Origin of the sequence: Brevibacillus sp. NSP2.1 (assembly GCF_000470975.2) — a bacterium.
In the GTDB taxonomy this organism is placed as follows: domain Bacteria; phylum Bacillota; class Bacilli; order Brevibacillales; family Brevibacillaceae; genus Brevibacillus; species Brevibacillus agri.
Window position 1 is genome coordinate 5097692 of record NZ_CP048274.1, and the last position, 56242, is coordinate 5153933.

61 protein-coding genes, 3 tRNA genes, 3 pseudogenes and 2 riboswitches (2 of these 69 cut by a window edge) are annotated in these 56242 nt (G+C 54.8%); of the genes and pseudogenes, 3 read left to right on the forward strand and 64 right to left on the reverse strand.

The features are described 5' to 3' along the window. From M655_RS24870 to M655_RS24890, 5 genes and pseudogenes are all read right to left on the reverse strand, one after another. On the reverse strand, window positions 1-30 hold the 5' end (the start) of the coding sequence (locus M655_RS24870) for a CpaE/TadZ family protein (protein ID WP_026558335.1). Its footprint begins 1128 nt before the window's first position; 30 of the gene's 1158 nt are visible here — the first part of the coding sequence; the start codon lies at window positions 28-30; its stop codon lies off the left edge, out of view. Between the two features lie 3 nt (window positions 31-33). After that, the gene (locus M655_RS24875; RefSeq protein ID WP_026558336.1) at window positions 34-876 is read right to left on the reverse strand and encodes a CpaB family protein; all 843 of its coding nucleotides are present in this window, start codon (window positions 874-876) and stop codon (window positions 34-36) included. Window positions 877-999: 123 nt separating this feature from the next. Then, window positions 1000-1452, reverse strand: a complete 453-nt coding sequence (locus tag M655_RS24880) for a prepilin peptidase (protein WP_025844339.1) — start codon at window positions 1450-1452, stop codon at window positions 1000-1002. A gap of 415 nt (window positions 1453-1867) precedes the next feature. Then, complete coding sequence (locus tag M655_RS24885) at window positions 1868-2194, reverse strand: VTC domain-containing protein (RefSeq protein ID WP_286085918.1); 327 nt, start codon at window positions 2192-2194, stop codon at window positions 1868-1870. 187 nt (window positions 2195-2381) lie between these two features. Beyond that, a pseudogene (locus M655_RS24890) lies at window positions 2382-3299 on the reverse strand (RNA-guided endonuclease TnpB family protein); the annotation flags it as partial. A gap of 1 nt (window position 3300) precedes the next feature. On the opposite strand from M655_RS24890, the pseudogene M655_RS24895 reads away from it, so the two are divergent. Together M655_RS24895 and M655_RS24900 are read left to right on the forward strand one after the other, a co-directional pair. After that, window positions 3301-3521, forward strand: a pseudogene (locus tag M655_RS24895) (ABC transporter substrate-binding protein); the annotation flags it as partial. Between the two features lie 113 nt (window positions 3522-3634). Next, window positions 3635-3970 (forward strand): cupin domain-containing protein, encoded by a 336-nt coding sequence (locus M655_RS24900; protein ID WP_152344135.1) that lies wholly within the window; start codon window positions 3635-3637, stop codon window positions 3968-3970. A 147-nt stretch (window positions 3971-4117) separates the two neighbouring features. On the opposite strand, the gene ggt is transcribed toward M655_RS24900, so the two are convergent. From ggt to M655_RS24975, 15 genes are all read right to left on the reverse strand, one after another. Beyond that, entirely contained in the window at window positions 4118-5728 is a 1611-nt protein-coding gene (gene ggt, locus M655_RS24905) for a gamma-glutamyltransferase (RefSeq protein WP_005834738.1), read from the reverse strand. A 32-nt stretch (window positions 5729-5760) separates the two neighbouring features. Then, window positions 5761-6291: a chromate transporter gene (locus tag M655_RS24910; RefSeq protein ID WP_025848644.1), complete on the reverse strand. Its 531-nt coding sequence runs from the start codon at window positions 6289-6291 to the stop codon at window positions 5761-5763. Further along, on the reverse strand, window positions 6288-6869 hold the full coding sequence (locus M655_RS24915; RefSeq protein WP_005834735.1) for a chromate transporter: 582 nt from the start codon (window positions 6867-6869) through the stop codon (window positions 6288-6290). Before M655_RS24915 ends, M655_RS24910 begins: the two co-directional genes overlap by 4 nt. A gap of 24 nt (window positions 6870-6893) precedes the next feature. Further along, the gene (locus M655_RS24920) at window positions 6894-7880 is read right to left on the reverse strand and encodes an ABC transporter ATP-binding protein (protein ID WP_005834733.1); all 987 of its coding nucleotides are present in this window, start codon (window positions 7878-7880) and stop codon (window positions 6894-6896) included. After that, window positions 7877-8851: an ABC transporter ATP-binding protein gene (locus M655_RS24925; RefSeq protein ID WP_025848642.1), complete on the reverse strand. Its 975-nt coding sequence runs from the start codon at window positions 8849-8851 to the stop codon at window positions 7877-7879. Before M655_RS24925 ends, M655_RS24920 begins: the two co-directional genes overlap by 4 nt. Window positions 8852-8884: 33 nt before the next feature. Further along, window positions 8885-9715 carry an ABC transporter permease gene (locus tag M655_RS24930; RefSeq protein ID WP_005834729.1) on the reverse strand — a complete coding sequence of 277 codons (831 nt, stop codon included), beginning with the start codon at window positions 9713-9715 and terminating at the stop codon, window positions 8885-8887. Next, entirely contained in the window at window positions 9715-10671 is a 957-nt protein-coding gene (locus M655_RS24935; protein ID WP_005834727.1) for an ABC transporter permease, read from the reverse strand. The genes M655_RS24930 and M655_RS24935 overlap by 1 nt, the downstream gene beginning before the upstream one ends. 43 nt (window positions 10672-10714) lie before the next feature. Continuing rightward, entirely contained in the window at window positions 10715-12277 is a 1563-nt protein-coding gene (locus M655_RS24940) for an ABC transporter substrate-binding protein (protein WP_005834725.1), read from the reverse strand. A gap of 106 nt (window positions 12278-12383) precedes the next feature. Beyond that, complete coding sequence (locus M655_RS24945) at window positions 12384-12860, reverse strand: Lrp/AsnC family transcriptional regulator (protein ID WP_005834724.1); 477 nt, start codon at window positions 12858-12860, stop codon at window positions 12384-12386. Between the two features lie 255 nt (window positions 12861-13115). Next, on the reverse strand, window positions 13116-13586 hold the full coding sequence (locus tag M655_RS24950) for a nucleoside deaminase (protein ID WP_005834722.1): 471 nt from the start codon (window positions 13584-13586) through the stop codon (window positions 13116-13118). Window positions 13587-13667: 81 nt separating this feature from the next. Continuing rightward, complete coding sequence (locus M655_RS24955; RefSeq protein ID WP_007787479.1) at window positions 13668-15557, reverse strand: FtsX-like permease family protein; 1890 nt, start codon at window positions 15555-15557, stop codon at window positions 13668-13670. Further along, window positions 15532-16302, reverse strand: coding sequence for an ABC transporter ATP-binding protein (locus tag M655_RS24960; protein WP_005834720.1), 771 nt, complete (start codon window positions 16300-16302; stop codon window positions 15532-15534). The genes M655_RS24955 and M655_RS24960 overlap by 26 nt, the downstream gene beginning before the upstream one ends. Window positions 16303-16371: 69 nt before the next feature. Next, window positions 16372-17388, reverse strand: coding sequence for a sensor histidine kinase (locus M655_RS24965; RefSeq protein ID WP_026558338.1), 1017 nt, complete (start codon window positions 17386-17388; stop codon window positions 16372-16374). Next, window positions 17385-18083, reverse strand: a complete 699-nt coding sequence (locus tag M655_RS24970; RefSeq protein WP_025848635.1) for a response regulator transcription factor — start codon at window positions 18081-18083, stop codon at window positions 17385-17387. Before M655_RS24970 ends, M655_RS24965 begins: the two co-directional genes overlap by 4 nt. Before the next feature lie 153 nt (window positions 18084-18236). Continuing rightward, window positions 18237-18752, reverse strand: a complete 516-nt coding sequence (locus tag M655_RS24975; RefSeq protein ID WP_007787472.1) for a sigma-70 family RNA polymerase sigma factor — start codon at window positions 18750-18752, stop codon at window positions 18237-18239. A 426-nt stretch (window positions 18753-19178) separates the two neighbouring features. Here M655_RS24975 and M655_RS24980 point away from each other — a divergent pair, with 426 nt between their 5' ends. After that, entirely contained in the window at window positions 19179-19742 is a 564-nt protein-coding gene (locus M655_RS24980) for a hypothetical protein (RefSeq protein WP_005834714.1), read from the forward strand. 212 nt (window positions 19743-19954) lie between these two features. Here M655_RS24980 and M655_RS24985 read toward each other — a convergent pair whose 3' ends face one another. The 44 genes and pseudogenes from M655_RS24985 to M655_RS25195 form a co-directional block, all read right to left on the reverse strand. Beyond that, window positions 19955-20380, reverse strand: a complete 426-nt coding sequence (locus tag M655_RS24985) for a hypothetical protein (RefSeq protein WP_129552259.1) — start codon at window positions 20378-20380, stop codon at window positions 19955-19957. Between the two features lie 229 nt (window positions 20381-20609). Continuing rightward, the gene (purB, locus tag M655_RS24990) at window positions 20610-21905 is read right to left on the reverse strand and encodes an adenylosuccinate lyase (RefSeq protein WP_007777155.1); all 1296 of its coding nucleotides are present in this window, start codon (window positions 21903-21905) and stop codon (window positions 20610-20612) included. 2 nt (window positions 21906-21907) lie between these two features. After that, on the reverse strand, window positions 21908-23065 hold the full coding sequence (purK, locus tag M655_RS24995; protein ID WP_005834710.1) for a 5-(carboxyamino)imidazole ribonucleotide synthase: 1158 nt from the start codon (window positions 23063-23065) through the stop codon (window positions 21908-21910). Then, complete coding sequence (purE, locus tag M655_RS25000; protein ID WP_005834709.1) at window positions 23062-23550, reverse strand: 5-(carboxyamino)imidazole ribonucleotide mutase; 489 nt, start codon at window positions 23548-23550, stop codon at window positions 23062-23064. The genes purK and purE overlap by 4 nt, the downstream gene beginning before the upstream one ends. 181 nt (window positions 23551-23731) lie before the next feature. Next, window positions 23732-25270 (reverse strand): M1 family metallopeptidase, encoded by a 1539-nt coding sequence (locus M655_RS25005; protein WP_005834707.1) that lies wholly within the window; start codon window positions 25268-25270, stop codon window positions 23732-23734. Between the two features lie 19 nt (window positions 25271-25289). Continuing rightward, the gene (locus tag M655_RS25010; RefSeq protein ID WP_026558339.1) at window positions 25290-26807 is read right to left on the reverse strand and encodes a M1 family metallopeptidase; all 1518 of its coding nucleotides are present in this window, start codon (window positions 26805-26807) and stop codon (window positions 25290-25292) included. Window positions 26808-26862: 55 nt separating this feature from the next. Continuing rightward, the gene (locus M655_RS25015) at window positions 26863-28158 is read right to left on the reverse strand and encodes a histidine--tRNA ligase (protein WP_026558340.1); all 1296 of its coding nucleotides are present in this window, start codon (window positions 28156-28158) and stop codon (window positions 26863-26865) included. 291 nt (window positions 28159-28449) lie between these two features. After that, the gene (locus M655_RS25020) at window positions 28450-29826 is read right to left on the reverse strand and encodes an NCS2 family permease (protein WP_005834702.1); all 1377 of its coding nucleotides are present in this window, start codon (window positions 29824-29826) and stop codon (window positions 28450-28452) included. Between the two features lie 121 nt (window positions 29827-29947). Further along, a riboswitch (purine riboswitch) is annotated at window positions 29948-30050 on the reverse strand. A gap of 89 nt (window positions 30051-30139) precedes the next feature. Next, complete coding sequence (gene guaA / locus M655_RS25025; protein WP_005834701.1) at window positions 30140-31678, reverse strand: glutamine-hydrolyzing GMP synthase; 1539 nt, start codon at window positions 31676-31678, stop codon at window positions 30140-30142. 230 nt (window positions 31679-31908) lie between these two features. Beyond that, a riboswitch (purine riboswitch) is annotated at window positions 31909-32011 on the reverse strand. Window positions 32012-32031: 20 nt separating this feature from the next. Then, window positions 32032-34266, reverse strand: coding sequence for a transglutaminase TgpA family protein (locus tag M655_RS25030; protein ID WP_026558341.1), 2235 nt, complete (start codon window positions 34264-34266; stop codon window positions 32032-32034). 4 nt (window positions 34267-34270) lie between these two features. After that, window positions 34271-35476 carry a DUF58 domain-containing protein gene (locus M655_RS25035; RefSeq protein WP_025848921.1) on the reverse strand — a complete coding sequence of 402 codons (1206 nt, stop codon included), beginning with the start codon at window positions 35474-35476 and terminating at the stop codon, window positions 34271-34273. Window positions 35477-35490: 14 nt separating this feature from the next. Next, window positions 35491-36444 (reverse strand): AAA family ATPase, encoded by a 954-nt coding sequence (locus tag M655_RS25040; RefSeq protein WP_005834696.1) that lies wholly within the window; start codon window positions 36442-36444, stop codon window positions 35491-35493. A 229-nt stretch (window positions 36445-36673) separates the two neighbouring features. Continuing rightward, window positions 36674-36750, reverse strand: a tRNA-Arg gene (locus M655_RS25045). Window positions 36751-36798: 48 nt separating this feature from the next. After that, a tRNA-Gly gene (locus M655_RS25050) sits at window positions 36799-36874 on the reverse strand. Window positions 36875-36923: 49 nt separating this feature from the next. After that, window positions 36924-37005, reverse strand: a tRNA-Leu gene (locus M655_RS25055). Window positions 37006-37239: 234 nt separating this feature from the next. After that, window positions 37240-39102, reverse strand: coding sequence for a type IV secretory system conjugative DNA transfer family protein (locus M655_RS25060; protein ID WP_051353966.1), 1863 nt, complete (start codon window positions 39100-39102; stop codon window positions 37240-37242). Window positions 39103-39389: 287 nt separating this feature from the next. Then, on the reverse strand, window positions 39390-39758 hold the full coding sequence (locus M655_RS25065) for a hypothetical protein (RefSeq protein WP_152344136.1): 369 nt from the start codon (window positions 39756-39758) through the stop codon (window positions 39390-39392). Between the two features lie 195 nt (window positions 39759-39953). Continuing rightward, window positions 39954-40193 carry a hypothetical protein gene (locus M655_RS25070; protein WP_026558342.1) on the reverse strand — a complete coding sequence of 80 codons (240 nt, stop codon included), beginning with the start codon at window positions 40191-40193 and terminating at the stop codon, window positions 39954-39956. A 191-nt stretch (window positions 40194-40384) separates the two neighbouring features. Further along, window positions 40385-40723, reverse strand: coding sequence for a YolD-like family protein (locus M655_RS25075; protein WP_026558343.1), 339 nt, complete (start codon window positions 40721-40723; stop codon window positions 40385-40387). Window positions 40724-41093: 370 nt separating this feature from the next. Next, window positions 41094-41294 (reverse strand): hypothetical protein, encoded by a 201-nt coding sequence (locus M655_RS25080; RefSeq protein WP_026558344.1) that lies wholly within the window; start codon window positions 41292-41294, stop codon window positions 41094-41096. A gap of 12 nt (window positions 41295-41306) precedes the next feature. After that, window positions 41307-41987 (reverse strand): M23 family metallopeptidase, encoded by a 681-nt coding sequence (locus tag M655_RS25085; RefSeq protein ID WP_051353968.1) that lies wholly within the window; start codon window positions 41985-41987, stop codon window positions 41307-41309. Continuing rightward, the gene (locus M655_RS25090) at window positions 41971-42249 is read right to left on the reverse strand and encodes a hypothetical protein (RefSeq protein ID WP_035423306.1); all 279 of its coding nucleotides are present in this window, start codon (window positions 42247-42249) and stop codon (window positions 41971-41973) included. Before M655_RS25090 ends, M655_RS25085 begins: the two co-directional genes overlap by 17 nt. 15 nt (window positions 42250-42264) lie before the next feature. Further along, window positions 42265-42528 (reverse strand): holin, encoded by a 264-nt coding sequence (locus M655_RS25095; RefSeq protein ID WP_026558345.1) that lies wholly within the window; start codon window positions 42526-42528, stop codon window positions 42265-42267. 15 nt (window positions 42529-42543) lie between these two features. Beyond that, window positions 42544-42693: a CD1375 family protein gene (locus M655_RS25100; protein ID WP_286085919.1), complete on the reverse strand. Its 150-nt coding sequence runs from the start codon at window positions 42691-42693 to the stop codon at window positions 42544-42546. Between the two features lie 56 nt (window positions 42694-42749). Then, window positions 42750-42860, reverse strand: coding sequence for a CD1375 family protein (locus tag M655_RS25105; protein ID WP_286085920.1), 111 nt, complete (start codon window positions 42858-42860; stop codon window positions 42750-42752). Continuing rightward, window positions 42860-43051: a hypothetical protein gene (locus M655_RS25110; protein ID WP_026558346.1), complete on the reverse strand. Its 192-nt coding sequence runs from the start codon at window positions 43049-43051 to the stop codon at window positions 42860-42862. The genes M655_RS25105 and M655_RS25110 overlap by 1 nt, the downstream gene beginning before the upstream one ends. Further along, window positions 43051-43788: a hypothetical protein gene (locus M655_RS25115; RefSeq protein ID WP_286085921.1), complete on the reverse strand. Its 738-nt coding sequence runs from the start codon at window positions 43786-43788 to the stop codon at window positions 43051-43053. The genes M655_RS25110 and M655_RS25115 overlap by 1 nt, the downstream gene beginning before the upstream one ends. A 54-nt stretch (window positions 43789-43842) precedes the next feature. Then, window positions 43843-45201, reverse strand: a pseudogene (locus tag M655_RS28180) (DNRLRE domain-containing protein); the annotation flags it as partial. Between the two features lie 67 nt (window positions 45202-45268). Beyond that, on the reverse strand, window positions 45269-45829 hold the full coding sequence (locus M655_RS25120) for a hypothetical protein (protein WP_051353970.1): 561 nt from the start codon (window positions 45827-45829) through the stop codon (window positions 45269-45271). After that, entirely contained in the window at window positions 45826-46386 is a 561-nt protein-coding gene (locus M655_RS25125; RefSeq protein ID WP_026558347.1) for a putative phage tail protein, read from the reverse strand. The genes M655_RS25120 and M655_RS25125 overlap by 4 nt, the downstream gene beginning before the upstream one ends. Next, on the reverse strand, window positions 46376-47434 hold the full coding sequence (locus tag M655_RS25130; RefSeq protein WP_026558348.1) for a baseplate J/gp47 family protein: 1059 nt from the start codon (window positions 47432-47434) through the stop codon (window positions 46376-46378). The genes M655_RS25125 and M655_RS25130 overlap by 11 nt, the downstream gene beginning before the upstream one ends. A gap of 2 nt (window positions 47435-47436) precedes the next feature. Then, complete coding sequence (locus M655_RS25135; RefSeq protein ID WP_026558349.1) at window positions 47437-47856, reverse strand: DUF2634 domain-containing protein; 420 nt, start codon at window positions 47854-47856, stop codon at window positions 47437-47439. Next, window positions 47846-48271, reverse strand: a complete 426-nt coding sequence (locus tag M655_RS25140; RefSeq protein WP_035423308.1) for a DUF2577 domain-containing protein — start codon at window positions 48269-48271, stop codon at window positions 47846-47848. Before M655_RS25140 ends, M655_RS25135 begins: the two co-directional genes overlap by 11 nt. Next, a complete protein-coding gene (locus M655_RS25145; RefSeq protein ID WP_035423309.1) occupies window positions 48261-49292 on the reverse strand; it encodes an XkdQ/YqbQ family protein in 1032 nt (343 codons plus the stop codon). The genes M655_RS25140 and M655_RS25145 overlap by 11 nt, the downstream gene beginning before the upstream one ends. Further along, window positions 49289-49780 carry a LysM peptidoglycan-binding domain-containing protein gene (locus M655_RS25150; RefSeq protein WP_286085922.1) on the reverse strand — a complete coding sequence of 164 codons (492 nt, stop codon included), beginning with the start codon at window positions 49778-49780 and terminating at the stop codon, window positions 49289-49291. The genes M655_RS25145 and M655_RS25150 overlap by 4 nt, the downstream gene beginning before the upstream one ends. Before the next feature lie 174 nt (window positions 49781-49954). Further along, window positions 49955-50575 carry a hypothetical protein gene (locus M655_RS25155; RefSeq protein WP_026558352.1) on the reverse strand — a complete coding sequence of 207 codons (621 nt, stop codon included), beginning with the start codon at window positions 50573-50575 and terminating at the stop codon, window positions 49955-49957. 81 nt (window positions 50576-50656) lie between these two features. Continuing rightward, a complete protein-coding gene (locus tag M655_RS25160; protein WP_026558353.1) occupies window positions 50657-52600 on the reverse strand; it encodes a phage tail tape measure protein in 1944 nt (647 codons plus the stop codon). A 197-nt stretch (window positions 52601-52797) separates the two neighbouring features. Beyond that, entirely contained in the window at window positions 52798-53184 is a 387-nt protein-coding gene (locus tag M655_RS25165) for a phage tail assembly chaperone (RefSeq protein WP_026558354.1), read from the reverse strand. Between the two features lie 69 nt (window positions 53185-53253). Further along, complete coding sequence (locus M655_RS25170; protein ID WP_026558355.1) at window positions 53254-53694, reverse strand: phage tail tube protein; 441 nt, start codon at window positions 53692-53694, stop codon at window positions 53254-53256. Window positions 53695-53715: 21 nt separating this feature from the next. Beyond that, window positions 53716-54765 (reverse strand): phage tail sheath subtilisin-like domain-containing protein, encoded by a 1050-nt coding sequence (locus tag M655_RS25175; protein ID WP_026558356.1) that lies wholly within the window; start codon window positions 54763-54765, stop codon window positions 53716-53718. Window positions 54766-54772: 7 nt separating this feature from the next. Then, entirely contained in the window at window positions 54773-55267 is a 495-nt protein-coding gene (locus M655_RS25180; protein ID WP_051353971.1) for a hypothetical protein, read from the reverse strand. Between the two features lie 6 nt (window positions 55268-55273). Further along, window positions 55274-55681, reverse strand: a complete 408-nt coding sequence (locus tag M655_RS25185; protein WP_026558357.1) for a hypothetical protein — start codon at window positions 55679-55681, stop codon at window positions 55274-55276. A gap of 20 nt (window positions 55682-55701) precedes the next feature. Further along, the gene (locus M655_RS25190) at window positions 55702-56067 is read right to left on the reverse strand and encodes a hypothetical protein (protein WP_026558358.1); all 366 of its coding nucleotides are present in this window, start codon (window positions 56065-56067) and stop codon (window positions 55702-55704) included. A 4-nt stretch (window positions 56068-56071) separates the two neighbouring features. Next, a protein-coding gene (locus tag M655_RS25195; RefSeq protein ID WP_026558359.1) for a hypothetical protein crosses the window boundary here: on the reverse strand, window positions 56072-56242 show its end. The gene runs 219 nt beyond the window's last position; only the last 171 of its 390 coding nucleotides appear in the window; its start codon lies beyond the right edge, outside the window — the gene reads right to left on this strand; its stop codon occupies window positions 56072-56074.

Below are 56242 nucleotides of genomic sequence, written 5' to 3' on the forward strand. Positions count from 1 at the left end.
GACGACAAGAATTTTCACTTCTTTGCTCATGACTTACCCTCCGGTTTTTGGTGCTGGATTGGTTGGCGGCTGTACCGAAGTTGGCGGTTTGGCTGGCGGCTGCTGATTGGTCGGTGCTGGCTGAGTTTGCCCGGCTGGCTGAGCCGCTGGTGCCGTCGCTGGCGCAGAGGCTGGCGGCGTCTGCGGCTTTGCTTCGGCAGGCTTTGGCGCAGTTTCCGTCTTGCCCGGCTCGGTTGTAGTAAACGGATCGGGAATCCCCAGCTCTCCTTTGCCGACGTTTGCTTTTAGAATGCGCATCAGTTCGGCGTAGTGCTGCTGATGGATGAATTTGGGCACATCCTCGAACGGCAGCTCCAGCGCCACGCCTTTGAATTTGTTGTCCGACTTCGCAGCCATGGCGACGGGCACGTCTTTCATGAACACCTCGGTTACAGGCTGGCCGCCCTTCGTCGTCGAGATGATGATGTCGACGCGGTCCAGCGCCTCCAGTTCCTGGTCAAACATGATGTTTCCCGACGCGTACACCGTAATCAGCCGATTGTTTTGATCGCGGACCATGTTCGCCGGCTTTAAAATATTTTTCGTAATGACGTCGCCTTTCGACAAAGGAACGACCGTTACCTGATTTTTCAGACTGAGCTTGTCGACGACATACGAGTCATCCGCGTACTTTTTCGGAATTTGCCTTGTGGTCAATTGATCGGGTTGGATCAACGCCCGAGAGGGAATATCGACATTCGCCTCGTAAATCTCCACCATCTCCCCAAGCTGCGCGTTCATGTCCTTGATTTTCTTCAAAAACAGAAAACCCGCCAGCGCCGCAAGCAAAAAGGATAACACCAGAAAAATAATTGCCCGTCGTTTCGATTCCAACATGAAAAGCTTCCCTCTCTTTTTCTGTAGCTAGAATGATGTCAAATCATGCTGCACGCGCCTGACCCTCCATAATAAGTAAAAATACTCACCGTTATTGTCGGACTATTCCTCAAGAATCACCGCCTAGTAATAGATAACCATTACCAGCAACAGCCCGGTTCCCCCCGCAATGAATGGAGCCAGCGGGATTTCCCGATCAAAAGTCACCCTTCGCGACAGCCTGGAGACAAGCCACACAGGAAGCATGATGATTCCGGCAAGCAGATAGGTAAGCCCCATTGCAAACAATCCCGCCTGCCAGCCCAGCGCTGCTCCTACCACTGCGAGCAGCTTGATGTCGCCACCCCCCACCTGCCCATTGCTAATGACGGCCATCCCGAGCGACAGTCCGACAAGCACGACGACTCCCAGGACGTGCGCCACCCAGTCTTCCGGCCGAAGCACTGCATGCGCGATGAGAAAATAGGCGATCCCGGGCAGTGTCAGCCAGTCGTAAATCAGTCGGTAGCGTAGGTCTGTGTACACAGCCACCGCCATTACGAAAAGAATGGGAACGATGACATACAAAGTCGGCACGCTCGCTCCTCCCCCCTTCTTTTGGAGGAAAATTTCACCATCACAGACGGTCATTTGGGGAATTTTGTTGCGCAAACGAGAAAATTTTTGGTTTATCTTAGTAAAATCTTTTTTTCTCTCTCCCTTTTTTCTGCTGTAAACAGGTCCATTTTCCTTGTATCCGGCACCTTTTCCGCCAGATTGTTGCTGTCGAATGGTGCAGGGGACAAAATGCCTGTACGCCAAAAAGAGTGGTTCAGCAGACCGCTTCTTGACGACGATCGGCTATCGCTTCTCCGTCACGCAGGAGACGCCCGTCAAAGCAGTTGTTGTTGGCAGCGCACAGGTCACCCGTCCATCGCACAAAAAAATCCCTTCCCGAACCAGAGTGTCGAAAAGGGATTTTGCGCATGCTTCAGTTTTTTCAACTGGACGTTCAGCCCGTCGCTGGTGGTTTCGTTGTCGCTGATGATCTCCTCGCGCTAGAAATCATCGTATTTTTGCTCTCCTCTCTACAGATGGCGTACTTGGAGATCGCCGAGCGCTGATTGCTTACATGTTGCAGCAAATAGCGGATGTTGAAGGGCAGAAACTGCTCGAACTTGACCTCCATAATCATCAGCGGCTGGTGAATGGCGTTGACCATCATGAGCTGCTCGTCAAAAATGTCGAGGGAATGGACGGTGGTCATCAACTGCTTGTCAAAATTGACTCGCACATTGCCCGGCTCCATCACATACGCTTCGCGGACGTAATCAGTCATGACGCGCGGCATGAACAGATGGTTTTTGCACTCTTGAGACTCCCACGGCTAAAGCCACAAGCCTTCCACCTTGCGGTGTACGGGTGGGATTCTTGAATGACTAAGCGTTCGCAGTCCATTTCTGTTTTGAACAGCCTTCAAGATGAGGGCATCTCATTGCCCCTCCTAAGACAGTGCATATAGCATCTTAGGCTGATTGACTGTTACCATCAATCACAGGTGCATATCGAATGTTCATAGCACCGACTAAATCACGATGTTTTTCGAATCCACATTTGCATTTATACTTACGGTCTTGTGCCTTATTCTTCTAAGAGCATTTAGGGCATGTCTGACTTGTGTATGCAGGATTCACATGCTCAACTCTAATACCAACTAAATTCGCTTTATATTCAATGAACTGACACAGGCGATAAAATGACCAAGTATGCAGATTCTTTTCGTTTATACGGCTTGTTCTTGCCGTCTGTCTAATATTCGCCAGTTGCTCCAAGCGAATGACAGAAATTTTATTGTCTTTTGCAAAATTTACGATAGCACGACTAACCTTATGGTCTTAGTCTTTCATCCAACGTTGTTCTTTACCTTTTGAACTACGAATCGCATTTACCCTTTTCTTTTTGCCTAATGCTTTGCGTTCAGAACGAAACTTACGCTTCATGTACTTATTTTGTCTGCCACTCCCAAAGAAACGTACCTTTTCATCATCTGTTACAACAACGGCAGGAACTTTTAATCCCAAATCAACCCCCATGACTTTTACTCCTGTTCCTTCCATAGTAGGTATCGTGACAGAAATTTGGGCAATCCATTTATTTGCTTTCTGTGTGATTCGAAGCGTACCTAATTTGTGTTTTAGCAAAGCAAAGCTACGGTTGTCTTTATCAACTAACAAAGCACGGATAGGTGTTTTAGTTACCTTGCCGTCAATCATAATCGGCATGGAAATGTGCGTGAAATCAAACGAATAGTTTTGATTGTTCCAAATGCAGACAGGTTTCTTCAAAACAGGAACAGTAGTGAATTTGCTTTTCTTCGCTTTCTTAAACACACTTTTCGCGTCCTTGATAGCTTGATTTTTAACGGCACTTGGCAAAGAAGCAGAAGAGTCGGTAGCTCTCATTTTGTCCAGGGATGGAAAAACGTCAATGTGTTGGGTGAAGGAAATCCTGTCTATACGCTTGCGTTTGATAAAGAAAAGGGACTGGGACTTACGCCAGATGGTGCCTTTCAAGGTACTGCAATGGATACTTCCGCGATTACTGGCGGCCCATTGGCGATCGAATACGCTTTGCAAAACATATCGACTGCCTTGCGCAAGCTCTAAAAAGGCGAGAAGAACGCCAGCGAAATCGCTCTCGTGCAACAACCGGGCGACAAGCGGATGCTCCCCATGTCTCTGAACGTTACAATGCAAAGTCAAAAAAAGGAGGGATTCATATGCACTACCAAGCGATTAATCTGAGTGAGGAACTGTCTTCATTCCACGAGCTCTGGTCTCCGAAAGTCGTCGGTGAAATCAATGACTTTCAATTCAAGCTCGTCAAGATTGATGAGGATTTTATATGGCATGAACATCCAGGTGCCGATAAAGAGCAAAACTACAAAATAACCGACATTGCGAGCATTGACGTCACATACTCCAGAAAATTCGGCGATTACAGCGCTCAGGTCATTTTTTCGGATGAAAAAGAAACCAAATACTATTATCGAATAGATGAAAAAGTGAAGCAAAGCGGCTACAACGGTAAAACAAACAAGCACAGAGGGAGCTAAAGCGTTAGCAGCTCCGCGCAATTGTCAACGTGAGTCCAAAAATGCCGTTACATCATGACAGCCCCTAAATTTGCTTACTACGACAAAACGAAAGCATAATGCCGAAGCCAGGCTTCAGCATTATGCTTTCGCAAATTTTTGTACTCTTTACCACGCCGCAATACTACTATCCGTGCGCATATCCGTCCCGCCGCTCAAGACGCCGTTTTCATCCCGCCAAATAATTTGGCCGCGGCCAAAGTAATTGCCGAGCTGCGCCCACTTGATCGTGTGCCCTTTGCGCTCCAGCGCCTGCGCCAGATGCTCCGGGAAGTGCCGCTCCAGCTCCACCGTTTTGCCTTCCATCCACTGCCAGCGCGGTGCGTCCAGCGCCGCTTGCGGATTGAGGTGGAAGTCGATCGTGTTCATGACCACCTGCACATGGCCCTGCGGCTGCATGAAGCCGCCCATGACGCCGAACGGCCCCACCGCTTTTCCGTCTTTGGTCAAAAAGCCCGGGATAATCGTATGGAACGTTCTTTTGCCCGGCTCCAGGCAGTTGTCGTGATTCGGGTCGAGCGAAAAGTTGTGTCCGCGATTTTGCAGGGCGATTCCTGTTTCCGGCACGACTACTCCTGAGCCAAAGCCCATGTAGTTGCTCTGGATGAAGGACACCATGTTGCCCTCGCCGTCCGCTGTTGCCAAGTAAACTGTGCCACTCGACTTCGGCTGGCCCGGCTCCGGCGTCAAAGCCTCGTCGCCGATCAAGGCGCGGCGCTCGGCGGCGTATTCCTCCGACAGCAAGTCTTTTACCGCGACCTTCATCTTGCTTGCTTCCGTGATGTATTTCAAACCGTCGGCAAAAGCCAGCTTCATCGCTTCGATCTGCTTGTGATACGTGTCGGTTGTGTCTTTTGCCGCAAAGTCATAGCCCTTCAAAATGTTCAGCGCCATCAGGCCGATCATGCCCTGGCCGTTCGGCGGGATTTCCCACACGTCGTAGCCACGGTAGTTGACGCTTATCGGCTGCACCCACTCCGGCTCATAAGCGGCCAAGTCCTCTTTGCGCAAATAGCCGCCGCACTCGCGGGAAAAGGCGTCGATTTTTTCCGCCAGCTCGCCGCGGTAGAAGCTCTCCCCGTTCGTCTCCGCAATCTGCCGCAGCGTAGCCGCGTGCCCCGGCGACTTCCAGATGTCTCCCGCTTTTGGCACCTTGCCTTCTGGCGCAAAAGTGGAGAACCAATGGGCAAACTCTTCGCCTTTGCAAAGCTGCGAGAACTTTTTATACGCCGCGTTCCAGTAATGGGCCAGCGTCGGCGAAAGCGGATAGCCGTTTTCCGCGTAGTCGATGGCCGGCTGCAAAACCTCTGTCAGCGGCAGGCGGCCAAAGCGCTTAGACAGAGCCGCCCAGGCAGCCGGAGCGCCCGGCACCGTCACAGGTGTCCAGCCGTAAGTCGGCATTTCTTCCAGTCCTTTTGTTTTCAACGCCTCGATAGAGATCGCTTGCGGAGCTGGTCCGCTGGCGTTCAGTCCGTGCAGCTCGTCTTTGATCCAGACGAGCGCGAACGCATCGCCGCCAATTCCGTTGGAGGTCGGCTCGACCACCGTCAGGCACGCAGCAGTCGCGATTGCCGCGTCCACTGCATTGCCGCCCTTTTTCAAAATATCGAGACCTGCCTGTGCCGCGAGCGGCTGCGAGGTCGCTACCATGCCGTTTTTGGCAAATGTCGTGACACGTTTCGATGCATACGGGTATTCCATTGCGTCGTAGTTTACCATGATTGAGGCCTCCTTGTATCTGGTTGGCGTTGCTACCCGATAAAAATGAACCCATACGCCATCGCCGCTACTATTACGAAGGCCGGATGCACTTTCCATGTCTCCAGCAGCAGATACGATGCGACGGTCAAAATGCCTGTCTGAATCCATCCGATCCCTTCGACTGCTCCGAGCAAAAACTGATAGGTCATCGTTCCGAGCAGGACCGTCACGACCGGGCGAACCGATTGTGTCATGGCTTTTACCTGCGGGGCATTGCGGAACAAGTTGATGAATTGGAGCAGCAGAATCATCGCAATCGCCGTAGGCGCAACCGTCGCCAGCAAAGCAACTGTCGCTCCCGGCACCCCTGCCACCTGATAGCCGATGTAGCCGGCCAGCTTGGTCGCAATCGGGCTCGGCAGCGCATTGCCCACTGCCAGCACTTCCCCGAATTCTTTCATGGACATCCATTGGAAATGATCGACGACCTCGTTTTGAATGAGCGGGATGCTCGGCGGCCCTCCTCCGTACCCCAAAATGTTCGAGATGAAAAAGGCCCAGAACAACTGTAAATAAATCATGCCGCTCCCTCCTTGCCGTCCTTTTTCTTGCGCTTGCGGACAGACCAGGTGGAGTAGGCAAAGGAAACGAGCAGCGCAATGCCTACTACAATGCCAGGATGCCAGTCAAGAAAGAGCAGCGCTACGAGCGACAGGCCAAGCGAAATGCTCACTCCCGTTTTGCTCGACGCGCCTTTCCAGCCCTTGGCGAGAAACTCCCACGTCAGCACGCCTGTCATGACCGCAATCACCGGGCCGATCGCCTGGATCATGCCGTAGACGCCGGGCGCGTCCTTCCATTGATAAATCACTTGCAGCAAGCCGATCATGACGAGAACGATCGGCATGACTACCGCGACGTTCGCTACCAGTGCCCCCATCCAGCCTTTGACCCGATAGCCGATAAAAGCAGCCAGCTTGGTCGCAATCGGACCAGGCAAGGCGTTGGCTAGCGCCAGGTTGTCGGAAAAATCCTCGTCCGTCACCCACTTGTACTTTTTCACGCACTCGGTATAAAAAAGGGGAACCATCGTAGGTCCTCCCCCGAAACCAAATATCCCGATGCGGAAAAAGGCGAGAAACAAATGCCAGTAAACCATGTTGTTCGTACCTCCATCCTTGCCTTAGCGGAGCAGCTCACCCGAATGCACCAGATGACAGGAGACAAGCTGGCCTCCACCGATATCTGCCAGACTTGGCACCTGCGATTTGCAAACCTCCGTCGCATACGGGCAGCGCGGGTGAAACGTGCAGCCGCTTGGCGGATTGGCCGGACTCGGCAAATCTCCGGTCAACAAAATCCGTTCGCGCTTTTGCCGCGGTTTCGCCACAGGGACAGCCGAGAGCAGCGCCCGCGTGTACGGGTGGCTCGGGTTGTCGAACAGCGTCCTTTTATCGGCAATTTCTACTACACGGCCCAAATACATCACCGCAATCCGGTCGCACAAATGCTTGACGACCGACAAGTCATGCGAGATGAACATCAAGGTCAGATTGAATTCCTTTTTCAAATCTTTCAGCAGATTCAGCACCTGCGACTGAATCGACACGTCCAGAGCAGATACCGGCTCATCCGCAATAATCAGCTTCGGCTTGACCACCAGCGCGCGGGCAATCCCGATGCGCTGCCGCTGTCCGCCGGAAAAGTCGTGCGGATGGCGGTTCAGGTGCTCTTTTCGCAGGCCGACAATCTGAATGATTTCTTCAATGACGCGCTCCCGCTCTTCCTTGGTTCCGATGTCGTGCACCATGAGCGATTCCAGCAAAATCTGCCTGATCGTCATCCGCGGGTTCAGAGAAGCATACGGGTCCTGAAAAATCATTTGCAGGTCCTTGCGCATCCGGCGCATTTCTTCTTTGGGCAATTTTGCTAAATCTTTGCCATCGAACCAGACTTCTCCTGCTGTCGGCTCCAAAAGCCGCAAAATCGTCCGGCCCGTCGTCGATTTCCCGCAGCCGGACTCCCCCACGATCCCGAGCGTCTCGCCGGGGTAGACAGTCAGGTCAATGCCATCGACCGCTTTTACATGGCCGACCGTCCGCTTCAGGAAGCCGCCTTTGATCGGAAAATGCTGCTGCAGCCCTTTTACTTCCAATAGAGGTGTTGTCATTTCCGCTCTCCCTCCTCTGCGTACAGCCAGCAACGGCATTTTTGTCCGTCCAGTTGGATCAATTCAGGCGGCTTTTCCTGGCAGATCGGCAGCGCCTTGGAGCAGCGCGGGGCAAAACGGCAGCCCGGCGGCATTTGGTGCGGCAGAGGAACTGCGCCCGGAATCGTCTCCAAATATTCGCGCTCCTCGTCCAGCTCCGGGATGGAGTTCATCAGGCCGATCGTGTACGGATGCTTGGGACTTTCAAACAGTGTATCCACATCGGTTTCCTCGACAACCTGCCCAGCGTACATGACGATGACGCGGTCGCACATCTCGGCTACTACCCCCAGATCGTGCGTAATCAGCATGATCGAGGTCCCTGTCTTTTCCTTCAGATCGCGCATCAGGTCGAGAATCTGCGCCTGAATCGTCACATCTAGCGCCGTTGTCGGCTCGTCGGCGATAATCAGCTTCGGGTCGCACGACATCGCCATGGCGATCATCACCCGCTGCCGCATACCGCCGGACAGTTGATGGGGGAACTCCCCGTAGATTTCTTCTGCGCGCGGCATCCCGACGGCCTTGAGCATCGCAATCGCCCGCTCCTTTGCTGCTGCCTTGGAGACTTTGCGGTGCAGCATGACGGCTTCCTCAATTTGTCTGCCTACCGTGTGCAGCGGATTGAGCGAAGTCATCGGCTCCTGAAAAATCATCGCGATCTCGTTACCGCGCATCCCTTGCATTTCTTTTTCCGACAGCTCCAGCACGTTTTTCCCCTGGAAGCGAATCGTGCCGCCTGTGCTTCCGTTTGGCGGCAAAAGCCGCATGATCGACAGGCTGGTGACGCTCTTTCCACAGCCCGATTCGCCTACGACGCCGAGTGTTTCACCAGCACGGATGGAGAAGTCGACGCCGTCAACAACGCTGACGACACCGCTGTCCGTGCGAAACCGAGTTCTTAGCTGCTCCACTTCCAAGATGGTCGTCATCTGCTCCACTCCTTTCCCTGCGTAGGGCATTGATTATTTGCGCGCGCGCGGATCCAGTACCTGCTGCAATCCATCCCCCAGCAAGTTGAAGCCCAGCACGACTAAAAAGATGGCAATCCCCGGATAAAACGTCGCATACGGCGCGACAGACATCAGCGTCTGCGCCTGGTTCAGCATGCTTCCCCACGATGGCGTCGGCGGCTGCACGCCCAGCCCCAGATAGGAGAGCGAAGCTTCCGCGATAATGCCGGAGGCCATCGCGAGTGTCGCCTGAATCACGATCGGGTTGAGCGCATTGGGCAAAATATGGCGGAAAATGATGCGGGCATCCTTCACGCCAACCGAACGCGCCGCTTGAATATATTCCATGTTGCGCAAAGAAAGAACCTGACCGCGAGTAATCCGGATGAAGGCAGGAGCGAAACCGATCCCGATCGCCAGCATCGCGTTGCCGAAGCCGGAACCGAGCACGGCCGAGATCGCCAGCGCCAAAATCAAAAACGGAAAGGCTTGCATCGCATCGACGCTGCGCATGACCACCCACTCATCCCAAAAGCCGCGGTAATATCCGGACAACAACCCGATCGGCACGCCAATCAGCATGGCGATTCCTACCGAAATGAGAGCAGCCTGGATAGAGATTCGCGCTCCGTAGACGACGCGGGAGAAAATATCCCGACCGAGGTCGTCTGTGCCAAACAAATGCTCGCCGTCTGGCGGCATCATCACTTTGTTGTAATCTTGTGCATTCGGGTCAAAAGGAGCGATCTGCGGCGCGAAAATCGCTATCACAATCAACGCAAGGATAATGACCGCTCCGATGACGCCAAGACCATTTCGCAGGAATTTGCGCGCGGTTTTCATCACTCACCCGCTCCTTTCCCAGCTTTGATGCGCGGATCAATGACCGCATACAACATATCGACAGCCAGGTTGACCAAGACGACCAGCACCGCCGAAACAAGGATCGCTCCCTGTACCGTCACGTAGTCGCGCTTGAAGACCGACTCGACAATCAGACGGCCGAAGCCGGGAATCGAGAAGATCGACTCGGTAATGACCAGACCGCCCAAAAGGCCCGCGATCATCAGCCCGGAGGTTGTCACGACTGGCACCATCGCATTGCGCAGCGCATGGCCCAAAATCGTGCGCGCTTCATTCAAGCCTTTTGCCTTCGCCGTCCGAATGAAGTCCATGCTGACCACATCGAGCAAGGAAGAACGCAGCATTCTCATCAGCACCGCAGACTCCCGAAGGCCGGTCGCCAAACAGGGGAGAACCATCGCCAGCAAATTTTGCTTCGGATCTTCCAGAAACGGCACGTAGCCGGATGCGGGAAGCCATTGGTTGTTCACTGCAAAAAAGATAATCATCATCATAGCCAGCCAGAAGCTCGGGATGCTCATCCCGCCCAGCGCAGTAAAGGTACTCGTGTAGTCAATCCACGTCCCGCGGCGCACAGCCGCCAGGATTCCCGCAGGAAAAGCAATCAGGATCGCCACGAGAAACGTTCCGATCGTAAGCTCCACCGTTGCGGGCAGCCTTTGCATAATTAATTGAGAGACCGGCACCCGGTCCGTAATCGAGATTCCCAAATCGCCCTGCAGCACTTTTCCCAGCCAGGAAAAATATTGCACCACGATCGGCTGGTCCAACCCCAGCTCTGTTCGTAGTGCCTGATAGGCTTCCGGTGTCGCTTCCTGTCCTAAAATGACCCGGGCAGGATCGCCCGGGATCAAGTGGATCAAAGAGAAAGTCATAATGGACACCAGCAGGAGAATCGGGATTGTCAGCAGTAGACGCCTGACCACGAACATCATGACAATTCCTCCTTGCTCTTGCCGTTATAGTGTGTGGCTTGCCTTATTGCTTGTCCAATGTGGCGGTACGGATCAACCCGTCCGGTACGTAGGTGAAGCCTGTTACTTTTTTGTTCATGCCGATCAAAACATATTGATGGTACAGGTACACATAGCCCGCTTCTTCCTGCAAGAGCTTGGTCGCTTCCTCGTACAGCGCCTTCCGCTTCGCTTCGTCCATTTCCCCGCGCGCCGCTACAACCAGCTCGTCCAGCTTCGGAATAGAGATGCGGCCGTCGTTGTTGGAAGTGCCAGTGACTACGAAGTCATGCAAGTTTTGGTCAGGGTCCTGACGACCGGACCAGCCCAGTTGCAGGGCATCGAATTCGCCTTTTTCGCCTGTTTCAATCAGTTGGCCGTATTCCAGCTTCTCCAGCGTCGCGTTGATGTTGTACTGCTTCAGCATGCTTTGCAGCACAGCGCCAAGCTGTTCGTTTTCCGGAGAAGTCGTGATGTACAACTTAAAGTCAAAACCGTTCGGCTTGCCGCCCTTCGCCAGCAAGTCCTTGATCTCAGCCGCGTTAGGCGGCACCGGCGTGTTCAACTGCTCGTTGTACGCCAGACTGCCTTTCGCAAACGCGGTACGCGCAGGTGCCGCATAGCCGTTGAACAGCACTTTTACTACCGCTTCCCGGTCAATCGCGCGGTCGACAGCTTGACGCAAGTACTTGTTGTCAAACGGCGGGCGGGAGTTGTTCACATAAAACCCTTGATAGCCCATGCCGGATTCGGATATCAGTTGCAGGTTGGTATCGCCTTTTACAACCGGAATTTCCTTCACAGGCGTATCGTCGATGATGTCCAGCGTGCCGGAGCGCAAGTTTTGCACCTTGGCTGTACCGTTCGTGAACACTTTGTAGTTCACTTCGTCTACTTTTACCTCGCCGTTCCAGTAGTTTTCGTTTTTCTTCAGCGTCACGTGGTCGCCTTTTACCTGTTCAACAAAAGTGAACGGGCCTGTCCCTACTGGATGGTTCAAGTATTGATCGCCGTGCTCCTGAACCGCTTTTGGCGAAACCATGATCCCCGCGCGGTCTGTCAATACGGACAGGAACGGAGCAAACGGCTCTTTCAACTGGATTTTGACAGTATTTTTATCGACGACCGTCACAGACTCAACGAACTTCAACTCGCCTTTGCGGCGGGACTTCTCCCCGGAAATGTTGCGGTCGAAGTTGAATTTGACTGCCTCGGCGTCAAACTCGGTGCCATCGTGGAACTTCACGCCTTGCTTGAGCTTCATTGTGTAGGTTTTGCCATCTGGCGTAACCTCGTACGATTCAGCCAGCATCGGGACGATCTTGCCCTCTGCGTCGATGTCAAACAGCTTGTCGTAAAGGCTCGCGTAAACTTGGCGATCGTAGAGAGAAGTGGAGATGCTCGGGTCCATCGAAGGCGGATCTGCCTTCAGCCCGATGTTGATGACTTTTTTGCCAGTGGCAGGCGCCGTCGCTGTGCTTCCGCTATCGGCAGTTCCTGTCCCGCTTCCTCCTCCACATCCTGTTACCAGTAAAACCGTCCCCAGCACGGCACTGAGCATTGCTTTGCTCATCTTGGTCGAAAACATAGAATGACCCCTTTTCTCTTTTTTTGTTGGCTCTAAGCAATGAAACGACAATCCCAACGGCTCATTCGTCCGATGGCATTCCCCCTTCCGAGGTTTTCGCTTCGCCTTAGCGGACGAAGTTGTATTTGGATTTCAAGATTTTCAGCTCGTTGATGACGTTTGTCCGCACGATGCCCGGCACTTTGTAGAGCTTTTTCATCAAAAATTCCGATAATTCTTCGTAGCTTCTGACCAATACTTGCGTGAACAACTGATAGTCGCCGGAGGTCAACACGATCAATCGGATTTCCACGATCTCATTCAACGCGGCGACGACTTCGTCGAGCTTTTCCGCCTCGACAGCTATCTGGATGATCGCCTGGACGTGCAAGCCAGCCTTGACCGGATTGACGATGCCGACGAGACTCAGCGTTCCTTCATCCTGCAACTGCTGAACGCGCATGCGAATCGTTTTTTCGGTTACCCCGAGGTCTTTGGCAATCTGGGTAAAAGGCAAGCGTGCATTTTGCTGCAGCGCCCGGATAATCCCGTAGTCCGTATCGTCAAGCTCCGGATACAGGGAACGGCGGAATTTCTCCTCCATATAAACACTCCTTTATTCGTCTTGTTTATTGGAAAACAAACCTATTTGCGGTTGCTATTTTAATATCTTAGTCGAATTACGTAACGATTGTTGTTAATATAATACGAATCACGACCTGATGCAAGCATTTTTCAGAAAGTTTCTTTTTGAAAGCATTTTCATTTTTTTATTTTTCTTTATCATATTTTTGATCTATATAAACAAAAAAACAGCCGCTCCATTAAATGAAGCGGCTGTATAGCTAACAACGGCGTTTCAATATTCGATTCGCTTCTCCGCTTGCGACCAGGCTACAAACGGGCTCTGACGATTTTCCAGCTCGATTTGCCGGAAAGGAATGCTGCGTTCTTCGTGCGGCAGCATGATTTGCTCGTAAATAAAATGGTCGTCGAATCCGACGCTTGCTGCGTCTTCTTTCGTGCAGGCGTAGTAGACGGCTCGCGGCCGCGCCCAGTAAATCGCTCCCAAACACATCGGGCACGGCTCGCAGCTCGTGTACAGTTCGCAATCGCTCAACTGAAAAGTGCCCAGCTTGCGGCACGCCTCGCGAATCGCCTGCACCTCCGCATGTGCGGTCGGATCGTTCATCGCTGTCACTTCATTGCGGCCCCGTCCGACGATTTGCCCGTCTTTGACGATAATCGCGCCAAAAGGCCCGCCGCGGCTCTCCTTCACATTGTCCAGCGCAATGCTGACGGCTTGCCCCATCCACGTATCCTGATCCATCCCTTTCCCTCCTCGCGCATCTCTTCCCTTATCCTATGCCAGTTTGCCTGATGGCATTAGCGAAACAAAGCGAAACGCCCTTCATATCCGGTTCATCGAGCGCTTCAAATGGAACAAATACCGATTGCGGATAATCCAGAAGTAGACCGCCTGCACGATGACAAAGCTGCACAGCACGATCGCTGTCGGCTTGGCGACGGATGCGACGAGCAAGATTTTCAGCAAGCTTTGCAGCGACACGAACGCCACCATGCTGTGGATGATCGCCACCAGTATCGGCACGAAAAACAACAGCGCAATCTGGGTCGTCACGATTCTCGTCAGCTCGGCGTCCGTCAGTCCGATTTTCGCGATCGCTCCGTAATGCCTTTTGTCGTTTTCCAGATCGGTGTACAAACGGAAGTACAGGAAGCTCGCCGCCGCTACGAAAAACAGCACGCCGACGAACAGCCCGACAAACAGCCCCGTGTTCGCCATCTGCTTCATCTGGTGATAGACGGGCGCGCGCGCCGAAAACGAGTAGATGTCCGTGTAATGCTGGATTTCCTCTCCCAGCTTGAGACTGATCTCCTGGGTGTCCTTCCAGCGCGGAACATCGTAGGCAAAGCGCTGCTCCTCCCGCAAGTCGCGAAGCTGATCGTACACTTTGTTCGGCACGACCGCCAGCCGTGCAAACTCGATGCCGTGAATCAATGGATTCATTTTCGTGTCCGTTTTGACCACAAGCTCCTGCCCGCCGACCTTTAACGTCTGCTCCTCAACCGCATCGCCGAACCATCTGAGCAGGATAAACACTTCGTTGTCGGCCATTTGCAGCTCGCGCGAGTTCGCCGCCATCGCAAAACGGTTGTAGTCGGACAGCTTGACCACCCCGACCGTCTCGTCATTCACCTGCTCCGGAAGCACCCGCATCGACACCTGGTACTTTTCGAAGGAAAAGCCTCCTTGCTGCAAGCTGTTTTCAATCAGCCGCAAATGCGCGTCCTTGGCGGCATTCTCCGCCTTGGTCTGGTATTCGAACGCAAACGGATTCGTTTTCACGACCGTCTCCTGGATCGACCCGGCCAATGCCGCCAGCGTCCCGATCGCGCAAAAGGCGACCGTCGACACGATGCAGACCAAAAAAAACATTCTGGCGTTATCCTTCATCCGGTAGGAGAGATCAGACAGCGTCAACAGATTCGTGCGCCGCCAATAGATGAAGCGCCGCTTCTTCAAAAACTCGATCAGGATCACGCTAAGCTGCGTGAACAGTAAATACGTCCCGACGACAGTCAAAGCCGTGACAGGCAGCACAAGCGCCACCACGTATATGCCGTCCGCCGTCAGCGCCAGCGCATAGCTCATACAAAGCAGCGCCACTGCCACAATCGACAGCGCAATCGACGCGCTTGGCTCCCGCTTGGGGCGCCGGCTGCCCTGCAAAAGCTCCAGCAAGCTCCGGCTTCTAAGCAGCAGCACCGTGAACAGCGAGATGGCGGCGAACAGGATGAGAAAAGCGACGACTGTCAGCCCGATCGCCTTCCACGGGAGGTAAAAGCCGAGCGCCTTCACATCCAGCAGGAAGCCCGCGAACTGGAAAAACAGCTTGGCGAGCACCATGCCAAGCCCGATGCCAAAAGCGATCGCGACGATCCCGATGAGCATGTTTTCCATAAAAATCAGCAGGTTTCGCTGCAGCGGCGTCATGCCGTGCATGAACAATATCCCGAATTCCTTCTCGCGCTTTTTCAAAAACGCGCCGACGCAATAGAAGAGAAAAAAGAAAGAGAACAAAAAGATGACGTATTCGGCGACGATCATCCCGGTTGCAACCGATTCATGAATCTCCTCGCCGACGATTCCCGGATGAAAAATGAACATCGCGTACACGAAAAAGATCATGACGGAAAACACGCTGCTCATGAAAAAAGCAGCATAAGTGCGTTTGTTGCGCAAAACATTATTACACGCGAATTGTCGAAAGGTCATACGTGTTCCCTCCCAAGAACGACAGCGCGTCAATAATCTTTTGGAAAAACGCCTGGCGGTTCTCCCCCCGATACATTTCGTTGTGCAACTGTCCGTCCTTGATAAAAATGACCCGGTGACAATAGCTGGCTGCCAGCGGATCGTGCGTGACCATCATCATCGTCGTATTGTCTGTTTTATTGATCGCTTCCAGCGTCTCCATGACCGTCCGCGAAGACTTGGAATCGAGATTGCCTGTCGGTTCATCGGCGAGCAACAGCGAAGGGGAGTGGATGATCGCGCGGGCGATGGCCGTCTTTTGGCGCTGGCCGCCTGACACCTCGTATGTACGCTTCTCCAAAATATCCTGGATTCCCAGCTTCGTCGCCACGCTTTGCAGCTTTTCCTCCATCGTCTGGACCTTCACGTTTTCCAGCGTCAGCGGCAGCACGATGTTTTCCCCGATCGTCAGCGTATCGAGCAAATTGAAGTCCTGAAAAACAAAGCCCAGTTCGCGGCGACGGAACAGCGCCAGCTTGTCTTTTTTCAACAAGTGCGGATTCGTTCCATTCAAGAGAACAGTCCCGGATGTCGGGGAGTCAATGGTCGAAATCATGTTCAATAGCGTTGTTTTCCCGCTGCCCGATGGGCCCATGATACCGACAAATTCCCCTTTGCGAATCGAAAAATCGATATCCGTCAACGCGCGGTATGTGATCTTGCCTCCGTAAATTTTGCTCAGACTGTTCACCGCAAGCATTTCCATACGTCTTTCCCCTTTCCTCTGACATCCCACTATCCACTATACGAGGACGCGCGTTTTCCAGCTATCGAATTAACTTTCATCATTCTTACGTTCTTGTAAGGTTGGCACCACTGCAGACAGGACGATGCGGACTGTCGTGCCCTCTCCCGCTTTCGATTCCATTTCCACGCCATGGTGCAGCCGCCCGCAAATTTCCTTGACCAAATAAAGCCCCATCCCGGTCGACTCCGGATACTTGCGGCCGTTTTCCCCTGTGAAGTACGGCTTGAACACCCGCTGGATGTCTTCTGCCGGAATCCCGATGCCGTAGTCCTGCACTTCGAGGACGAGATGCGACCCGCGTTCGTAGGCGCGGATCGTGACCTTGTTGCTTTTGCCTGCCGAATAACGGACGGCGTTGGTCAAAAGCTGGTTGAGCACAAACGAAAGCCATTTGTCGTCGGACTCCACCCGCCAGTCTTGTTCGATTTTCAGCTCCGGGTACACCTGGTTGCGAATGAACAGCCGCTTGTTTTCAGCCAGCACGTTTTGCGCAAGCGTGCGAAGCGACACTGGCTCGATCAAAAAGTCCTGTTCAAAACGGTCCAGTCGCGCTATGTACAGCACCGTTTCCAATCCGCGCTTGATCCGGTCGACTTCTTCGCGGATGCTCTCGGACTTCGGATCGTCCTCGTTTTGCAGCAACAGGTGGATGACCGAGATCGGCGTTTTCATCTGATGCACCCATTGCTGGATAAACGTCGTATAATCGCGCTGCTTGTTCTCGTAGGCGTGAAGCTGCTCTTTGTAGAGCCGATACTGCTCCAGACTTTTCTCATCCATCGCCCGGCACAAAGCCGCGTTGCCGTACGTCTGCGTCAGCTCCTCCAGCGACTCCACCGGCTTGCTCAATCGCTGGTAAATCAGACGGTGCGTTAAATAGCGGACAACCAAAAACGCCCCGGCAAAAAAAACGGAGAGAAACACGACGTAAATCATCAGCGATTCGTTCCAGTACCCGTCCATGGCAAAAATCAGAATCAACAAAATGAGCTGAACGAGAAAAAAGGCAGCAAAAGCCCATTGATCCCGAAGGAACAACCTCATTGTCCGTCCTCCCATGTTGCCCGCAGACGGTAGCCGGAGCCGCGCACAGTCTCAACCGCGCCTTCCAGCCCGATGTCCTTCAGCTTTCCGCGCACACGCGTGATGTAGACATTCAACGTGTTTTCATCGACGAACTGCTCGTCCCACAGCTTTTCCAGCAGCCGCTCGCGGCTGACGACGCGCGGGTATTGGTTCATCAGCGCTTCCAGCAGCAGCGCTTCTTTTTTGCTCAGCTCGATCTTCGTATCGTTCATGGAAAGCTCCATCCGCTCCAAAAACAGCTTCAGCCCCGCGACCTCCACGGTGCGCTCCCCTTCCTGCGGCGCGTATTGGCCGTAGGCGCGGCGAAGTTGGCTGCGAATTTTCGCCAGCACCACATCGTAATCGAACGGCTTGGTGATGTAGTCGTCCGCTCCGTTTTCCAGCGCCATCACCTGGTCCATCTTGCTCTCCCGCGCAGAGATGAACAAAATCGGGCAGTTGGACTCCTGCCGCATCTGTCTGCACCAGTAAAAGCCATCGAATTTGGGCAAGTTCACGTCCAACAGCACCAGATCCGGCCGCTTGTTCACGAACACTTCCATGACACGGTCGAAATGCTCCACATTGACTGTATGAAATCCGTATTTTTCCAGTTGCTCCTGCAAAAGCTGGTTGATTTTCGGGTCGTCTTCTACAATCATGATCGTAGACATTCGCTCATACTCCTCTCCTCGTGCGTCTCCTGCTACTCCTCCTTCTACTATACCACTAGAAAACTGGGCTGCGCCAATTGCGCCAAAGCCCGTTGCCAGATGGATTCGTTCGGCTTTTTCCCATACAAAGAGGGTGGAACGAAACTTCCACCCTCACGCTTTTGCTTCCATCATTTGCTGCAGTTTTTTGATTCCGCGAAAATGCAGGATTTTGACAGACGCTTCGGTCTTGCCCAAAATCTCGGCGATCTCGTTCATGCGCAGATCGGCGAGATAGCGCAAAGAGATGACGTTGCGCTGGTCCTTCGTCAGCGTGTGTACCTTTTGCCACAGCCCTTCCGTCGTCTCCTGTGTCAAAACGCATTCCTCCGGCAGCTTGTCAGTAGCCGTCAGCGTGCTGAACGTCTCCTGGTCAACCGGGCACTCCCTTTTTTTGCGCATGTAGTCGATCAACGCGTTGTGCGCAATCCGGAAAATCCAGGCGCCAAAAGGATGGCGGCCATCGTACTGGTCGAGCTTGGAGTACACTTTGATGAATACAGTCGTTGTCAGGTCTTCCACGTCCCAGACGTTTTTCACGCGGTAGCGGAAATAGCGGTATATTTTGGCGGAATAATCTTCGTAAATTTGTCGTTGATTCGGTTTCGGATAAATGATTGCAGTATTCATGATCGATCTCCCATTTCGTCATCCGTATGAGTTGCTCTCATTGTAAGACGGATCAGAAGCAGGAACCATCGAGTTATATTTCAAGAAGCTTACACTTTTGTAAGGTACTTATAGGCTGCTTGTAAGCTCTCGCACAGGTAGGTACGGAAAGCCGGTTCATTTGGTTACACTTCGGTCTGCTTGCTTGCATAATAATCGTTGGAATTACCAGCCGGGCCGCTACCTTGGTCTTTGCTCATATCCCTCTCCCGCCTCGTACAAAAGACCCAATTTCTTGCTTACACTGTATGTCCGCGAAACTTTTTCCTTTTTTGGTGTATATGTTGTATCAAGAAAAGTTGGGGGGCATTGTCTCCGGAGGCTCATGCCGCCTCTTCGATAATTTCAGCTAATTGCCTTATGTACTTAAAACGGAGGTTTACAAATATGCGAAAATGGATCTTCTCCCTGTTGATTTCAGTCATTCTAGCGGGCTGTGGAACGATACCTGGCAGCCATGAGACATCGTCTGTCAACAATCATAGCCCAAATTCTGAAACAGAAAATCAAGGAAACGCAGTGGAGCAATTGACTGTTCAGCGTGGACAAGATGTCTTCACAAAGGAGCATCCGCCTTTAAACCTGGGGATCATCACGAGTGCAAATGAATTGTACACGCTCGCTTATCGAAAAAGCGGAGAGGAAATCGGAATAAAAACTAGCCAAGAGCTAGGATTTCCAATAGAGAGCCCCAAAGAAAGTGGTACGGTTGAAAAAGAGCGAACTTATATTCGATTAGTAAAGCCCCCATTTTTACCTGATCCTGGAGTCAATGAATTTCCTAGGAAAGATATTATTCTTTACGTAGATCCACAGAGCCCTGATGACGCATTTGTAGCCATTCAAAATCCAGAAAAGCTGGATGAATGGCGAGTTCTCAAGGTCAGCGGATACGGTCCTTGGTTGAAAAAAGAGATTGATTTATACCTCTCGCTTAATACAGGTCTATAATCCAATAAAGGCAGTAGCAGTTTAAGATGGTAAGTCTTAGACTGCCACTGCCTTTCAATTATAGATTGATCTTCTCTTTACTGCGTTCGACCGACATGACCAATCCAAAATCAAAACGACTGCCTCTTTGAAGGCAACCGTTTTGATCTAAAGCTAACATGGCTTAGCAAAAGTCGCTTCTGTTGCACAACGTGTCCAAATAACCTATGACCTTATCGTAGTAGAAGAGCATCCGCCCCACCATAACCTGCATCTGCAATGAAACGCAAGCACTTGGTTGGACTTGGACTATTAGTGAATTGCAAGTAGTCAATCAAGCCGGAGTAACGAGCATTCTTAATAAAAAAGTTGGCAAACGATTTTGCATGTGAAGTTCGGCCGCAGAATACTGCCCAGCCATTTTTACCTTTACCGAGGTTTCCTGGGGGATTGGTAGAACTGACATACTTCATGTTAGACCAGTTTTGGTTATCCCGCTGGGTAGTCCAGTTGCCCAACCGGACTCTCCCCCCCATGGCAAGAATTAGTTTAACCGGAAGACCATAACACTCGTCACTGGCATCCTCCGCTGCACGTTTAAAGGTGTCTACAAATGCTTGCACCCGATCAGGAGCAGTCGAATTTGGATTAAGCTGCACGTAAGTGTCTCGATTTCCATCACATTTCACTGGTTCCGGTAGGAATTACTTTCATTGCCATTAACATCACCCTTTTTAAGTTAACAACCAATCAGTAGCTGATTTGTCGTCTCACTTATATAGGAAAAATGATAGGAGGAATAACAACCATCCTTGCCCTCGCCCCCAACAAAAAAACGCCCCCGCATTCATCGGGAGCGTTTCTCGGATCACGCAAACAATCGCAGTATTACAACAAACCAAGACGTTGGAAAATCGTATCCACATGCTTCAGGTGGTAACGGTAATCGAAGCACTCATCCAGCTCTTCCTTGGTCAACGTGGAGCTGACAGTGGCGTCCTCCTCCACGATGGCGCGGAAGGAGCGCTGCTCTTCCCAAGCCTGCATCGCGCGCGGCTGGACAGTGTCGTATGCTTGCTCGCGGCTCATGCCTTTTTCGATCAGCTTGAGCATCACTTGCTGGGAGTAGATCAGACCGAAAGTACGGTCCATGTTGCGCTTCATGTTCTCCGGGAACACGGTCAAGTTTTTCACGATGTTCATGAAGCGGCGCAGCATGTAGTTCAGCGCCTGAGTCGCGTCTGGCAAAATCACGCGCTCTGCGGAGGAGTGGGAAATATCCCGCTCGTGCCAGAGAGACACGTTTTCATAGGAAGTGAGCATATGGCCGCGGATGACGCGCGCCAGACCGCAAATGTTCTCGCTGCCGATCGGGTTGCGCTTGTGCGGCATGGCGGAGGAGCCCTTTTGACCTTTGGCAAACGCTTCTTCCACCTCGCGCATTTCGCTCTTTTGCAGGCCGCGGATTTCGGTTGCGAACTTCTCCAGCGACGTTGCGATCAGCGCCAATGTCGCCATGTATTCGGCGTGGCGGTCACGTTGCAGCGTTTGCGTGGAGATCGGAGCCGGAGTCAGGCCGAGTTTTTCGCAAACGTACGCTTCCACGAACGGGTCGATGTTCGCATACGTACCGACTGCGCCGGAGATTTTGCCGTACGCCACTTCTTTTTTCGCCGCCCGGAAACGCGCCAGGTTGCGCTTCATTTCTTCGTGCCACAAAGCGAGCTTCAAGCCGAATGTCGTCGGCTCGGCATGCACGCCGTGCGTTCTGCCCATGCAAACCGTATCTTTGTGCTCGCGCGCTTTGTCCGCCAAAATCGCGATGAAGTCCTCGATGTCTTTTTCCAAAATTTCGTTCGCCTGGCGCAGCAGGTAGGACAGCGCCGTGTCCACTACATCTGTAGAGGTCAGGCCGTAGTGCACCCATTTCTTCTCTTCGCCCAAAGTCTCGGATACCGCGCGGGTAAACGCCACCACGTCGTGACGCGTCTCTTCCTCGATCTCGTAGATGCGCTTGATGTCAAAGCTGGCTTTTTCCCACAGCTTTTTCACGTCCTCTTCCGGGATGACACCCAGCTTGGACCATGCTTCACACGCGAGAATCTCTACTTCCAGCCATGCCTTGAATTTGTTTTCTTCCGTCCAAATGGCGCGCATTTCCGGGCGGGAATAACGTTCGATCATGATTATACCTCCGATGGATTCGTCCAGATTTTCAGCTCATCAATGTGGGTGAGCGCTTCTTCCACAGTAGGGGCGAGCACGTTGATATGCCCCATCTTCCGCTTCGCCTTGCTTTCCGCTTTTCCGTACAAATGCAGCTTGGCCGTGCGCGGCAGCTTGTCGATTTGATCCAAGACAGGCTGCAGGTGCTCTCCCAAAATATTAACCATCACGACGGGAGAGAGCAACTCCGTCGAGCCTAATGGCAGGTTGCAAACCGCCCGAACGTGCTGCTCAAACTGCGAGGTCACACAAGCGTCCATCGTGTAATGGCCGGAGTTGTGCGGGCGTGGCGCCAGCTCGTTGACGTACAACTGCCCGTCTGCGGTCAAAAACATTTCCACTGCGATCAGTCCCACGACGTCGAGCTTTTCTACAATCGTGCGGGCGATTTCTTCTGCGCGTGTCTTTACTTCCGCCGGAACGCGGGCTGGCACGATGCTCAGATGCAGGATGTTTTCCCGGTGAATGTTTTCCGCCGCCGGAAAAACAGCCAGCTCCCCGTCCGGATTGCGCGCCGCGATCACGGACAGCTCCATCTGGAACGGCACGAACTGCTCCACGATCAGCTCTGTTCCTGCCTTGGCCAGCGTCTCGTACGCCTCCGCCAGCTCGTCCTCGCTGCGCAAAACCCATTGGCCTTTGCCGTCGTAGCCCCCTGTCGCCGTTTTCATGACCGCAGGCAGCCCCAGCTCGGCTACTGCCGCCTGCAAATCTTGCAAACTGCCAACTACGCGAAAAGGCGCGACGGGAATGCCGATTTCGCGAATCGCCGTCTTTTCTGAAATCCGGTTCTGTGTGATGCGCAAAAGGCGGCTGCCCTGCGGCACGTAGGCATGGCTCTCCAGCACTTCCGCGACCTGTGCGTCCACATTTTCAAATTCGTAGGAAATGACATCACTGACAGAAGCGAGCTGCATCGCTGCTTCCACGTCGTCGTAGCTGGCGACAATTTGCTTGTCCGCCGTTTGTCCGCACGGAGCGTCGACGGTCGGGTCCATCGTCACAAAGCGATAACCCATAGCTCGTCCAGCGAGGGCGATCATGCGGCCAAGCTGTCCGCCGCCGAGTATTCCGAGAGTCGATCCTGGTTTGATTTGCTTGCTCTGTTTGGTCGTCATTCCAGTTCGCCAGCCTCCAGCACTTTTTTGCGCACCTCATCGCGTCTTGCCACAAAGCGCGCTTGCACATCCGGATATTTGATCCCCAAAATTTGCGCAGCGAGCAGCCCCGCATTGATCGCGCCCGCCTTGCCGATGGCGACAGTGGCGACAGGCACCCCGCCTGGCATTTGCACGATGGACAAAAGCGAATCCAATCCGTTCAGGTTGGACGACTTCACAGGCACGCCAATTACAGGCAGCTCCGTTTTCGCCGCCACCATCCCTGGCAAATGGGCTGCGCCCCCCGCTCCCGCAATGATGACTTCCAGACCGCGGCTTTTTGCGCTTTCGGCATACGAAAACATCAAATCAGGCGTTCTGTGCGCGGAAACGACCTTCTTTTCGTACGGTACCTTGAGCTCATCGAGAATTGCGCATGCTTCCTTCATCGTTTCCCAGTCTGACGTGCTGCCCATAATGACGCCCACCAAAGGCTGTAGCATGAACCATTCGCCCCCTACGTTTTGTATCATCAGAAGAAAACCCAACCGACTAACGGCTTTTGCGGCCGTACTCATCGCCTGGGCTATTCGTACTCGTTTGCTATCAACATACACAGTGTAGCAGGGAGAAAGTTTGCCTGTCAACCTCGCTTCCGAACATTTTAAAATAGGTTGGATATCATCATTCGTGTTTACCTTTTTCCAGCCACTCTTTTGCCGCCGCTGCGGAGTCCAGCCGCACATGCAGCCAATATTCGAAAAACGGCGTTGCGTCTGCCCCGGCTGCCGCCGAGACCAGCTTCTTGATCTGGCCGCCGCTCGCCAGCTTGTACTGGTGCTCGCTCACGTACTGCCGCAAAAGCCGATTCAGCCGCTCGGCTCCCCACGCTTCCCGCAACGTCCACCACATGACGCCGGAGCGCCCGTACACAAGCTCGTTGTAGCTTTTCCAGTCCGGGAAGGCCGCCACGCTCGTCTCGGCGGAAATCCCTCGTTTGGCATACGCTTCGGCTGCGCGGGACTGGCCTTGTCTCAGCCGGATGTACGCCTGAGATCGCTTCGGGTCCTTTTCCTGCAAAAAAGCCATCGTCGCGTAGTCGGTCAAGCTCTCGTCAAGCCACGCCTCGCGCACCTCGTCGTTGCCGACGATGCCGTAGAACCACTGATGGGCCGTTTCGTGCGCGACGACGGCTGCGCCCATGTTGTCCGCCGTATTGAAAAACTCCTCCTCGATGAAGACGAGGCTCGGGTACTCCATGCCCCCGAAAAAGCCGCCTGTCTTGACGACGTCGTACTCCTTGTACGGATAGGTGCCAAACTGCTTCCCGTAATAGTCGAGCGACTCCATCGCCGTCTCGTGCAAGCTTTTCACAGCCGCCGGATCGTCGCCCTGCTGCGACCATGTCCGAACGATAGTCTCCCCGACTTTTCCGGACACCGCCTGGTACGTGCCGTCCATGACGACCATGGCAAAATCACGAACGTTCCATGCATCCAGTTCATATATACTTTGCCGCTGCGGCCTTGTCTGCGTGATGACGGCTGTACTCTCCAGCCCCGTCGTAGCGAGTTGATATCCTTCCGGCAAATGAACGCGCAAATGATAATTCGCCACTTCACTGTAAAAAGGATCGCCAATCGCCGTGTACGGGTCGAGCCGCCAGCCGCCGCTATCCTTGACCGCCAAGATCGGCAGCCAGTTCCCCAGCCACATCGCATGGTCGTGGTAGGAGAGCCGTCCGTTGTTGTAAGGAACCTGCAGGCGGAAGCCAAGCTCCACGACAGCCTCGGCGGACGGCTTTTTCGCCGGGAGCGGCACGCGCAGCAGCGTGTTCGTCTTTCCTTCGTAGCGAATGCCGGCCTCCCGTCCATCCACCTTGACGGCTGTAATCGTGATGCCGCCTGGCTCTCGCTGCTTGCCAAGCACCTGCTCCCAGTTCGCCGTGCCAAGGTCTGCCTGTTTGGCGAAAGCATTTGGATACAGATGAAAAAAAGCTTTGTCATCCTGCGGGACAAACCGGGCCGTCAGCACGCCTGTCACGATACGTTCGTTCATGTCCAGCCACACATCTGCGCTGTACGTGATCGCTGCCGGCGTCTGCTGTGGACTGGCGATTACCGCGACATCGGCCTCGGCCTGTCCCGTCCACGAACTACTCCACAAAATGCCTGCCAGAGCCATCCCTACTACCATGCTGACCACCCAATGCTTGCGCCACATGGCACTCCCCTGCCTTCGCTTACTTTCGCTGTTTGTCACGCTGGCGTTCCAGCCAGGCCGCGGCCTGCTCCTGCCGGGACATGTCCAGCTTCATCCAATAGTCCAGAAAAGCACGCGCGTCTTCTCCCGCCGCCCGGGACAGAAACGCTTCCCACTGTTCTCCGCTGACGTTTTGATAACGGTACGTTTGCACATACTCGCGCAGCACGTCATGCAGCCGTTCTTCGCCCCACGCTCCCCGCAGCAGCCAAAGCATGGACGACGTCCGGGAATAGACGAGATCGCTGTAGCTCTGGTTGGCGGGAAAAGCAGAGAGCGCCTGCCAGGGACGCAGCTCTTCTTTTACGTACCACTGGACAAAAATGCCGTTTTCCAGACGCCTGCGCACCCGTTCCGCGCCTGTCAGCGGATACTCCCGAGAGAGAAAGGCGAGCGTCACATACTCGGTAAACCCTTCATCCAGCCACGCCTCGCGCAGTTGATCGTTGCCGAGCAGCCCGTAAAACCATTGATGCGCCGTCTCGTGCGCAACCGTAACAATTCCCGTCTCTGCCCCCGCCGCGAAATGACGCCCGTCCAAAAACACCAGGGCAGGGTATTCCATGCCGTTGATCGCTCCGCCTGTCCGCACCACATCGTACTCCGCATAAGGGTACGCGCCGAGTTGTTCCTGAAAATAAGCGAGCGACTTTGCTCCGGCCTCGTGGATGCGCTTGGCCAAAAGCTCGTCATCCCCCTGGCGCCACCACGTGCGAACGAGCGTATTGCCCGCCTTTGTTTCCGCTTTTTGATAAGTCGAGTCCATAAGCACGAGCGCGAAGTCGCGCACATTTTCCACGCGCAGCCGAACCGTCTTTTTTCCTCCAGACGTAGCTGGCGAAGCTGCTACTTCCGCCCCGGCATCCGCTGCCGTGCTGGCCAACTGATAGCCTGCGGGATACGTGACGTTTACTTCGTAGTCGGCGATCTCGCTGTAAAACGGATCGCCGACAGGCTCGTACGCATCGAGACGCCAGCCTGCCTGCTCGTGTACGGCGAGAATCGGCAGCCAGTTGCCCAGCCAAATCGCGTGGTCATCGTACGACATTCTCCCATCGTTATGAGGGAGCTTCATGGCAAAATCGAGTTGAATCCTGCGTGGGCTTGCTGCAGCGCCGGACTGTTCGTTCGCTTGCAACGGTACCTGCAAAATATGCCGCTCCTTTTGACCGACAACCATTTTCCCATCGACTGCAAGCCTGTTATTATCATACGTACCAAGTACAGGTTCCTTGCCTAAAAGTTCCTCCCATAGCATTCCTTCATGTTGTTCGGTAAATACGTCCGGATAGAGATGGAGATAGGCACGTTGCGGGTCCTCCGGCCAAAAAGTGATCGCTACGCTTCCGGTTACTTCTTTTTTCACGGGATCAATCTGTACATCCGCCTGGTAGAGCGGCTTTTGCAAAAGCTTCTCCGCGTTCGCCTTTGCCGGGAGTCCCCATGCCGCTATCGCTATCAGACTGCTGCACCCAAGCCATAAGACCCATTTGCGCATGCCTTCGCCCCCTTTTTCTCTATCGTACCGAAAGTGGCAGCAAAAGACTATCGAATCATATCCGTTCGCCAAGCCAGCTTGAGACGAGGCCGAGCGGTACCGTCTGCTCGCTTCCTTCGCGCATGTCCCGCGCCACCACCTGTCCGCTGTTCACCTCGTTCTCGCCGTAGATCAGCACGTAGGCAATTCCTTCTTTGTTAGCGTAGTCGAGCGCCTTTTTCAGCTTTCGGCCCGCAAGCTCCAGCTCCACTCTTAGACCGTCCGCGCGCAATCGGTTAGCCAGCCCGAGGCTAAGCTCCTCTGTCCCCAGCGGAATGACGAGGACATCTGCGGCAGGCCGTGCTCTTTCGGCTCGCAAGGACAGCGCAGCGAGAATCACATCCAGGCCAAACGATATCCCCACGGCCGGATATTCCCGCCCATCGCCCAAAAACCGCCCGATAATCTCATCGTACCTGCCGCCGCTCCCGATACTGGAAGTAATGCTTTGATCCTGCAAAAATATCTCGTAAACCGTCCCGGTGTATATCCCCAGCCCCCGCGCCAAAAACGGAGAGAACCGCACCTCGCCAGTCACGCCCGCTCCCCGCAGGTAGGCAAACAGTTGCTGAAGCTCCTGCACGCCTTGCTGCACAAGCTCGGAGGAAAACTGCTGCGCCAAAGCATCCAGCGCCAGCGCTCCCTTTTGCAAAAAGGACGTGATCGCCGCCACCAGCGGCTCCTCTACCTGGCGCTCCCGCAGATCACCTTGCACGCCTTCCACTCCGATTTTCTCCAGCTTGTCGAGCGACAGCATGACATCTGCCGCGCGCTCGCCCGGAACGCCCAGCTCCTGCAGCACCCCTGACAGCAGCTTGCGGTTGTTGACCTCGATGTACACCTCAAGCCCCAGCCTGGCGAACGCGGCAAAAGCCATGCTGATTAGCTCCGCCTCGGCGAGCATCGAGGACGTGCCGATGATATCGACGTCGCATTGGATAAACTCGCGCAGCCGCCCCGTTTTGACCGGACCGTCGCGGAACACTTTGCCTATCTCATAGCGCTTGAACGGCAGCCGCATCTCCGGATTCATCCCGACGACCTTCGCCAGCGGCACGGTCAGATCGTAGCGCAGCGCCAGCTCCCGCTCCCCTTGGTCACGCAGGCGGTACACCTCCTTCAAAATCTCGTCTCCACCGCCGTATTTCGATGCCAACAGTTCATAATACTGGAGCGTGGGCGTCTCCAACGGCTTGCAGCCATACGCCTCGAACACTTCCTCCAGCGTTCGCCGTATCCAGTTGCGCTGCATTTGCTCCGGCGGCATAAAATCTTTCGTGCCTTTGACACTCTTCAACACTGTGCTGTCCATCCGAATCATCCTTTCTTTTTTCGTCCATCGTCCAAACAAAAATAGCCATGCGAGGCAACTTCATGCCCGCATGGCTACAAAAAAATCACCACCGCAGGCACAAAGCACAAGAAGCGCTTGCACCTGCGGAAAAATTCCCGAAGATACAAACGCTCTAGCCGTGGTGATGCTGTTGAAGGAACGTGATTGATGCAAACATGAATGGTCCCTCCGCCAAAAAAAGATTTTTCCTATCATAGCGCAAAAAAAGCTCCCCGTCCAGTAGACAGGAAGCCTATTTTCCAAAAAATCCTATTCGCGCAGCCAGATGAAGTAGGCCAGGAAGACGAAGAACAGAACGTACATCGCCGGATGCACTTCACGCGCTTTGCCTTTCAGCACCTTCATCACCGGATAGACGATGAAGCCAGTCGCAATTCCAGTTGCGATACTGTACGTCAGCGGCATCAGGAGAATGGTCAAGAACGCCGGGAACGCTTCGTCCAGGTCATTCCATGCCACCTGCGCAATGTGCGAAGCCATCAGTACACCGACGATAATGAGCGCCGGAGCGGTAACTGCCGGAGTCACGATCGCGAGCAGCGGCGAGAAGAACAGGGCCAACAGGAACATGATCCCTGTCACAATCGCGGTAAAACCGGAGCGGCCGCCTGCTGCTACCCCCGCTGTCGACTCGACATAAGCGGTCGTCGTAGAAGTACCGAGCACCGCGCCAGCCATCCCTGCGATCGCATCGGAAGCGAGCGCTTTTCCCGGACGCGGCAGATTGCCGTCTTCTCTCAGAAGTCCAGCTTGGCTGGCTACACCGAGCAGCGTGCCTGTCGCATCGAAAAAGTCCACGAACAAAAACGTCAGTACGACAATCAGCATGTTCACGGTGAACAAGGCCGATGGGTCACCGAGATACTGGAACGCCGCACCGAATGTCGGCGCCAGGCTCGGCGGAGCAGACACGACTTGCTCTGGCAGGCTGACCAGACCGAAGATCATGCCGACTACTGCTGTGACAATCATCCCGATAAAAATACCGGAATTAACTTTGCGCGAAAGCAGAACAACGGTAACGATCAGACCGAAAATCGCCAGCAGCGCATTTTTCGCTGCCAATACTTCTTCCGGCTTCATGTTTTCATGGTAGAAGGTCAGATGGCCCAACGCGACAAAAGTCGCATCGTTTGCAACAACGATCCCTGCGTTTTTCAGGCCGATAAACGCGATGAACAGCCCGATCCCCGCAGAAACCGCATATTTCAACCCTTTCGGAATCGCTTTGATGATCGCTTCCCGAACGCCGGTCAAAGACAGAATCAAAAAGATCGTACAAGAGAGAAACACCCCAGCCAATGCTTGCTGCCAAGGAATATGCATGGTCAATACAACGGTGTAGGTGAAAAACGCATTCAGCCCCATCCCCGGTGCCTGTCCGATCGGCAAGCGTCCGAGAATCCCCATGAGCAGCGTACCGATCGCCGCAGCGAGAGCTGTTGCGGTAAACACAGCGCCAAACTCAGGGTAGTTGGCTTTTAAGTCCGGCGGCAAATCCGCTCCGCTGAGGATGAATGGATTGACTGCCAAAATATACGCCATGGCCAAAAAAGTAGTGATGCCCGCGATGATTTCGCGGCGATAATTGGTGCCCAGTTTGTCAAACTCAAAATACTTCCGCACCGAAAAGTCCCCCCATGCTTATGGTAATGGCAATGAAAAAAGGCCCGGACGCTATTAGTATGCGCCTGGCCTCTTCACAAAACACTCCGGGAACAATTCTAAAAATGATAACAAATTCGTATCCCGTCGACATTTTGTTCGTAGCCAGGTCGTTTAATGGCGACCTCGTAGAGACTCTTGAGCCATATCCTCAAGAATATACGAACCTTCCTATATTACCTGTTCACATTGAGAAGTGTATCAGGTGACATATCGAATGTCAACGAAAATACGAACGTTCATTTTTTAAACAAGACGAACATCCGGGTTTATTTTATTCCCACTCAATTGTTGCTGGTGGTTTGGAAGTAATGTCGTACACGATGCGGTTTACGTTGTCGACTTCGTTCACAATGCGCGTGGAGATTTTCTCCAGAACATCCCAAGGAATGCGCGCCCAGTCGGCCGTCATGCCGTCGATGGAGGTTACGGCGCGAATCCCTACTGTGTAGGAATAGGTGCGAACGTCGCCCATTACGCCTACTGTCGTCATGTTCGGCAGAGCCGTGAAGTATTGCCAAATATCCCGATCCAGACCCGCCTTGGCAATCTCTTCGCGCAAAATCGCATCAGATTCACGAACGATCTCCAGCTTTTCTTCTGTAACTTCGCCCAAAACGCGAATACCCAGTCCAGGGCCCGGGAACGGTTGGCGCCAAACGATTTCGTCAGGCAGGCCAAGCTCGGTCCCCAGTTTGCGAACCTCGTCCTTGAACAGCGTTTTCAGTGGCTCGATCAGCTTGAACTTCATGTCTTCCGGCAAGCCGCCTACGTTGTGGTGCGACTTGATCGTGTGCGCGGTAGCCGTTCCGCTCTCCACGATGTCGGTGTACAGCGTGCCTTGTGCGAGGAAGTCCATGTCTGTCAGCTTGCCCGCTTCTTCATCGAATACGTAAATGAACTCGTTGCCGATGATTTTGCGTTTCTGTTCAGGGTCGGAGACGCCTTTCAGCTTGTTCAGGAAACGTTCGCGAGCGTCGATTTTGATTACTTTCATGGAGAACTTCTCTGCGAATGTCTCCATGACGCTTTCTGCTTCGCCTTTGCGCAGCAGGCCGTGGTCTACGAACATGCAAGTCAATTGGTCGCCGATGGCTTTGTGGATCAGCGCTGCTACTACAGATGAGTCTACCCCGCCGCTCAGCGCACACAGCACTTGCTTGTCGCCGACTGTCTCGCGAATGCGCACCAGCTCGTCCTCGATGAACGTCGTCATACTCCATGTAGGCTCGCAGCCGCACACGTTGAACAGGAAGTTGCCGATGAACTCGGTTCCTTTTACGGTATGGCGAACTTCCGGGTGGAACTGCACGCCGTACAGCTTGCGCTCGGGATGGCTGATCGCCGCTACCGGGCAGCTATCGCTTACCGCGTCTACGCGGAACCCAGTCGGCAGCTCCACCACTTTATCGGAGTGGCTCATCCAGACGATTTCGTTCGCATCCCATTTTTCATACAGGCTGTGCGTATTTTGCAGGCGCAGCTCGGCTTTTCCATACTCGCGTTTGCCAGCGCGCTCTACTTTTCCTTCCAGCATGTGACTCATCAACTGCATGCCGTAGCAGATGCCGAGGATTGGCAGGCCGAGATCAAAAATTGCCGGATCGACTTTTGGCGCTCCCTCTTCGTACACGCTCGCAGGTCCGCCGGAGAAAATAATCCCTTTTGGCTGCATTTCCTTGATTTTTTCTACAGGCGTATTGAACGGCACCAGCTCGCTGTAGACACCCAGATCGCGAACGCGACGTGCGATCAACTGATTGTACTGGCCTCCGAAATCAAGTACGACGACCATTTCCAATGACTTGTCCATCATATCCCCCTTCTCCTGTACCCGACAGGACGTGCAAGTGCCGGCCGCATTTTTGCCGACATCCTCGCTCGATGCATGATAAAGCAGTTTCCGCTTCCCTCGGTTCTTGCATACAGGCATACACGCGAAAAATTGTCGCATATTTGCAAAAAAACCGGGACGGTGACTCCGATCTTTCATACGGAGGCAGCGTCCCAGCTTGTGTACACATGTGCGGTTGCATGTACAAAAATCCGAAGTGCTCTCCTCGTAGTCGCCAAATTTACGGTTTAGCGGTAGAAACTTTCAGGCCATATTCCTGAGTATTATACGAGACTCATTGATCGTCATTCTAGCAGATGGGACGGCTTTGTTCAAGGCTTCAGTTGACGGATCAATCTCTCGATCAGTTGCTCTGCCACTGACCGCGCCTTCTGTTCCAGTTCCTTGTAGCCGTAAACGGTTCGCTCGTACATTTCCGTCAAATAACGCAGATCTTGCCGCTTGTCCGCCGGAATCGTAATTCTGCTCGCGTACTCCCGCAAAGTCTCGCCAGACTGCCGTCTCGTGTACACCTGCTCCATCATGCGAAGCAGCAGGTTGAAGCGATCCGTGTACTTGTTGCTTTTATCCTGATCGATCTGTCTTCGGAGCCACCAGATTTGAATGTCTTTTCTGCGCCGCCAGGCCAAGAAACCTGCGGCCGCTATCACCACTGCCAGCCCAACATTTACCTGCCAAGGAATCGAATAGCTACTCCCCGGAATAGCGTCTCCCTCTTCCAGCTCGTTAAAGCGTCCATCTCCCCGGTCTGGCGAAGTCTGATTCCCCAAATCCGGCACCGGAATCGGAATCTGCGGCTGCGATGTTTGCAAATCGTAATTGAAGCGCACGGGCGAGATGAAAGTGCTGGTCGCTTCGAACGGAATCCAGCCGTGCCCCGGGAAATACACCTCTACCCACGAGTGGGCGTCTTTATTGCGAATTTCCATGATGTCGCGGTTCTGATCGTCGCTGCCCACTCTCTCGCCTGGGGCGAATCCTTTTACCCAACGCGCCGGGATGTCGAGCGAGCGCAGCATCACCGCCATCGAGGTGGAGAAATGATCGCAATATCCCCTCATGCTGTCAAACAGAAAGTGGTCGACAAAATCTTGTCCTTCCGCTGCCACAGGCACATCTTTTGTTTCATACTTATATTTTCCACTCGCTCGCAAGTAATTCTCGATCGCTCTTACTTTTTCATAAGGCGTCTTGGCGTTTTTGGTCACGCTTTGCGCCAGTTCTTTCACGCGCGGCGGCAAAGTCGCCGGAAGCTGCAAATAGCGCTCTTTGATCTCGTCGGGATAGTCCGTTCCCGCTTCCATGATCGCCTTTTCGCTGACAATCGGCACCTCTGCGTCCACCTTGTACCGGTGCAGCTTGAGCAGCATCGTATTCGGTCCGTACTCTGTCCGTCCATTTGCGCCCGTAGGCTGGATCAGATTGATTTTTCCCGCGCGGACCTCAAGCTGCTGATTCATCTTGTCGTAAACGACAGTCGCATTTGGCGGAGCGTAATTGCTCACTTTGTTCAACTGCCCGGGATAAAAGACGGTAGCAAACTGCTGCGGGCCTTTGAACTCCAGCGTTGCCTCTACCTTTTTCGTTTCCAGGCCGTGAAACAGCTCGTTTTTCCACTCGTATGTTTGCGGGTCCAAAATCGCCTCGTACTCGCGATCGCCTTTTTCCCAGCCTACGCCTGTGTAGACGTCCTTGGAGTCCCCGCGCCAATAGCTGTGCTCATTGGTCGTCGCCATGAACACGAGCGTATTGTCCTGCATGAAAGGCCCGCCCAACATTTCGTCGTTGTTGTCGTAGCCGACTTTTTTCATGACGGCAGTCGGTGCTTCCGTGCCGCTTCCCATCAAAAAGGCAATCGGATCAGGCCAGCTCGCATCTTTTTTGGGAGCCGCATACCCGATGCCGACACTAATCAAAATGACCAGCAAAGAGGCCATCAGAGAACCGAACAATATCCGGCTTCTTTTTTCTGTCACCGTCGCCATGCTGGTCATTCTCATCAGATGGCTGACAGCGAGCAGCAAAAAGCCAAAGATCAGCGTCCGCACAATTCCTGCGCTGGCGTCGTAAGGCAGGAACGTATCGAGCACTGCCAAGTACAGCTCTGTCAAAAAGACAAACCACAAGCCCTGTCTCTGCTCCAGCACCAGATAAGTCAGCATGGTAATCAGGACAAGCAGCAGGGCATCAAACAAAGCATTGCGCGACAAAATGGACATCGCTCCCCAGTCTTGCTCGAGAGCCAGCGGGATATCATGCACAATCTGCCTGTACAATTCCGCCAGCCAATCGGTTGTAAACAACGGTGTATCGAATAGCGTAGCATGCAACAACCAGAGGAGGCCCAGCAGCTTGAACGGCAACGTTACCCACCTGTACGGAACCGCTACGTCGATCGCCAGGACACCGGCCACAATGACAAGAAACGGCCACAGCACGCCCGTATCCGTCAGCTCCTGGAGAGGGAGCAGCCACTCTCTTAGCATGAGGAACAGAAAAAGGGCCGAGACCCATTGCCATATCGTTGGTCGCTTCCACACGCTCATGAGTCTATGCACCTCCAATCCGTTTCCACTCTTGTTCGTCGATGTGGACAGACGTACATGATATTTTGCTTCCGCCCAGCAGTTGCAGGGCTCGTCTTCTCTCTTGGGAAATGACAGTGTCAGCATGCACATAGAATAACTGCACTCTTCTGCCTTTTTGCGCCAAAGCAATCAAACGGTGAACCAGGTCTTTTTCCACGCGCGGAGTCACGACGATCAAGGTCACGCCTTGCTGCTGTTCCAGCGCCTCGCGTCCCACAACCCGCGCAAACGACTCTCTGCCCGCTGGCATGACCCGCGCCAATTGATCGAAGACGCGCAGAAAATGAGTGTGGGAAAGCGCCGGAGCAATCGAAATGCGTTCATTTTGCTTGTACACCAGCCCGTAATGGTACTGGTTGCGATTGGCATAGGCGATCAGGCTTGCCGTCAGCCTTACTGCCGTCTCAAACAACTGTACCGGCTGTCCTTGATAGCTTTCTTTTTCTACATCGAGGAAAAAAACGGCCTGGTTCATCGCCTGATGTTCAAATTCCTTCGTCTTCAAGCCCGTTCCCCTTGCAGATGCGCGCCAATGAATCTGGCTCAGGCGATCACCGCGCTGGTATTCGCGCACGCCCCTCACGGCAGCGACATCGTCGGAGCGTTTGTGCGACACGTGCACGTTGCCGCTGAAGCTGCCATCCCCCAAGGCCCAATGCGTTACTTCCTTGTACCGCGGGTAAACGAGAAACTCCTGGGGAAACGAAAAGACTTTGCGCCTTTCGCTGAACCCAAAAAAATCCCCGCCACTCACGACGCACTGATCCAGCCGGTAAAAACCTCGCGGGAGACTCGGTATGACATAGCGGAACTCCATTTCTTTTTTAAACCAGGGAAAAATCAACTGCCTGTGCGGCTCATATACACCTGCGAGCCGCTCAGGCAACGGCTCCACGATCATGTGCCAGCCCAGCGGAAAACGGATTTTCCGGCGCAGGCGCACGGTTACTACGACGTCCTCGCCGTCCTGCAGGCGGTTGCGGTCGATGACTCGCTCTACCTCCAGCGTCGAGAACATTAAAAAATACGCCAAAACCTCATAAACGAGGAACACCAGACTGCTGTAAAATAGAAACCAACTGGAAAAGCCGCCCTGAAACTTGGCAAATACGTAGGTGATTGCCACAAGCAGGAGCGCTTTGAGCTTACCCCATCTTCGTTGTCTCATCCGCAGTCACCGCCTCAGCTCACCGGAACGCGGGTTTCGGCCAAAATCACGGTCAATACCCGATCAACGGTTGCTCCTTCCAGACGTGCTTCCGGCTTCACGATCATCCGGTGGGCGAATACGACTGGCACCAGCTCTTTGACATCGTCCGGGATGGCGTAATCCCTTCCCCGCACGAAAGCCAGTGCCTGAACGGCTCTGTAGAGGGCGAGAGAGCCCCTTGGACTTACCCCGAGGTAAATATGATGGTGGTCACGTGTGCGGTGGCACAGCCGCACAATATACTCTTTTACTCCCTCGGAAACCTTGACGGAAGCTACCTCTTTTTGCAGTTGCGCCAAGTCTGCTGCCGTCATCACCGGCTCAAGTTGTGCGAGCGGGTTCACCTCCGAGAATCTGGAGAGCATGCGCATTTCTTCTTCCACGGTCGGATAGCCCAGGCGCAATTGCATCAGGAAACGGTCCAACTGTGCCTCAGGCAATGGAAACGTCCCTTCGTACTCCAATGGGTTTTGAGTGGCCATCACAAAAAACGGATCGGCCAGCCGATAAGTTGCACCATCTACTGTAACAGACCGCTCCTCCATCGCTTCCAGCAGAGCAGACTGCGTCTTCGGAGAGGTCCGGTTGATTTCGTCCGCCAAAATAACGTTTGCAAACAGCGGTCCTTGCCGGAACTCAAACTGCATCGTCTGTTGGTTGAAAATTGCTACTCCTGTCACATCTGTCGGCAGCAAGTCAGGAGTGAACTGGATACGCTTGAATTCTCCCCCGATCGACTTAGCCAAAGCACGTACCAGCATCGTCTTGCCCACACCCGGAACGTCCTCCAGCAAAACATGTCCGTTTGCCAATACAGCCGCGACCATCATCTCAATCACGGAACGTTTTCCAATCAGAACTTTTTCTATATTATCGATCAACTTTGCAATTGCAGGATGCATTTGTTCCAATTTAATTGGGTTCACGTTAATACATCTCCTGTTCCATCTTATTCTTCCATCGAGCTTGTAACAGAAACATTTTGTTACCCGTCTTCTCTTGTATCACCTGCGTAGAAAACAGCAGTGTAATTCTAAAGTAATGGATGGAAATGGGAGATACAAGGAAAACTTACTTAAAAATTGTAAGAATGCAGCCATGATTATGCAAAAAAGAGTAGGAATTGATCCTACTCTTCGATTTCATATGAAGTAATGGCGTGCCCTGAGAGATTCGAACTCCCGACCTTTTGATTCGTAGTCAAACGCTCTATCCGGCTGAGCTAAGGGCACATGTTTTGCGGGTCAACCTGTACTGGCTGAAAGCTAGCAGAACAACTATGGAGCGGACGACGGGTCTCGAACCCGCGACCTTCGCCTTGGCAAGGCGACGCTCTACCAATTGAGCTACGTCCGCGTGTGATATGATAAAAGGTTTGCTCTGGCTGCAAAGCCTTCTGGTTATATGGTGCGGGTGAAGGGACTTGAACCCCCACGGTCTCCCGCCAGAACCTAAATCTGGTGCGTCTGCCATTCCGCCACACCCGCATATTTGACGCGGTTTTGCCCGCATTTTGCTCGCGCTTTTTTATGTCGTCTGTAGTAGATCATCCGGCAGGCTACCGTTTGGCTATTCGGAGGGCTATCCGTTGATCCGCGCCCAGACGATACAAAAGCGCACCTCGCAACCACAAGTATGATAGTAGCACATCGTTCGGCTTGCGGTCAAGTTTTATCGTGGGTAAAATTATTTACAACGAGTTACTTCCTATTTATATGGACCTACGCACCGCCCATCCTCGCCATCACCACGGCATGCTGCGCCTCCCCCACGCGAAGCACGTTTAGCGCGTGATACCTCGGCATCTTCACGTAGTCCTCCACGGTAAACGGCGCCAACTCCTCCGCCAGTTCCCGGAACGTCTTTTTGCTCGCGCGAAACACGGTATAGTGCGGACCGGCACTCCGGATGATCTCCGCCAGATCGTGCGGTATCTGCTCCCAGCTGTGGAACATCCACACGTACGCATAACGCCATTTCCGCGACTCGACCGCCGCTGCCTTCCACGCGCGAGCACTCCGCAAGAACTGGTGCGGCTCATCGAATACGATAAAGAACGGAAACTGGTCGGCCTCCTCCCGCAATGTCATCGCCAGGTCCAACTTGACCGACAGGAGGTTGACGATGAGGTCGACGCCTTCCGCCCCGAGTGCCGCCTTCGGCACGTCGATCACGACCGCCCTCCTCTCGCTGGTCAACGCGACCATATCGAGCGAGTTGTCGGACGCGAAACATTCCGCCAGATACTCGTCGCCCAGGATCGTGTCGAGCCGGTTGTAAATCGGAGCCAACACTTGCGCCCGCCTGCCGTCCGACATGTTCCCGTAATCCTCCAGCGTCGTCCGGTGCATCCCCGCGCCCATCTCCGCGATACACTCCGCACGATAAGCGTCATCCTCGAATATCCGCATGATTTCCGCCAATTTCGCCGTCCGCATCGCCATGATCGCCGCTCGCAAGTACCGCGCCGTCTGCGCCCCGGCCTCGTCGGTCGCCGTGTTAAAGAACGATATAATCGCGTTAGCCAATCGGTTTCTGGCGCGAGGCGACCGGTTGATCTCGCAAAAGTCGAGCGCGAACGGAGCCGTGCCGTCAATGCGGATTCGGGTTACGCGATCACTCGGTAGCGCGGCCGCCACCATGTCGCCGATTTGACCTTTCGCGGGATCAATCGCCAGACCGCCGAAACCACTACGGACGGCCTCGACCAGCAGGTTGGCCCCCGCCGTCGTCTTGCCGGAGCCCATTCCGCCAATTATCACGCGCGGCAAGCACAACTCATCGTAGTCGCCCGTTGGCATGTAGACGGGGATTTCTGCACCCTTGTGCTTAACGGACCCAAACCGCATGCCACCTGCCGATATCTCCGCTGGCACGCCCGTCTCGAGTTGCGCGATACTGTCGATCTTGTAGCGCTCCTGCAACGGTCGCGTAGGCAACAGGAATAGGCGCGACACCTCCGCTATGCTCATATAGTCGCGCTGTAGCCGCAGTCCTGCCGTCCGCTCACGCATCTTACGCCACGTCCGGTCGGCTTCCGTCTCGTGCGCGATCAGGTGATTGTCACCGTCTAATTCGCGGAAAGCCATCGTGACCATCCGCAACAGCGCTCGGGCACGGGCCCTATCCGCGCATACGATTCCCACACGGACCGCTACGTCATAGGCGTCACCGCGCGTCTTGGCAAGCGTTTCCGACCGGAGTTTTCCGTCGCGAAGAATGGCGGCGCGCTCCCCTCCGTCAATATCGATTGGTTCCGGCTCCTCTCCCGTTATTAGCTCCGTTACGACCGAGATTGCGCCAAGTACCGTTTTCGTCGCGAGTTTAAGCGCTGTACGCCCGACCGTCCGCTTGTTGATCGCGAGTTTCTGCGGCATCTCGCCCACCTTGAACCGTTCGTACGCCTCCACTGCGCCCGTGTACCAGTCGCGCTCTGCCGGTATCGCGAGCGTCTGCACATATACGGAATCCTCCGCCTCCATTGCGCGCACCGTTTCGAGGAGCGAAGCCAAGAACGATATTTCGCGGCGGTCCACCCGGATCGCGAACATATAATGATAGTGGAGGCCGATGGTTGCCGCCATGACCGGACGCTCCTCGAACGGGTCCGCCACTTCCGCAACCGATACGTTAGGCCACGTTGATTCGATCGCCTTGCGCGCGAGCGATTCGTGCTCCCGCAGGACGGTGACGTGGAACGCAGTGCCCTCACGTTGGAGTACCGTCTCGAACGAAAGGAACGGAGCGCGCGTAATCCGACGACTTGCGGAGTCCCACCGCTCGAGTGGCGATTGGTAAACGCATAGGGTCTGCGCGAACTGTTCGGCGGCTTCGTTCGTCAGGCGCGCGTCAGGCGTTATCCGTAGATGGATCAGCGTGCCACCATCGCCTTCCCTACGCTCACCAGAATCTGCATGATCGCGGGTGCAAACTGCATCCCCACGTACCCGACCGCCGCCCACTTGAGCATCGCGAGTCCCTTCGAGCGCTGCCCGACCATGATTAGCAGACATCCTCCGCATATCATCAGGAACGCGACCGGATACGACACGCCCTGCGCCAGTTGGATGATCGGGTCGAATGCGCCGATGATCTTGTCGGCAATCCCCGCCGCCTCCGCGTGTTCCAATCGCAATATGTACGCCGCCGTTGCCCCCGCTAGGAGAGCGTTTATCTGCCGTTTCTGTCGCGTGGTCAACGCGCTCTCCATCTCGCCGAAAAAATCGTCCCACGGTATCACCTCGACTTTCTCACGTTTTAGGCGCGAAAATGACGGTAAGATCACTGAGTAAAACACCGTATACCACTCCTCTCGTTTGGCGATACTACGCGTAACCATATCGTTAGGAGGTCGCCCCATGCCGCTTGTAGTTTACGTTGGTTACGCGCTCGTTGCCGGTGGGATCAGTATTGTCGCGCTCAAACTGTTCGCGGGCTAATCGTAGATCACCGTACTTTTGCCGTTTTCCACCCTTACGCGATAACTCACCTTGTATCGCGCCTCTGCGTTGTTGATCTTTTGCACGTACTCGATAATGTTCGGCGTGTTAACGCACAGTCTCACGAGATCAAGCGCAAGTGTAGTCGGGTGTTTGCCGCACGCAACCGCGAGCCGCACCAACTTCGTGCGTGTATCGTCATCTGGCGTGAGTCCAATCCGTCTTCCTGCGATCATTTGACCGCCTCCTTTCCGCTATGTACCGTAAACTTACGTCGTGACCGCGTTACCTATGCGTGTACCGGAAATAAAAATACGCCCCGGCGCGGAAGTTACTCCGTACCGGGGCTATTTCGGTGGGCACACGACGGGCCAACGCTCGCTTGCGCCTGCGCGCTACGCTAGAGCGTATGCGGGCGCGGGCGGTTTTATGCGAGGACTGCCGTAATATTCCGCATATCAATCCACGCAAACTCCGCATCGTTCGCGACCTTGATCTGCTTGCGGACGGTATCAACGCGCTCAACCACGCCCCACATCTGGCGGATTTCGCCGTATCCCCGCCGCGTTTCTTTCCAATAGCGGACTGTGACCGCAAAGTCCTCGTTCATTGACGTGCAGATGACGCGGTTGATCTCCGCCATCTCGTCGTCTTCGAGGACCGGACGCGGAACGAGCGTTGATTCGTACGCGTGCTCGGCAAGGGCCGCTACATGTTCCGGCAGCATAAATTTCATCGCGAACAGATCGTCTATCTTCGATGCCATTTCGAAATCCCCTCCGTTATCGAACGTTTGTTCCTATATTATGCGCTCATCGTCCGAATTTATCAAGAGGGACTCCGTTCCCGCCGAAGATGGTTCGCACGCGGACGTACAATCGCGGAGGCAAGTCCGGAAACACGAACGCGAGGCACCCGTCGGGCAGCGAACGCGCATCGTACGGTATGTACCGGTCGTCAAGTTGGCGGCAGATGGCGGTGGCCTCACGCCAGGTTACTACGTAATAAAACGATGGTTTCACGGTGTAACACGCTCCTTTCCGTTAGAGCGTAACATGACCGTTTGGGACAAAAAAAATAACGCCCCGGTAACGTAGTCACTCCGTAACAGAGCGACCGCGTCACCAGGGCGTTCGTTATTCCGCGTCCTCCCGCTTGCCGTCAACGTATCCTTCCGCGAGGATATACGCTGCGACTGATCCAAATGCCGTAATCATCGCGGTCACATTCTCGATCGTTCCCGCGTCGGTCCCGAACAGGACGAGAATGGACGTGACAAACCCGGCCACGGCGAGCCAGAGTTTGCGCGACGAGAGTTTACGTTTCCAATCCGTCATACTAACGTCCTCCTACCGTTTAGTATTCGTTGCGCGGTCGGTCAATACGAAGACCAGCCACGCCATATCATCGCGCACCTTCTCCGGCTCCGAACGCAGGCGGGCCTTCCATTCTTCCGCGTTGTTCAGTACCGCCTTGGCCGCGAGACTGTCGATTGCCTTGTCCGCGAGTTGCAGTTGCCAATCCTTTATCGCTTCCATAACGGCCACCTCCGCTTTCTCCGCTAGTTCTGCGGCAGCTACCGGCGCCTTCACTACCGGATAATACTCGCGCAAGTACGCGATTGGGTCCGTGTGCGTCCCGTAGCCTTTCCGCCTCACCTCGTAATGCAGGTGCGAGCCGGTCGACCTGCCGGTACTCCCCTGCCGCCCCACCACGTCTCCGCGCTTTACACGCTGGCCCACCCGGACGGCGGCGTCGTGCAGATGCGCGTACAGGTGCGTCGCCCCATTCCGGTCCTGCACCGCGACGACTACGCCAAATCCGCCATAGCCCGTGCCCGCCACGCCCATCTTCGCGTGAGTGACCGTCCCTTCCGTAAACGCGTGGATCGGCGAAAGGTGTCCCTTTACGAGATCAACGCCGGTATGAAAAACGGGCGCCCCGGTAAACGGGTCCTTGCGCGGGCCGTACGGACTTGTAACGCGATATGGCGCAAGCATTTCGTCGACTACGTTAAACTCGCGCGTCATAATCCTCCGCCTCCTCTTCGGCCGTGTCCGACTTTTTCTTGCGGAACTCCTGGACCGCGCGGACACCGAACACGCCGCCGGTTATCGTCATGAGGACCGGAGCGACCATATCGAGCAGCGTCACGTACATGCCATCGACCGGCCGCCCCATCAGGACGAGTACGAGGCCGATCGCGACAAACAGGAAAAAGACGGTCGTGGATACGAGCAGGAGGTAGTCCTTTTCGCTTACGCCGTCCTTATCGTTCAAAAACGTCTTCATGCGCTCCCTCCCGTCCTACTTCGTCAGAAAATAGATGAGGACGGAGCCGATAAAACTCGTCCCCATCCCGATAATGACGCCCCACTTTCGCCGGTCGTCCGCTTTGATCTCGGCGATGACACGGGCGTTTTCGTTTGACAATGCGTAGGCGTCACGCGCAACCTCGTACGCTTTCTCCGCCCGTTCACGATCCCGCGTAAGGTGGTCGACCTTTTCCTCGACGCGAACCATCCGCTCGCGCACGTCCTGCAAGACCGATACAATATCGTGTTCTCCCATCGGGCACCTCCGCCATTAGGCCACTTCGTCCGCGCACGGTGTCTCGGCGAGATGAGGTGCGTCAAGTTGAATGAGCGTAGTCCGAACGTCGTTCCGGATTGTTTTCGGTACGTCGCAAATCGTCTTGTACCCCTTAACGATGAGTGTCGCGTAAATGACCGCCATTTCGGTTCCCCCTCCGATTATCAAGCGTAAAAGAAAAAGCGCCACCGTTCGCAGGATCATCGTCCGTCCCCGTCCAATAGCGCTTGCACTTCGTCCCGATCACGTTCGGGAACGTCGTCGATCGTCTTGAGTTTGAGTTTGATAAGTCGGTAATAGACCGTTGCCATTACGTAGTACCTCCGTTTTGTTGTAGCGCAAGCATTTCCTCGTATACTTGCGTCAGCGCGAGCATAAGGTTGACATTCTCTTGCTCCAACTGTGCGATCTTTTCGCGGTCGGTGGCCGGACGCTCGTCGGGGTTCACGTCAACGAGCGGTCCGAACCATCCGTTAGGCAGGCGCGGTCTGAGTTTCGGCATCAGGCGATCCCTCCCATGATTCTCTTGACGGCTTTGTCGGACGCCGTGTCGTCCCGCGTCAGTGTCAGACGCAGCGTCACTTTTGCCCCCGGCTGGTCGGCCGTCCCCACGAACTCGTCCTCCATGACGGACCCGTCCTTGACCGGCACGCTCGAGTTAAGCGCCATGTCCTCGTACGACTCGCTCGCGCCCGCTGCCACGATGGAGGCGGCGGCATACACCGTCAAGTCTCCAATCTCACGGTCCACCCACGTAGCAATCTCGGTTGCCGTACCGAGCGGTGGCGTGATTGCGTACCGGACGACTGCCGTTTTGACTGGCGCTAGGCTGCCGGCCTTGTTTACCGTCAGCGTCTTCGTTGTACTCGCGCCCTTCGCGTCGGTCGCCGTGAAAACGACCGTGTTCGCGGCGAATGCGAGCGCCGAAACCGGGATGCTGAAAGCGAAGCTCGTGCCGGACGCGACTCCGGATTTTAGCGTAACGGGCGTGCCGCCGTTGACCGCTACCGTCAGTGATACGGTGTCATTTTCGGGGTCCGTTACCGTGCCCGCGAAGGTCAACGCCTCCAATTCGGACACGCCCGTTCGGTTCGCGTTGTACGGGTCGAGGTTAATCGTCGGCGGCCGGTTGAGAATGACGGTGAACGAACGGGTGATTGCCGTGGACGTTCCGCCTTGGTCGTCGACCGCGTAGACCGAGACGGTGTACGTGGTGTTTTCCGCGAGTGGCCCGGACACGTCCGTTTGGCCGTCGTAGAGGCGTCCGTTCGTGAACGTGAGCGTTTTCGAGAACGGGATCGCGGTTGATCCGTCCGAGATGGCGGACGTGATGTTACGGGCGGTGCCGCCGTTGATCGCGTACTTGACGGTGACCGCGTTGCCATTGTCGGGGTCAGACGCGGTGCCTGCGACCGGCATCGTATTCCCTTCCGCTAATGTTTGATTATCGGTAGGTGATGTAAGTGTCAGAGATGGCGGATTGTTGGTAATTGGTTCAAGGAATAGAGCTCGTATCTCTCCGGAACCAGAGCTGGAAAACTCGACTTTCATATCTGTTCCCTGTATAGATTTTGCGTTGTACATATACTTTGCCATGCTATACAGGGTAATTGCCGTTGCAGAACTTCCAGCCTCAACTTGTTCTTGGAAACTAAGCGAATAAGGCTTTGCCGTAACAAAACTATTAATTGAACTTAATACCAAGATCATTGTTCTATCGTAGGCTGTAGCTGCATTCGGTGGATTTGGAATGTTTGCTGCAAAATCAGAGAATACGGTTTCACGAACAGCTTTTGTATTTCTGTAGGCTGAAACAGCAGCTTGCCAAAATGTTGCGGTCGGGGATGTTATCGTTGGTGCTGTTTCTGAAGAGGACGCGAATTTGTAATAAATCCCATACCTGAAACTCACACCAGAAGTGACGGGAATAACGCGATCTGTAATAGATGTCCACCCATTCAGGCCAGCAATCGCGGTTGAAGTATCCCTTTTCGCTACTTGCGCAATCAATAAGTCTCCCGTTTGAATACCGCTAGGCAATTCTAATGCAGTACTCATTACGGATGTCGCTGTGCTAGTCGCTTTAAATCCCACATACTCCACCTGTTTTCTGCCTGTTGATGGGATTGTGTAGTCGATGGTGAGGGTTGGTTGGTTGCTTGTATTGTCAAAAGACGAAAAACTTCGGTTGGTATGCAAGTCTGATTCAGAGGAATCCATTAAAAGGAAACCGTAGTTTGGTACCGTACCATTTACTATGTCTTGCACTAATTGTTTAACATTAATGTTATAGCTTTGAGTTTGCACATTTAGTGCGGTAAAACTCGCATAAACAGGCCCAATACTCGGAGCATTGTTCCACGTTACGTTACCATCCCAAGGGGATGTTACTAAATGAACATTTATCGTCCTATTGGACGTATTGCTGGTATTTTGCGAAGTTTGATAAAGCGAGAGGGTAGCGCTGTTGATAATTACATTATTGGGTATTAAACCAAAATCGAATTTCAATAGCGCTCTAAAAAATTTTCCTGATGAATTGCGACCTACGACTATTGCTGTGTCACTAGGATACGAACTAGATGGAGATTGATCTGTAATATAAGTATCGAGAGTAACTGAATTGCTTTTGGTTAGCGTAACTACCGGCATGTTCCTCCCCCTTCCTTCTCAAAATGGCCGTTATTGGCAGGTTTCCACGTTCTGGAATCGCGCATCCTCACGCCTCCGAAATCGCAATATTACTCGTTCCCCACGACGGAAATACCATCCGTGCGTTAACCGCGTCCGTAACCGCCGTCGTCCGCGCCACGGTCGCCTTCGCCTTGTACGCGTTCACCAACGCCCCGACCGTCAGCGTATTATCGGTAATTGCCGTAATCCGCACGTTCTCCGCGTTCACATCGTCGTAAATCGTGACCTCCTCGCCAACCGCGAAAGCCGCGCTATCCCCGACTGGAACCGTTGTGGCCCCGGCCGAGAGCGCCGCCGTCGTATATGTCGCAGCATCAGCGAGTACCGCCGTTACGCGACCGCCTTTGCCGTCGAGGATGTCGTAGAAAATCCCAGCGTTATCGGGATACCGGAAGTTGATCTCGTCCGCAATTGACCAACCAACGTCAAGGCGCGCGATAAGTAACCGCAGGTCCTCGATTTGTCCGTAAAGGTCTTCGGCGGTCGCGTCGATAATATCGAAGTTCTCGACGATCTCGGCGCGTGAAACCCGGTCCGTCCCGACCCACCGGTGAAGGCCGAGCGTGTTCGTTTGTCCGCTACTCACGGCATATACACCTCCAATTCGTCCCATGCGAAGCTGTCCGCCTCGTCCCAAGTCAGCGCGTCAAATTCGTCCCACACGAACCACGAGAACTCCAGCGCAATGTCGAGGTGGGCCGGAATGAGTTCGCGCAATTCCTTCTGCACGTCCTCCGCGTTGATCGGCACGCCCCGTTTGCCGACGAGTTTGACCACAACCCGCGCCCCGGCAAAATCCTCGCTGACCTCCGTCGACGCCCCGTATAAGGTGTCCGCAAGCTCCCGCACGACCTCGACCGTGACCGTTCCGAACCCTTGCAGACGGGACTTGACGATGGCGCGCCGTACGTCCAGCGGTTTGGATTCGTCCGTTTTGATGCCGCAAATGGCCTCCCACCGCGCGAGTCCCCACGTTGCGGTATCGACGAAAAACTGCGCTAACGTATCGGCGACCGCCGCATTGAGCGCGATGATTTCGTCAGCCTCGCGGTCAATGAGGTTGCTGACTACGCGAGAATCGCGGTAATACCCGGGCAGATAATCCCGCATATCCTGCCGTATATCGCGCTCGTTAGCCTGCAACGAAGTTCACCGCCCTCAGTACCGGAATCGCGTCGCCAACGATTTCGATATTGCCCGTACCGCCGTTTAACGTCAGGTTCGCGTAGTCCGTGATGTTCGGATTATCGAGGAGAATCCGTTGAATCTGCGAAATGCGGACGATCGGATCGCCGAACGCCAGCTCACGGAAGTACTCGTTAATCTCCGCGACGATGGCGGTCTGCACCGCGCTAATATCCGCCCCACTCGTCAGATACAGCGTCGCGGCTACGTCAATTCCGTAGTCGATTGCGCCGATAACGGTCACGTCCGCTCCGATCGGCCGCACCGATTCGATATGCGTCTTTACCGCGTCAAGGAGCGATTGGGAGGGTACGCCGTCATCCGCGAGCACGACGACTTTGACCGTGAGGGGGCCGTTCCATACCGGATACACACGCACGTCCCGGACGCCCACGACTTCAAGCGCCCATTGGCGGTATTGGTACGCGTTGCCTGACGTGATCGGACGGCGCACACGGTCGAAGTAGCGTTTGCGGAAGTCCTCGTTACTTTCCGCGTCAACGCCACCGTCGAAGGCTCCCGCATTGGTAACGCCGGTGATGCCCGTAATGTTCCCGGTCGTCAGCTTGATCGCGCCAGGGCCGACGTTGCCGGATGCGCCCGCCTCCTTCGCTTCGGCTGCGACCGTTGCCATTCCGTTCGTAATCGTCGCGTCGGCGGTTGTAACGAAGTAAATCGGATTCTCGCCGTCCGTGTACACTTCGGTTCCTTCCGGGATGAGCGCACCCTCGTTTCCCGTAAACGTGACATAGCCGGTCGCCTTTACCGCAGGCTTGCGGATCAGTCCGACCTCGGCCGCGCGTCTATCGAGCCACTCGCCATATGCCGTGTCGGCAAACGCCTTGTCCGCGAAGGTGTCGAGTTCAACGTACAGTGCCTCCGCCTCGATTGCGGTCGGCCCCGTCAGGTCGTACGTGATTGAACCGGGCCGCTTGTCGATGTCCGCAGGGCTCGCGTCAAGCATCCGCTGGTGTATCACATCTTTCGTTTGATCTTCGTAAGCCACGCTTATACCGCCACCTCCTCGTTTATGATCGCGCCGTCGACCGTATCAACGAAAAAGGAGACGTACAGGCCGTCTCCTTCGCGCATGATCGTAAAGTTGTATACGTTCGTGATGCGGTCGTCGACGAGGAGCGCCTCGCTAATGACGCGCGGGATTTCGGCGTTTAGCAACTCAATCGGCAGGTCCTGTCCGATCAAATCCTCTAGTTCGCACCCGTACAAGTGCTCGTACCCGTAAATCAAGTACCGAAACCGCGCGGTCATGAGCGCCTTGCGTATCGCCTGCCGAATCGCCGCCTCCCCGTCGATCACGCCGCCAACCTCGCCAGTTGCGAAATCAAGCGCATACGTACGTGACGGTTGCGGAGTGGGCGCGACCTCCACCGCTCGCTCACTCGGTGGCCTAAGTGGACTAAGCGCCATCGTACGTCACCACCCGATCCAAAATCGCGTACGTCTGCCCATCGTTCATCGACGAGACGAGCACGCGGTCGCCCGGCTTGAGCACGTCCTCGAACGTGAGCTCGACGTAGGAGTGCGTCCACGCGAGCGAGCCGGAACTGTCGTTATCGCGCGGTTTCGGTTCCGTATCGCCGACGTCGCGCTCCGCGTCCTGCTCGTGCCTGATCGTGACGATGCGCTTGTGTCGCGTAAGATGCTCCGCCACGACGAGATCGTCCGCCTCCAGTTCGAGCGCCATGTTGTCGATTTTGATGCGCAGGGCGGGCGGTGGTGCCGTGACCGTAGCAAGTTCGAGCTTGTCGTAGTCGTTGCGGCCAACCTCCGCGACCACCTGCCGTAGTTGACTAAAGCCGTCACCTTCGAGTCTATCCGCCATTGTCCGTATCTCCTTTCGATCGCTTACGCTGTTTAGGCTCCGGCGGTGGCTCGTATTCGAGCGTAGGCAGATCGTCCGTCGCGCTCAACGTCAGCGACATCGTGTGATTGCCGTTTGCAAATGTGTGCGAGTCGGTGCTGACGTAAAACCCGCCGACAATGCCTGTCATGGACTCGCGTACATAGACGGCCGCGCCCGCCACGACTTCCGGGTTGCCTAGCGCGTCGACCTGCGCGTCGTCGTCGACCGTGCCGAGCTCCGCCAGCAGTTGCTTCGCGCGCTGCTCGACTTGGCTCCGCGTCATATCCGGGTCGACGTTTTCGATGTGCTGCATGATGCCGAATCGTTTGATGAGCGCGTCATTCTTGGCCGTTGCGATGATCGGTTTCTTTTCCGGGTCACCGCCGATGACCTTAACCTGCGTCCGCATGTCCTCGATGGACTGCGAGTAGGACGCGGAGGTGATATTGCGCCCGTTTTCGAGCACCCACCGCACGACCGCGTCCTTGCGCTCGGACAGGTACAGGCGGCCCTCACGCGAGTAAATAAAAAAGCGCCGACCCGTCTGCTTGCGCGAATAGGTCAACGCTATCGTCATCATGTCCCAGATCGACTTGTCGCGGAGGACTAGCTTCGGGATGACGTATCCGGTGTCCGCTATGCTGCCGACCGGAATGCCAAAATCGTTGCACAGCCGCTTGATAATCGCACTCGCCGTCATCTTCGTAAACTTGCGCGTGTCGTAGTTGCGCGTTAGGTACGTGTTTTCGTCGTAGGCCGTCACCGTCATCATGCCGCGGTCGTCGATCCGGTGCGCGAACACCACGCCGCGAAACAGCTCGCGCCCATCGTAAAGGAGGCGGAGTTCTTTTCCGTGCTCAATCCGCATGGCCTGCGTCCGTCCGTCCACCGTGTTGACGAGTGAGACGTCTAGTTTGCGTGCCGCCTGCGTTACGTCGCCCGACCACGTTGCGCGTTCGACAAGCAGCGGAGTACCTTCGTAGGTCACCTGTACGTTCATACGAGAGTCAGCACCTGTCCGGGATAAATCAGATTCGGGTCCTTGCCGATCACCTTCGCGTTTTTCGCGTAGATGTCCGGCCATTTCAGCCCGTACCGCAGCGCGATCTTCGTGAGGTTGTCTCCCGACTTAACCGTGTATGTTTTCGGGATATCGCGTGAGTCCGGACGCGTGGTGGCGCTTTTGACGGACGCAGAGTTTGCGGCCATCTGTACGGTGTTGGCCGTCACGAAGACGTACTCTTTTAGCGCGAGGTCGTAATAGATGTCGCCCGGATTACCGGCACGCTCCGGCTCGTAGTTAAACGAGCGAATGGTCACGGCATAGTTGATCGGCGTTCCCGTCACGGTCAGGCGGATCGGCTTGCGCGACTTCATCCAGCGTTCGACCGTCTGTACCGCGTCCCATGGCGCAGGAACCGCCTCGTACTCGCAGTAGGACGAGTTGTAGTCGCGCGGAAAAAACGAGGAAAAAGAAAAGTCACGCAACTTGGCGTCACCGATAACGGTGTAGTCGCCTAACTGCGTGACTTGTACGTCCTCGTACGAGTGGGACGATTGTATGCGGATGGATGCGGGGTTGACCGGAAGTTGCAGGCGTTCGGCCCCGTTGTTGTACGAGAGCCAAAACTGGATTGCGTTGGGTATGGCGGGTCACCTCCGTTACTCTTTCCACTTCCCTATTCTAGCTACTGCTGAGTACACCCCGTTAGAGTCGAACTTGACGTACACGCTAAATACTCCGGGGTTTTCCTTTTCTTCGGCGACTGAGCTGGCGCTCTTATACATATCTTCAAGCGCTTTCGCAAGGGTAGCGCTCTCGTACTCTTCTCCCTTTATTCCGTCGCCCTTGAAGTCTCTTATCTTTTTCGCGTCAACAGGAATGTAGTCTTTTATCATGCGAAAGGCTTCTTCCTCGGTCCTGCGAGGATTCGTAGTTGACTCGAAGGCCAGCCGAACTTCTACGGCGCGCTGGTCAACAAACATCGGCAGCAGGAACCCGTTCATGAAGTTTCCGAATGTTGCATCTCCCGCATTATCTCCGTGATTAACTGCATAGTAAGTCAGTGTGTCACCTAGACCAGTTGACCTAGACACCGTTACCATTTCGTCTTCTTTTTCCACTACCTTCTCTGGTCCTGGCGAGGTTGGGGCTGTGTTGTTGCTTACTGAGGTATCGGGCGCGGTCTGTTCCACTGTAGATGGAGTTTCTTCGGACGCAGAAGAAGTACATGCGCAGAGGAGAGAAAGGGTGGCGATCAGCGTGTAGGCGATTTTTTTCACTTGACAAGTCCTCCCGGTCGTTGAGATTTGTATGAAAAGTTTACCACAAGACTGATCGCCTATCCATACTCTCTGTCTCTCCTAGCTTCTTCGCGCGACTATCTCGCGAGCAAGCCTGTAGGCGATGCGCTCAATATCCGCCTCTTCGCGTACAACAATCTGATCCGCCAGTTTAGCGATAGTAACGCCGCCCCCGCCGGAGTATTCGCGGTTTTCTTGCGCAGTCAACACGCGCTCCCCTTTGTGCAGTCGCGCTGTGTAGCCGTCGCGAGGTACGTAGTCGAGGCCGTGGTACTTAGAGGCGTCCGTTTTTATCGGTGCGGGCACGTTATTGCGGCTCTTTAACTTCGCCTGAATCTCGTTGTATTTATCGGTTGTCGTCGGTAGGCCAAGGGACTTCATTAAACCTTCAAGGGGACCTCCCATCTGGTTGATGCCCTCCATGATGCCCGCGCCGATCTTTCCACCGATCTCCAACGCAGCCATACCGATAGGCTCTCCGTAGTCTACGAGCGTATCCAGCACCGCGTCCATCGCGCGTTGGGTGCTGCGGACGATCATGTCCTTACCTCCACTCTCGTACCAGTCGTTGAACCGACCGAGCACCGCATCCCAAAACGGAGGCGGACCGCTGCCTGCTGCGTCGAGCATTTCCGCTTGCTTAAACTTGATCTCGGCCTGGCTCGTCACCTTCCACGTCTTCGGATCGTTCAAGTACGGGTTCAAGAACTCGTGGATGCTCTTGCCAATATCCTCAAACGTCGCCGCAATCTGCGGTCCGTATTGCTCCGCCATGTCCGCAAACATCAGCGTCAAGTCTTTAATGACTGGGAGCAACGGTTGCAGCGCCGAAATCTGTATCGTCTCGATCGCGCCGCTAAGTTGTTCCATCGCGCCCTTCGCGTTGTTCATCTTTTCCTTCGCGACATCAAGCGCTGTCACTTTCGACATCTCGCGCTGGAAATTCCGCACACCTTCTGCGCCTTCGTTAAACAGGATTGTCGCGCCACGTATCGCGTCTGACCCAAACAGCTCGTAAAGAGCGTCTCCACGCTCTTTCGGGTTCAGTTTTACGAGCGATTTCCGGAGAACCTCAGTCACTTCCGCGAGGCTGCGTAGCTCGCCGCGCGCATTGAAGAATTGGTTGCTGCCATTCTTCGTGATGATGCCGAGTTTCTTCATAAGCGTTGCCGCCTTGTCCGTTTTCGGCGAGAGATTTGCCAGCATCGTTTTCAGCGACGTGCCGGCATCAGAGCCCTTGAGCCCGTTATTCGCGAAGAGGCCGAGGGCGATGTTCGTGTCCTCGAACGACATGCCAACGCCCGCTGCTACCGCCGACACCATCGAGAGCGCGTAGCGCAACTCCATAACGCTTGTCGCGGATGCGTTCGCCGTGCCCGCGAGAATGTCCGATGCTTGCGCTGCCGTCATGGCATCGCGCTTGTAGGCGTTAAGCGCGGTCGACATGATCTCGGCAGCGTCCGCCAGTTCAAGTCCGCCCGCAGTCGCGAGGTTGAGTGCCGCTTCTAGTCCGCCTGTTTCGACCTGCGCCGGAGTGAGGCCAGCCTTGAGTAGTTCCTCGATTCCTTGCGCGGCTTCGAGCGCTGAATATTTCGTATTCGCGCCCATCTTGATTGCGAGGTCGTTCAGCCGCTTCATCTCTTCGTTGCTCGCGCCGGTGAGCGCTTTGATCGTAGACATTTGCGCCTCGAAGTCCATCGCCTTGTTAATCGAGCTGTACGCGAGGCCGACCGCCGCAGTCCCGATTGCTAGTCCGCCAAGCAATCCCGTGACGCGGAGGATCGAACCGCCAAGCAGGCCGAACGACTTCGACATGTTGTTGTTCTCCGCGATAAACTTTCCGTTCTCGTCACGCAGGCGTCCGTTCGCGTCGCGATAGGCGTTGGTTGCCCGTGTGACGCGATCTACCGCATTCTGCGTCTGCGCGAAACCCCGCGCCGCCCGGCGTAGGGGCGCGGTTAGATTGTCGATCAACCGTAGTCGTGCCGTGAGATCAAAGGCCATACGTTAACCGCGCCTCCTCCCGTGCATCCTGCGTAACTCGTCGCGCTTTCGCGCCTTCTCCTCTTCTTCGAGCTCAAGGCGCATGCTACCGTACATAAACCGTTTCCAGCGATGCGGGTAATTGTAGACTTCGTGGGGCGGGATACCGTGGCGTTGGAATATCTCGTGCAACAAGTACGCCTCGCCTCCCGCCCGGATCAGTTTTTTACCTCGTCTTCGTCCTCGTCTTCAAATCCGGAGATGTCAAGGATTTTGCCGGACAGTCGTGCGATCTCACCGGCCAACAACGCCTTTTTCACGCAATCGCCCGGATCGGACGCGCCGTATTTACGCATGAGTTCCGCGTTAGAGAAGTCGGGGTCGACGCAGCCTTCCGCGACGATCAACATGCCGAACGCGTTTTCGTCAACGTGCTTGGTGCGCTTGTTACCCTTTCCGCTGTAATGCGTACACTGTTCCTGGATGCGCGAAACCGTGTCGCCGTCGATGGCCTTAACGGTAAAGTCCGTGCCGAGCCGTTTCATGTGTACCGTCGCCTTGACGTCCGTGTTCGTTCCTAAGAGTGCTTTCAGTGCATCAGACATATGTTAGTCCTCCGTTTCGGTGGGTTGTTTTCAAAACAAAAGGGATGACCGGGGCCATCCCCGCAGGAGTCATTGCTCTGCAATTCGGTCGAGGATTTCGTACCCCTCGAATGTAAAAGGCAGCTCCTCTTCAACGAGAGACCCTGCCTCGAAGTTCATCAGCGGAATTGTGTCGAACTGCACCCGTTTCAGCCGGACGCGGTACGCACCGAAACTGTCCGGGTCATCGAGTTTAAGGATGAGTTCGGTCACAAGCGAAGGATTACGGTCATCCGCGACCTGTCCGATCTCTTCGAGCAACGCCGTAGTCACTTTGTAACCGTTAAGCGTACCTGTACCTGCTAGACCAACGACCTTCTTGCCCATCCAGCGCGTGCCGCTTCGTGGTACGTCCTCTTTCGTGATTTCTACGGACGCCTCCGCCTGCCGGAAGTTCGTAAGCCAGCGCCCGTCCTTCCATACCTGCCCGGTGTGCCCGCTAATAACACGCGTCGAATCCAATGGTGCCATCTATTTCACCGTCCTTTATCGTTAAACGTTAATAGTAAGGAAAATCCGCTCGATGCTATCGACATGCGCGAACGAGATCAGCAAGTACACGGAATCGCCAACGGACTCATACTCGGGGTCGAGCGTCACCGCCGGGTCCATCAGGACGTTGCTCGCCTCCAGCCGTTCGAGGTACGCCTTGATCGCGGAAATGAGTGCAGCTTGCCCGTCCGGGTTATTGTCGATTTTGCCGATATACGCGTCCGCCGCCGTTTTCGTGATGTCGGTCGCGATCGCCTGCCGTGCGCGAATCGCCCGGATTTTCTTGCCAGACGTCATCAGGCCTTGTTCGACCTTGACCTTCTCGCCATCGTGGACGAGTACGAGCGACCCAGCTTCGAGCGCCGCCGTAATCTGCGCGTTAGTCAGCCGCTTATTTACGTCATCCAACGGCACCTGCGCGTACGTGATCGACTTGTTAATCGCCGTACCTGCGATAAGACCCGCAATGTATGGCGCATATTCTGCGGACGAGTACGTTGTGGTGCCGACTTTTCCGCCGTCAATCAGGTTCGCGACGTAATCGTCTTTCAGGCGTGCCGTTCGCGCGTTGCCCGCCGCTGGGTCAGCGTCATCTGCCGTCGTGCCACCGAAGACGACCGCGAAGTGCTTGCCCTCCGAACGGTTCCGCGCTACCCACGCTTTCGTCAAGTCCTGCTCGGTCGCATCTGCCTCTTGATCGAATACGAACACGTTGAACAGGCGCGAATCGAACGCCTCGCGCATGTCTACGTAGTCGTCCGCCGTAGGATCGGCAGGCATCGTATAAACGAGCACCTGCTTCGCGCCGCCCATGAGGGCCAGACGAATCGACTCGATGTTCGCCGCGCCAAACAGTTCTTGCGCCTCTTTCTCTTTTTCGACCGTATAAAACGTCTTTGCCGTCGCGCCCGCGCCGTACGTCAGCAACGGAATCGCTACGACGCCTCTCGCTCCGCCTTTGATCGCGGCTGCCGCAGCCTCAACGAAATTGAGGTAGAGGCCGGGGCGCTTCGGCAAATCGGTCGGATTCCATCCGCCACCTGTTGCCATCCACGTATCACTCCTCGCCAGTAATTAAAAAGGTCGGGTTATCCCCGACCGGAATCCGCAGGTCGTACCGCGGATAAACGTGCATGATCTTGTCGTACTGCTCTTGCGTCCTCGCCTCGCGAACCTCCGTTTGTAGTACGCCCGCGCACGCCCACAATCCACTCTCCGTCCGAAACGCCGCCCCGTACCCGAAGCCGTTCGTCCGGATATACCGGAGATTCCCCGCAATCGGAATCAGCGTCGTCCTATCGTTGATCTTACGTGATACCGCGTCCATCCGTTCGATGACGGTCGGCGAATCGGCGCCGTAGATCACGACCTGGTACGTACGATCAACACGATAGTGGTACGCCGTCTCCGACTCGGTATCCGTCGTGAGCATGCGTACCACTACGTTGTCCTTCGTCGGTTGCGTCGGCACCTCGTACTTGAGTTGCGCGTTTGACGGCAGGGCGGACTTGACGTACGAGCCGACGGACGCGAGTTCGTTCATAAGCGCCATCGGCCGTCACCATCCGTTCCGTTTCAGCTCGTCCGCGATCTCCGACTCGATATTGCGCATCCACTTTTTGGCGTTCTTTTTCGCAGGAGTATCGAGGAAATTCGCTTCCGTGCCGGGTGTGGTCGGACTTTTGATCTCGCCTTTGACTTCGTGCAGGTAGTACGCGTAGTTGAAACGTCCGCGGCCGGAGTCCTCAATCGCGACCGCACTAATCTCGCCCGTCAGCCCGTCGACTTCCGTATCTATTCCTCGCCGCAACGTCCCCTTGTCTAGCGGAGCAATATCGGTCGACTCGCGCTTCCAGTCGTCCAGCGCATCGTGCAGACCGCGCTTGGCCGACTTGTACACGGCCTCCGGCACCTGTTCGAGCGCCTTCGCAAACTTGTCAAAGTCAAACTCGAGCTCTAGCGTCATCTCTTCGCCTCCTCACGTCCTCACACGTTAACGACCGTCAGGGTCGCCTTACCGTTCAGCCACCGTTTGATCTCGATTGAAATTGGAGTATAGGTACGGGCGACTCCCGTCTCGTCCGTAAACGTGATCGTGTCCGCAAGTCCAAGCGCGTCGCCCGTCAGTGGGTCGCGCGGAATACGGTCAAAGTAGATTTGCGCGACCGACACGACCTCCTGCGCCTGGATACCGTGGATGCCGCCTGACCCCGTCGCCGAGCGGACGAGCTTCGTTCCCTCCTGGACGCGGCACCGCAACTGATACGGCGTGCCCGGAATCGGGCGATCCCACTCGTCCGTTCCGAGCGCGGGCGTGATGGTCACGGTGTTTTTCAACGGGACTAGACTCATAGCGTCATAGCACCGTCCATCCTACGCGCCGCTTCGCCGGACGTGGCATGCCCGGATTTTCCGCCGCGATCAAGTCGAGCGCCGACGCCGGAATCAGCTCCGTCAACTCGCGTGCGCCCTCGCGAAATGTAAACGACGCCACTCCCGACAGCGAAAACGCCTGCACGCCGCGTTG

Bases quoted from the DNA above. Each gene is read 5' to 3' on its own strand.
- M655_RS24875 (WP_026558336.1), bottom strand. From the start codon at position 876: ATGTTGGAATCGAAACGACGGGCAATTATTTTTCTGGTGTTATCCTTT.
- M655_RS24885 (WP_286085918.1), bottom strand. From the start codon at position 2,194: ATGACTGATTACGTCCGCGAAGCGTATGTGATGGAGCCGGGCAATGTG.
- M655_RS24900 (WP_152344135.1), top strand. From the start codon at position 3,635: ATGCACTACCAAGCGATTAATCTGAGTGAGGAACTGTCTTCATTCCAC.
- ggt (WP_005834738.1), bottom strand. From the start codon at position 5,728: ATGGTAAACTACGACGCAATGGAATACCCGTATGCATCGAAACGTGTC.
- M655_RS24910 (WP_025848644.1), bottom strand. From the start codon at position 6,291: ATGATTTATTTACAGTTGTTCTGGGCCTTTTTCATCTCGAACATTTTG.
- M655_RS24915 (WP_005834735.1), bottom strand. From the start codon at position 6,869: ATGGTTTACTGGCATTTGTTTCTCGCCTTTTTCCGCATCGGGATATTT.
- M655_RS24920 (WP_005834733.1), bottom strand. From the start codon at position 7,880: ATGACAACACCTCTATTGGAAGTAAAAGGGCTGCAGCAGCATTTTCCG.
- M655_RS24925 (WP_025848642.1), bottom strand. From the start codon at position 8,851: ATGACGACCATCTTGGAAGTGGAGCAGCTAAGAACTCGGTTTCGCACG.
- M655_RS24930 (WP_005834729.1), bottom strand. From the start codon at position 9,715: ATGAAAACCGCGCGCAAATTCCTGCGAAATGGTCTTGGCGTCATCGGA.
- M655_RS24935 (WP_005834727.1), bottom strand. From the start codon at position 10,671: ATGATGTTCGTGGTCAGGCGTCTACTGCTGACAATCCCGATTCTCCTG.
- M655_RS24940 (WP_005834725.1), bottom strand. From the start codon at position 12,277: ATGTTTTCGACCAAGATGAGCAAAGCAATGCTCAGTGCCGTGCTGGGG.
- M655_RS24945 (WP_005834724.1), bottom strand. From the start codon at position 12,860: ATGGAGGAGAAATTCCGCCGTTCCCTGTATCCGGAGCTTGACGATACG.
- M655_RS24950 (WP_005834722.1), bottom strand. From the start codon at position 13,586: ATGGATCAGGATACGTGGATGGGGCAAGCCGTCAGCATTGCGCTGGAC.
- M655_RS24955 (WP_007787479.1), bottom strand. From the start codon at position 15,557: ATGACCTTTCGACAATTCGCGTGTAATAATGTTTTGCGCAACAAACGC.
- M655_RS24960 (WP_005834720.1), bottom strand. From the start codon at position 16,302: ATGGAAATGCTTGCGGTGAACAGTCTGAGCAAAATTTACGGAGGCAAG.
- M655_RS24965 (WP_026558338.1), bottom strand. From the start codon at position 17,388: ATGAGGTTGTTCCTTCGGGATCAATGGGCTTTTGCTGCCTTTTTTCTC.
- M655_RS24970 (WP_025848635.1), bottom strand. From the start codon at position 18,083: ATGTCTACGATCATGATTGTAGAAGACGACCCGAAAATCAACCAGCTT.
- M655_RS24975 (WP_007787472.1), bottom strand. From the start codon at position 18,752: ATGAATACTGCAATCATTTATCCGAAACCGAATCAACGACAAATTTAC.
- M655_RS24980 (WP_005834714.1), top strand. From the start codon at position 19,179: ATGCGAAAATGGATCTTCTCCCTGTTGATTTCAGTCATTCTAGCGGGC.
- purB (WP_007777155.1), bottom strand. From the start codon at position 21,905: ATGATCGAACGTTATTCCCGCCCGGAAATGCGCGCCATTTGGACGGAA.
- purK (WP_005834710.1), bottom strand. From the start codon at position 23,065: ATGACGACCAAACAGAGCAAGCAAATCAAACCAGGATCGACTCTCGGA.
- purE (WP_005834709.1), bottom strand. From the start codon at position 23,550: ATGCTACAGCCTTTGGTGGGCGTCATTATGGGCAGCACGTCAGACTGG.
- M655_RS25005 (WP_005834707.1), bottom strand. From the start codon at position 25,270: ATGTGGCGCAAGCATTGGGTGGTCAGCATGGTAGTAGGGATGGCTCTG.
- M655_RS25010 (WP_026558339.1), bottom strand. From the start codon at position 26,807: ATGCGCAAATGGGTCTTATGGCTTGGGTGCAGCAGTCTGATAGCGATA.
- M655_RS25015 (WP_026558340.1), bottom strand. From the start codon at position 28,158: ATGGACAGCACAGTGTTGAAGAGTGTCAAAGGCACGAAAGATTTTATG.
- guaA (WP_005834701.1), bottom strand. From the start codon at position 31,678: ATGGACAAGTCATTGGAAATGGTCGTCGTACTTGATTTCGGAGGCCAG.
- M655_RS25030 (WP_026558341.1), bottom strand. From the start codon at position 34,266: ATGAGCGTGTGGAAGCGACCAACGATATGGCAATGGGTCTCGGCCCTT.
- M655_RS25035 (WP_025848921.1), bottom strand. From the start codon at position 35,476: ATGAGACAACGAAGATGGGGTAAGCTCAAAGCGCTCCTGCTTGTGGCA.
- M655_RS25060 (WP_051353966.1), bottom strand. From the start codon at position 39,102: ATGGCGGCAACCATCGGCCTCCACTATCATTATATGTTCGCGATCCGG.
- M655_RS25070 (WP_026558342.1), bottom strand. From the start codon at position 40,193: ATGATCGCAGGAAGACGGATTGGACTCACGCCAGATGACGATACACGC.
- M655_RS25075 (WP_026558343.1), bottom strand. From the start codon at position 40,723: ATGGCATCGAAGATAGACGATCTGTTCGCGATGAAATTTATGCTGCCG.
- M655_RS25080 (WP_026558344.1), bottom strand. From the start codon at position 41,294: ATGACGGATTGGAAACGTAAACTCTCGTCGCGCAAACTCTGGCTCGCC.
- M655_RS25085 (WP_051353968.1), bottom strand. From the start codon at position 41,987: ATGACGCGCGAGTTTAACGTAGTCGACGAAATGCTTGCGCCATATCGC.
- M655_RS25090 (WP_035423306.1), bottom strand. From the start codon at position 42,249: ATGAAGACGTTTTTGAACGATAAGGACGGCGTAAGCGAAAAGGACTAC.
- M655_RS25095 (WP_026558345.1), bottom strand. From the start codon at position 42,528: ATGGGAGAACACGATATTGTATCGGTCTTGCAGGACGTGCGCGAGCGG.
- M655_RS25100 (WP_286085919.1), bottom strand. From the start codon at position 42,693: ATGGCGGTCATTTACGCGACACTCATCGTTAAGGGGTACAAGACGATT.
- M655_RS25105 (WP_286085920.1), bottom strand. From the start codon at position 42,860: ATGGCAACGGTCTATTACCGACTTATCAAACTCAAACTCAAGACGATC.
- M655_RS25110 (WP_026558346.1), bottom strand. From the start codon at position 43,051: ATGCCGAAACTCAGACCGCGCCTGCCTAACGGATGGTTCGGACCGCTC.
- M655_RS25135 (WP_026558349.1), bottom strand. From the start codon at position 47,856: ATGGCGCTTAGTCCACTTAGGCCACCGAGTGAGCGAGCGGTGGAGGTC.
- M655_RS25140 (WP_035423308.1), bottom strand. From the start codon at position 48,271: ATGGCGGATAGACTCGAAGGTGACGGCTTTAGTCAACTACGGCAGGTG.
- M655_RS25145 (WP_035423309.1), bottom strand. From the start codon at position 49,292: ATGAACGTACAGGTGACCTACGAAGGTACTCCGCTGCTTGTCGAACGC.
- M655_RS25160 (WP_026558353.1), bottom strand. From the start codon at position 52,600: ATGGCCTTTGATCTCACGGCACGACTACGGTTGATCGACAATCTAACC.
- M655_RS25165 (WP_026558354.1), bottom strand. From the start codon at position 53,184: ATGTCTGATGCACTGAAAGCACTCTTAGGAACGAACACGGACGTCAAG.
- M655_RS25170 (WP_026558355.1), bottom strand. From the start codon at position 53,694: ATGGCACCATTGGATTCGACGCGTGTTATTAGCGGGCACACCGGGCAG.
- M655_RS25175 (WP_026558356.1), bottom strand. From the start codon at position 54,765: ATGGCAACAGGTGGCGGATGGAATCCGACCGATTTGCCGAAGCGCCCC.
- M655_RS25180 (WP_051353971.1), bottom strand. From the start codon at position 55,267: ATGGCGCTTATGAACGAACTCGCGTCCGTCGGCTCGTACGTCAAGTCC.
- M655_RS25185 (WP_026558357.1), bottom strand. From the start codon at position 55,681: ATGACGCTAGAGCTCGAGTTTGACTTTGACAAGTTTGCGAAGGCGCTC.
- M655_RS25190 (WP_026558358.1), bottom strand. From the start codon at position 56,067: ATGAGTCTAGTCCCGTTGAAAAACACCGTGACCATCACGCCCGCGCTC.